This is a genomic window from Streptomyces sp. NPDC053755, from assembly GCF_040677675.1.
Classification (GTDB): Bacteria; Actinomycetota; Actinomycetes; order Streptomycetales; family Streptomycetaceae; genus Streptomyces.
The window spans coordinates 129,341-186,354 of sequence record NZ_JBFASK010000009.1; the positions used below are offsets into that span (position 1 = coordinate 129,341).

48 protein-coding genes and 1 pseudogene (2 of these 49 running past the window's edge) are annotated in these 57,014 nt (G+C 73.4%); 21 read left to right on the forward strand and 28 right to left on the reverse strand.

The genetic code is table 11. From position 1 onward, the window contains the following. Nucleotides 1-238: the 5' portion of an anti-sigma factor gene (locus AB0K65_RS12265; protein WP_365715728.1), read on the reverse strand. It extends 521 nt beyond the left edge of the window; 238 of the gene's 759 nt are visible here — the first part of the coding sequence; its start codon is at nt 236-238; the stop codon falls past the left edge of the window. Then, entirely contained in the window at nt 235-840 is a 606-nt protein-coding gene (gene sigK / locus AB0K65_RS12270; protein ID WP_365715729.1) for an ECF RNA polymerase sigma factor SigK, read from the reverse strand. The genes AB0K65_RS12265 and sigK overlap by 4 nt, the downstream gene beginning before the upstream one ends. A 253-nt stretch (nt 841-1,093) precedes the next feature. On the opposite strand from sigK, the gene AB0K65_RS12275 reads away from it, so the two are divergent. The 3 genes from AB0K65_RS12275 to AB0K65_RS12285 all read left to right on the forward strand — a co-directional run bounded on the left by AB0K65_RS12275 (nt 1,094) and on the right by AB0K65_RS12285 (nt 4,930). After that, complete coding sequence (locus tag AB0K65_RS12275; protein WP_365715730.1) at nt 1,094-2,728, forward strand: SDR family oxidoreductase; 1,635 nt, start codon at nt 1,094-1,096, stop codon at nt 2,726-2,728. Continuing rightward, nucleotides 2,725-4,098, forward strand: coding sequence for a deoxyribodipyrimidine photo-lyase (locus tag AB0K65_RS12280; protein ID WP_365715731.1), 1,374 nt, complete (start codon nt 2,725-2,727; stop codon nt 4,096-4,098). The genes AB0K65_RS12275 and AB0K65_RS12280 overlap by 4 nt, the downstream gene beginning before the upstream one ends. A 187-nt stretch (nt 4,099-4,285) precedes the next feature. After that, complete coding sequence (locus tag AB0K65_RS12285; protein WP_365715732.1) at nt 4,286-4,930, forward strand: fasciclin domain-containing protein; 645 nt, start codon at nt 4,286-4,288, stop codon at nt 4,928-4,930. A gap of 239 nt (nt 4,931-5,169) precedes the next feature. Here AB0K65_RS12285 and AB0K65_RS12290 read toward each other — a convergent pair whose 3' ends face one another. Next, complete coding sequence (locus AB0K65_RS12290; RefSeq protein ID WP_365715733.1) at nt 5,170-6,225, reverse strand: polyprenyl synthetase family protein; 1,056 nt, start codon at nt 6,223-6,225, stop codon at nt 5,170-5,172. 182 nt (nt 6,226-6,407) lie between these two features. After that, entirely contained in the window at nt 6,408-6,887 is a 480-nt protein-coding gene (locus AB0K65_RS12295; RefSeq protein ID WP_365715734.1) for a hypothetical protein, read from the reverse strand. An 83-nt stretch (nt 6,888-6,970) separates the two neighbouring features. Here AB0K65_RS12295 and AB0K65_RS12300 point away from each other — a divergent pair, with 83 nt between their 5' ends. After that, the gene (locus AB0K65_RS12300; protein WP_365715735.1) at nt 6,971-7,312 is read left to right on the forward strand and encodes a helix-turn-helix transcriptional regulator; all 342 of its coding nucleotides are present in this window, start codon (nt 6,971-6,973) and stop codon (nt 7,310-7,312) included. Next, complete coding sequence (locus tag AB0K65_RS12305; RefSeq protein ID WP_365715736.1) at nt 7,309-7,980, forward strand: permease prefix domain 1-containing protein; 672 nt, start codon at nt 7,309-7,311, stop codon at nt 7,978-7,980. The genes AB0K65_RS12300 and AB0K65_RS12305 overlap by 4 nt, the downstream gene beginning before the upstream one ends. A gap of 143 nt (nt 7,981-8,123) precedes the next feature. Here AB0K65_RS12305 and AB0K65_RS12310 read toward each other — a convergent pair whose 3' ends face one another. After that, a complete protein-coding gene (locus AB0K65_RS12310; protein ID WP_365715737.1) occupies nt 8,124-9,041 on the reverse strand; it encodes a S1 family peptidase in 918 nt (305 codons plus the stop codon). Nucleotides 9,042-9,709: 668 nt separating this feature from the next. Continuing rightward, entirely contained in the window at nt 9,710-10,786 is a 1,077-nt protein-coding gene (locus AB0K65_RS12315) for a lactonase family protein (RefSeq protein WP_365715738.1), read from the reverse strand. A gap of 251 nt (nt 10,787-11,037) precedes the next feature. Here AB0K65_RS12315 and AB0K65_RS12320 point away from each other — a divergent pair, with 251 nt between their 5' ends. Together AB0K65_RS12320 and AB0K65_RS12325 are read left to right on the forward strand one after the other, a co-directional pair. After that, nucleotides 11,038-12,210, forward strand: coding sequence for a polysaccharide pyruvyl transferase family protein (locus AB0K65_RS12320; RefSeq protein WP_365715739.1), 1,173 nt, complete (start codon nt 11,038-11,040; stop codon nt 12,208-12,210). 43 nt (nt 12,211-12,253) lie between these two features. Beyond that, complete coding sequence (locus tag AB0K65_RS12325; RefSeq protein WP_365715793.1) at nt 12,254-13,651, forward strand: FAD-dependent oxidoreductase; 1,398 nt, start codon at nt 12,254-12,256, stop codon at nt 13,649-13,651. 9 nt (nt 13,652-13,660) lie between these two features. Here AB0K65_RS12325 and AB0K65_RS12330 read toward each other — a convergent pair whose 3' ends face one another. After that, complete coding sequence (locus tag AB0K65_RS12330) at nt 13,661-14,515, reverse strand: DMT family transporter (RefSeq protein WP_365715740.1); 855 nt, start codon at nt 14,513-14,515, stop codon at nt 13,661-13,663. 161 nt (nt 14,516-14,676) lie between these two features. Between AB0K65_RS12330 and AB0K65_RS12335 the strand changes: the two genes are divergently transcribed. After that, the gene (locus AB0K65_RS12335; protein WP_365715741.1) at nt 14,677-15,852 is read left to right on the forward strand and encodes an AI-2E family transporter; all 1,176 of its coding nucleotides are present in this window, start codon (nt 14,677-14,679) and stop codon (nt 15,850-15,852) included. An 82-nt stretch (nt 15,853-15,934) separates the two neighbouring features. Here AB0K65_RS12335 and AB0K65_RS12340 read toward each other — a convergent pair whose 3' ends face one another. From AB0K65_RS12340 to AB0K65_RS12360, 5 genes are all read right to left on the reverse strand, one after another. After that, complete coding sequence (locus tag AB0K65_RS12340) at nt 15,935-17,602, reverse strand: FAD-dependent monooxygenase (RefSeq protein ID WP_365715742.1); 1,668 nt, start codon at nt 17,600-17,602, stop codon at nt 15,935-15,937. A gap of 245 nt (nt 17,603-17,847) precedes the next feature. Then, nucleotides 17,848-18,510 (reverse strand): hypothetical protein, encoded by a 663-nt coding sequence (locus tag AB0K65_RS12345; protein WP_365715743.1) that lies wholly within the window; start codon nt 18,508-18,510, stop codon nt 17,848-17,850. Then, a complete protein-coding gene (locus tag AB0K65_RS12350; protein WP_365715744.1) occupies nt 18,507-19,064 on the reverse strand; it encodes a DUF6114 domain-containing protein in 558 nt (185 codons plus the stop codon). The genes AB0K65_RS12345 and AB0K65_RS12350 overlap by 4 nt, the downstream gene beginning before the upstream one ends. After that, on the reverse strand, nt 19,055-19,690 hold the full coding sequence (locus AB0K65_RS12355; RefSeq protein WP_365715745.1) for a DUF6230 family protein: 636 nt from the start codon (nt 19,688-19,690) through the stop codon (nt 19,055-19,057). Before AB0K65_RS12355 ends, AB0K65_RS12350 begins: the two co-directional genes overlap by 10 nt. Nucleotides 19,691-19,861: 171 nt before the next feature. Beyond that, nucleotides 19,862-20,623, reverse strand: coding sequence for a MerR family transcriptional regulator (locus tag AB0K65_RS12360; protein ID WP_365715747.1), 762 nt, complete (start codon nt 20,621-20,623; stop codon nt 19,862-19,864). A gap of 180 nt (nt 20,624-20,803) precedes the next feature. On the opposite strand from AB0K65_RS12360, the gene AB0K65_RS12365 reads away from it, so the two are divergent. Then, complete coding sequence (locus AB0K65_RS12365) at nt 20,804-21,847, forward strand: substrate-binding domain-containing protein (RefSeq protein ID WP_365715748.1); 1,044 nt, start codon at nt 20,804-20,806, stop codon at nt 21,845-21,847. Here AB0K65_RS12365 and AB0K65_RS12370 read toward each other — a convergent pair. The 3 genes from AB0K65_RS12370 to AB0K65_RS12380 are packed head-to-tail and all read right to left on the reverse strand — an operon-like array spanning nt 21,831 to nt 25,422. Next, nucleotides 21,831-22,541 (reverse strand): sulfite exporter TauE/SafE family protein, encoded by a 711-nt coding sequence (locus AB0K65_RS12370; RefSeq protein WP_365715749.1) that lies wholly within the window; start codon nt 22,539-22,541, stop codon nt 21,831-21,833. The genes AB0K65_RS12365 and AB0K65_RS12370 overlap by 17 nt on opposite strands. After that, nucleotides 22,538-24,025, reverse strand: a complete 1,488-nt coding sequence (locus AB0K65_RS12375) for an amidohydrolase family protein (protein ID WP_365715750.1) — start codon at nt 24,023-24,025, stop codon at nt 22,538-22,540. The genes AB0K65_RS12370 and AB0K65_RS12375 overlap by 4 nt, the downstream gene beginning before the upstream one ends. Further along, nucleotides 24,022-25,422: a uracil-xanthine permease family protein gene (locus tag AB0K65_RS12380; protein ID WP_365715751.1), complete on the reverse strand. Its 1,401-nt coding sequence runs from the start codon at nt 25,420-25,422 to the stop codon at nt 24,022-24,024. The genes AB0K65_RS12375 and AB0K65_RS12380 overlap by 4 nt, the downstream gene beginning before the upstream one ends. A gap of 704 nt (nt 25,423-26,126) precedes the next feature. Between AB0K65_RS12380 and AB0K65_RS12385 the strand changes: the two genes are divergently transcribed. From AB0K65_RS12385 to AB0K65_RS12400, 4 genes are all read left to right on the forward strand, one after another. Further along, a complete protein-coding gene (locus AB0K65_RS12385) occupies nt 26,127-27,746 on the forward strand; it encodes a nucleobase:cation symporter-2 family protein (RefSeq protein ID WP_365715752.1) in 1,620 nt (539 codons plus the stop codon). A 59-nt stretch (nt 27,747-27,805) separates the two neighbouring features. Continuing rightward, complete coding sequence (locus AB0K65_RS12390) at nt 27,806-28,513, forward strand: helix-turn-helix transcriptional regulator (protein WP_365715753.1); 708 nt, start codon at nt 27,806-27,808, stop codon at nt 28,511-28,513. 309 nt (nt 28,514-28,822) lie between these two features. Further along, nucleotides 28,823-30,481, forward strand: coding sequence for a catalase (locus AB0K65_RS12395; RefSeq protein WP_365715754.1), 1,659 nt, complete (start codon nt 28,823-28,825; stop codon nt 30,479-30,481). Between the two features lie 301 nt (nt 30,482-30,782). Next, nucleotides 30,783-31,742 (forward strand): NAD(P)H-binding protein, encoded by a 960-nt coding sequence (locus AB0K65_RS12400; RefSeq protein WP_365715755.1) that lies wholly within the window; start codon nt 30,783-30,785, stop codon nt 31,740-31,742. A gap of 284 nt (nt 31,743-32,026) precedes the next feature. Here the strand turns inward: AB0K65_RS12400 and AB0K65_RS12405 are convergent, their stop codons facing one another. Further along, nucleotides 32,027-34,033: an FAD/NAD(P)-binding protein gene (locus AB0K65_RS12405; RefSeq protein ID WP_365715756.1), complete on the reverse strand. Its 2,007-nt coding sequence runs from the start codon at nt 34,031-34,033 to the stop codon at nt 32,027-32,029. Next, complete coding sequence (locus AB0K65_RS12410) at nt 34,030-35,115, reverse strand: amino acid ABC transporter permease (protein ID WP_365715757.1); 1,086 nt, start codon at nt 35,113-35,115, stop codon at nt 34,030-34,032. Before AB0K65_RS12410 ends, AB0K65_RS12405 begins: the two co-directional genes overlap by 4 nt. 700 nt (nt 35,116-35,815) lie before the next feature. On the opposite strand from AB0K65_RS12410, the gene AB0K65_RS12415 reads away from it, so the two are divergent. The 3 genes from AB0K65_RS12415 (at nt 35,816) to AB0K65_RS12425 (ending at nt 39,592) form a co-directional block, all read left to right on the forward strand. Then, nucleotides 35,816-36,871, forward strand: coding sequence for an ABC transporter substrate-binding protein (locus AB0K65_RS12415; RefSeq protein ID WP_365715758.1), 1,056 nt, complete (start codon nt 35,816-35,818; stop codon nt 36,869-36,871). Between the two features lie 109 nt (nt 36,872-36,980). Next, nucleotides 36,981-38,048: an LLM class flavin-dependent oxidoreductase gene (locus tag AB0K65_RS12420; RefSeq protein WP_365715759.1), complete on the forward strand. Its 1,068-nt coding sequence runs from the start codon at nt 36,981-36,983 to the stop codon at nt 38,046-38,048. 215 nt (nt 38,049-38,263) lie between these two features. Further along, nucleotides 38,264-39,592: a serine/threonine-protein kinase gene (locus AB0K65_RS12425; protein WP_365715760.1), complete on the forward strand. Its 1,329-nt coding sequence runs from the start codon at nt 38,264-38,266 to the stop codon at nt 39,590-39,592. A gap of 224 nt (nt 39,593-39,816) precedes the next feature. On the opposite strand, the gene AB0K65_RS12430 is transcribed toward AB0K65_RS12425, so the two are convergent. The 6 genes from AB0K65_RS12430 to AB0K65_RS12455 form a co-directional block, all read right to left on the reverse strand. Next, nucleotides 39,817-40,716: a TauD/TfdA family dioxygenase gene (locus AB0K65_RS12430; RefSeq protein ID WP_365715761.1), complete on the reverse strand. Its 900-nt coding sequence runs from the start codon at nt 40,714-40,716 to the stop codon at nt 39,817-39,819. Nucleotides 40,717-40,785: 69 nt separating this feature from the next. Further along, complete coding sequence (locus tag AB0K65_RS12435; RefSeq protein ID WP_365715762.1) at nt 40,786-42,135, reverse strand: LLM class flavin-dependent oxidoreductase; 1,350 nt, start codon at nt 42,133-42,135, stop codon at nt 40,786-40,788. Between the two features lie 135 nt (nt 42,136-42,270). Next, on the reverse strand, nt 42,271-43,227 hold the full coding sequence (locus tag AB0K65_RS12440) for an ABC transporter permease (RefSeq protein WP_365715763.1): 957 nt from the start codon (nt 43,225-43,227) through the stop codon (nt 42,271-42,273). Further along, nucleotides 43,224-44,117 (reverse strand): ABC transporter ATP-binding protein, encoded by an 894-nt coding sequence (locus AB0K65_RS12445; RefSeq protein WP_365715764.1) that lies wholly within the window; start codon nt 44,115-44,117, stop codon nt 43,224-43,226. Before AB0K65_RS12445 ends, AB0K65_RS12440 begins: the two co-directional genes overlap by 4 nt. A 5-nt stretch (nt 44,118-44,122) precedes the next feature. Beyond that, nucleotides 44,123-45,190: an ABC transporter substrate-binding protein gene (locus tag AB0K65_RS12450; protein WP_365715765.1), complete on the reverse strand. Its 1,068-nt coding sequence runs from the start codon at nt 45,188-45,190 to the stop codon at nt 44,123-44,125. A 338-nt stretch (nt 45,191-45,528) separates the two neighbouring features. After that, a complete protein-coding gene (locus tag AB0K65_RS12455) occupies nt 45,529-45,612 on the reverse strand; it encodes a putative leader peptide (RefSeq protein ID WP_365715794.1) in 84 nt (27 codons plus the stop codon). Nucleotides 45,613-45,745: 133 nt separating this feature from the next. Between AB0K65_RS12455 and AB0K65_RS12460 the strand changes: the two are divergent. Together AB0K65_RS12460 and AB0K65_RS12465 are read left to right on the forward strand one after the other, a co-directional pair. Next, nucleotides 45,746-46,069 (forward strand): annotated as a pseudogene (locus AB0K65_RS12460) (bifunctional 5,10-methylene-tetrahydrofolate dehydrogenase/5,10-methylene-tetrahydrofolate cyclohydrolase); the annotation flags it as partial. Between the two features lie 335 nt (nt 46,070-46,404). Continuing rightward, nucleotides 46,405-47,145: a septum formation family protein gene (locus AB0K65_RS12465; protein WP_365715766.1), complete on the forward strand. Its 741-nt coding sequence runs from the start codon at nt 46,405-46,407 to the stop codon at nt 47,143-47,145. Nucleotides 47,146-47,197: 52 nt separating this feature from the next. Here the strand turns inward: AB0K65_RS12465 and AB0K65_RS12470 are convergent, their stop codons facing one another. After that, nucleotides 47,198-48,475, reverse strand: coding sequence for an SWF or SNF family helicase (locus AB0K65_RS12470; RefSeq protein WP_365715767.1), 1,278 nt, complete (start codon nt 48,473-48,475; stop codon nt 47,198-47,200). Next, entirely contained in the window at nt 48,475-51,396 is a 2,922-nt protein-coding gene (locus AB0K65_RS12475; protein WP_365715768.1) for a DEAD/DEAH box helicase, read from the reverse strand. The genes AB0K65_RS12470 and AB0K65_RS12475 overlap by 1 nt, the downstream gene beginning before the upstream one ends. Nucleotides 51,397-51,932: 536 nt before the next feature. Here AB0K65_RS12475 and AB0K65_RS12480 point away from each other — a divergent pair. From AB0K65_RS12480 to AB0K65_RS12490, 3 genes are all read left to right on the forward strand, one after another. Beyond that, nucleotides 51,933-53,033 (forward strand): acyl-CoA desaturase, encoded by a 1,101-nt coding sequence (locus tag AB0K65_RS12480; protein WP_365715769.1) that lies wholly within the window; start codon nt 51,933-51,935, stop codon nt 53,031-53,033. Nucleotides 53,034-53,079: 46 nt separating this feature from the next. After that, the gene (locus AB0K65_RS12485; RefSeq protein WP_365715770.1) at nt 53,080-53,259 is read left to right on the forward strand and encodes a hypothetical protein; all 180 of its coding nucleotides are present in this window, start codon (nt 53,080-53,082) and stop codon (nt 53,257-53,259) included. Between the two features lie 87 nt (nt 53,260-53,346). Beyond that, nucleotides 53,347-53,898: an MOSC domain-containing protein gene (locus AB0K65_RS12490; protein WP_365715771.1), complete on the forward strand. Its 552-nt coding sequence runs from the start codon at nt 53,347-53,349 to the stop codon at nt 53,896-53,898. 40 nt (nt 53,899-53,938) lie between these two features. Here the strand turns inward: AB0K65_RS12490 and AB0K65_RS12495 are convergent, their stop codons facing one another. The 3 genes from AB0K65_RS12495 to AB0K65_RS12505 all read right to left on the reverse strand — a co-directional run. Continuing rightward, nucleotides 53,939-55,330 (reverse strand): tannase/feruloyl esterase family alpha/beta hydrolase, encoded by a 1,392-nt coding sequence (locus AB0K65_RS12495; RefSeq protein ID WP_365715772.1) that lies wholly within the window; start codon nt 55,328-55,330, stop codon nt 53,939-53,941. A 348-nt stretch (nt 55,331-55,678) separates the two neighbouring features. After that, nucleotides 55,679-56,539, reverse strand: a complete 861-nt coding sequence (locus AB0K65_RS12500; RefSeq protein ID WP_365715773.1) for a hypothetical protein — start codon at nt 56,537-56,539, stop codon at nt 55,679-55,681. A gap of 208 nt (nt 56,540-56,747) precedes the next feature. Further along, nucleotides 56,748-57,014: the 3' portion of a hypothetical protein gene (locus tag AB0K65_RS12505; RefSeq protein WP_365715795.1), read on the reverse strand. 21 nt of this gene lie beyond the right edge of the window; only the last 267 of its 288 coding nucleotides appear in the window; its start codon lies off the right edge, out of view; the stop codon is at nt 56,748-56,750.

Here is a 57,014-nt window from a genome sequence, read left to right on the forward strand (position 1 = left end):
CGGGAGGGTACTGACGCACGGTGGCGATCCGGCGCAGGACGTCCGCCCGCAGGCGGGGCCCCACCGGCTCGGCGACGGCCATACCCAGGCGCGCCGCCGTCTCGGACAGTTCGCGGACCTCGTGGGAGCACGCCGCGCAGTGCGTCAGATGGCGCTCGACGGCCTCGCGCTCCTCCGCGGTGTCCAGCGCGTCGAGGACGTAGGCCCCGGTCATCGTGTGGAGGTCGGCGGCGTTCACGCGGCCACCCCCAGGCAGTCGCGCAGGCGGATGAGCCCGTCCCGCATCCGTGTCTTGACCGTGCCGAGCGGGAGCCCCATCAGCTCGGCGACCTCGCGATAGGTCAGGCCCCGGTAGTAGGCGAGCGTCACGGACTGGCGCTGCCGTTCGGTGAGACCCCGCAGACAGCGCCGCACGCGCTCACGGTCGAGCCGGTTCTCCACCTCCTCGGCGACCTCGTCGTAGGCGGGCGTGTGCTCGAGCAGCGCCACCCGCCTGGCGCGGTCGGTGGCGGCCTGCTCGGACCGCACCCGGTCGACCGCCCGCCGGTGCGCCAGGGTGAGGGCCCAGTTCATCACCGACCCCCGGTCGGGCCGGTAGCGGGCCGCGGTGCGCCAGATGTCGACCATGACCTCCTGCGTCACCTCCTCCGACTGGGCGGGGTCGCGCAGCACGGCCCGCACCACACCGAGGACCGGCGCGGAGACGGCGTCGAAGACACCGGCGAAGGCCTCCTGGTCGCCCCGGGCGACGCGCGCCATGAGTTCTGGCAGGTCCGCGGGCGGTGGCCCCGGCTCCGGATGCGGGGCCGGGCCGCCGCCGACGCGCGCGTTCTCTCTCACCGGGCGATCCTCCTTCACGTACGGGTGTACCGCGGTTCCTTCGGAGCGGGTGCTCCCGCGGATTGGTCCCCGTCGGCCGACGCCGGGGCGGCGGCTCGTCTCCCCCTCGGACCGGCCACGCGTTCGGCCTAAGGGTGGCGGCTCCCCGCGTCCGCCGGAGCCCCGAGCGGAGAACAATCGAGGTAGTGACCGCGCGACACGCACGACGCCCGTCGTGACAGTGTCCCCTCCCGGCCGGAACGGAGCCTCCTCGATGGCGACCCACCCCACCCCCGCACCCGACGGCCTGCGCTGCCTGGTCACCGGCGCCGGCGGCTACATCGGCGGCCGCCTCGTCCCCGAGCTGCTCGACGCCGGGCACCGCGTCCGCTGCCTCGCCCGCACGCCCGCCAACCTCCGCGACCACCCCTGGGCCGACCGCGCGGAGGTGGTCCGCGGCGACGTGACCGACGCGGCGAGCCTGCGCCCCGCCCTGCGGGACGTGGACGTGGCCTACTACCTGGTCCACTCCATGAGCTCCGGACGGGACTTCGAGGAGACCGACCGCCTCGCGGCCCGCACCTTCGCCCGGGAGGCCCGCGCCGCCGGCGTGCGCCGCATCGTCTACCTCGGCGGCCTCACCCCACGCGACGTCCCCGAGACGGAGCTCTCCCCCCACCTGCGTTCGCGGGCCGAGGTGGGCCGGATCCTCCTGAGGTCCGGAGTCCCCACCACCGTGCTGCGCGCCGCCGTCGTCATCGGCTCCGGATCGGCCTCCTTCGAGATGCTCAGGTACCTCACCGAACGGCTCCCCGTCATGGTGACCCCGAGCTGGGTGGCCAGCCGCGTCCAGCCCATCGCCGTCCGCGACGTCCTGCGCTACCTCGTCGGCAGCGCCCGCATGCCGGACGACGTGAACCGCGCCTTCGACATCGGCGGCCCCGACATCCTGACGTACCGGGAGATGATGTTCCGGTACGCCGAGGTCGCGGGCCTGCGCCGGCGGCTCATCCTGCCCGTTCCCATGCTCACGCCCGGTCTGTCCAGCCAGTGGATCGGGCTCGTCACCCCCGTGCCCGCCTCGCTCGCGCGCCCGCTCGCGGAGTCGCTCCGGTACGAGGTCGTCTGCGCCGAACACGACATCACCGCCCACGTCCCCGACCCGCCCGGTACCCCGGTCTCCTTCGACCGCGCGCTCTCCCTCGCGCTTCAGCGGGTCCGTGACGCCCAGGTCACCACCCGCTGGTCCTCCGCGTCGCTGGCGGGAGCGCCCAGCGACCCGCTGCCCACCGACCCCGACTGGGCGGGCGGCAGCCTCTACACCGACGAACGCGAACGGACGGTCGAGGCGGACCGGCAGGCGCTCTGGCGGGTCATCGAGGGCGTCGGCGGCGAGAACGGCTGGTACTCCTTCCCGCTCGCCTGGGCGGTGCGGGGCTGGTTCGACCGCCTCCTCGGGGGCGTCGGACTGCGCCGGGGCCGCCGGGACGCCGAACGGCTCAGGGTCGGCGACGCGCTGGACTTCTGGCGGGTCGAGGAGATCCAGCGCGGCAGCCTCCTCCGGCTGCGCGCCGAGATGCGGCTCCCGGGGCTCGCGTGGCTGGAGATGTACGCCGACCAGGACGACGCCGGACGCACCCTCTACCGCCAGCGGGCGCTCTTCCATCCCCGCGGACTGGCCGGGCAGCTGTACTGGTGGAGCGTGGCGCCGTTCCACGCCGTCGTGTTCGGAGGGATGGCCCGCTCCATCACCCGCACGGCCGAGAAGACCGCCGGAACCCGGGGCAGGGCCGACCCGGAGGCCCGCGCGGCGGCTGCCGCGCCGTCCGGAAGCTCCCCGTCCGGCACGTCGCCGCAGGGCGCGACCGGCGGTGCGACCGGCGGACGGTCGCGGGGAGAGACCTCGTGACCGTCTCCGTCGTCCTCTTCACCTCCGACCTCCGGCTCCACGACCACCCGCCCCTGCGGACCGCGCTGAAGTCGGCGGACGAGATCGTGCCGCTGTTCGTCCGCGACCCGGCCGTCGACCGGTCCGGATTCGCCGCCCCCAACCGGCTCGCCTTCCTCGCCGACTGCCTCGCCGACCTCGACGCCGGGCTCCGGGAGCGGGGAGGCAGGCTCGTCGTGCGCACCGGTGACACCGTGAGCGAGGTCCTCTCCGTGGCGCGGCGGGCCGACGCCGACGAGGTCCACATGGCTGCGGGATGCAGCGCCTTCGCCCACCACCGGGAGGAGCGCCTGCGCCGGGCCCTGGAGACCGACGGACGCCGTCTCCGCGTCCACGCCGGAGTGATCACCGCGCTGCCGCCCGGCGCGGTGACCCCGCAGGGATCGGAACACTTCGCCGTCTTCACCCCCTACCACCGCCGCTGGGCCGCGGAGCGGCTGCGCACCCCGCTCACGCCACCCCGCGCGGTCCGCGTGCCGGACGGGGTGCGCTCCGACGCCCTGCCCGCGCGGCCCGCCGCCGCGTCCCTCTCGGCCGGCCTGGCCAAGGGCGGCGAGCGTGAGGGCCGCCGGAGGCTGACCTCCTGGCTCGGCCGGGACGTCGACGCCTACGAGGCACGCCACGACGACCTCGCGGGGGACGCGACCTCGCGCCTCTCCCCGTATCTGCACTTCGGCGCGGTGTCGGCGACCGAGGTGGTGCACCGGGCCCGCAAGCGAGGAGGCGCGGGCGCCGAGGCGTTCGTCCGGCAGCTGTGCTGGCGCGACTTCCACCATCAGGTGCTGTCCGCGCGGCCGGAGGCGTCCTCGGAGGACTACCGGACCCGGCACGACCGCTGGCGGCGCGGAGAGGAGGCCGAGGCGGACCTCCGCGCCTGGCGCGAGGGCCGGACCGGCTATCCGGTGGTGGACGCGGCCATGCGGCAACTCGCCCACGAGGGCTGGATGCACAACAGGGCCCGCCTGCTCACCGCGTCCTTCCTGGCGAAGACCCTCTACGTCGACTGGCGGGAGGGCGCGCGGCACTTCCTCGCCCTCCTCGTCGACGGCGATGTCGCCAACAACCAGCTGAACTGGCAGTGGGTCGCGGGCACCGGGACCGACAGCCGGCCCAACCGGGTCCTCAACCCCGTCCTCCAGGGCAGGAGATACGACCCCGAAGGCGCCTACGTCCGCCGCTGGGTGCCCGAACTGGCCGGGCTGGAGACGAGGTCGCTCCACGAGCCGTGGAAGCTCCCGGACCGGGAGCGGTCGGCCCTCGACTATCCCGCACCCCTCGTCGGCCTGGGCGACGCGCTCGACCGCTTCCGCCATGCCCGGAGCCTGGACTGACCGTTCGCCACAATCTCGGATCCGAATCCAATCCGGTCGGCCCTCCGCTCCGAAACACCATCGACAACAGGGCCGCGGCAGCGGAGGGAGAGATCTCCCGCCCGCCGCGCCCGGAGCGCATCGCCACATCCGGCCGGGGTGGTCGTGCCGCTTCCCTCACACACGTTCCGACCAAGGGGTTCGAACCATGCACGCTCTCCGCTTCCGCCGTACCGCCGTCGCCGTCGCCGCCGCGGCCGTCCTCCCCTTCTCCCTGGCCGCCTGCTCGGACTCCGGCGCGGACACCGCCTCCGAGGCCGGTTCCGAGGCCTCGGCATCGGCGCCCGGCACCCCCTCGACCGAGGCAGGCACGGCCGCCGACGGGCCGTTCGGTCCGGCGTGTGCCGCCGTGCCCGCGGACGGCGCCGGTTCCTTCGACGGCATGGCCAAGGACCCCGTCGCCACCGCCGCGTCGAACAACCCGGAGCTGTCCACCCTTGTCGCGGCGGTCAAGCAGGCCGGCCTGGTCGACACCCTGAACAACGCCCAGAACATCACGGTGTTCGCGCCGACGAACGACGCCTTCGCCAAGATCCCCAAGGCCGACCTCGACAAGGTCCTCGCCGACAAGGACATGCTGACGAAGATCCTCACCTACCACGTCGTCGGGCAGAAGCTGACCCCGAAGCAGCTGGAGAACGGCTCCTTCGAGACCCTCCAGAAGGGCATGGTCACCACCAAGGGCTCCGGTGAGGACTACACCGTCAACGACTCCTCCAAGGTCGTCTGCGGCAACGTCCCCACCGCCAACGCCACCGTGTACATCGTCGACACCGTCCTCATGCCCAAGTAGGACGCCGGGCCCGTGCCCGACGTGCGGCCGCCGCTCTCCCGTGACGAGCGGCGGCCGCCGCCCTGCCCATGGCCGGCCCCGCAGGAGTCGCGGCCTCGCCTCTGCGTCGCGCCGCGGCAGTGTCCGTGCCGGCCGTCGCGGTCGCCGTCACGCGCCTCGCGCGTCGGCCGCGAACGCCGCTCCGGCCGTGACCTCCTCCGACGGCCCGTTCGGCGGCGGCGGACACGGAGAGAGGCCCTTCAGTGGTCACGGTGCGTCAGCGTCCACGCGACCTGGTGGAGTCGGTGGTACACCTCCGGCACCGGCCGGGCGCGGGAGAGCGCCCGGAAGGCCGCCGCGAGCTGACGCTCGGCCTCCAGCTCGGTCCGCTCCCGTCCGCCGGACTCCTCGATCAACGTGACGGCGAGCGCGATGTCCGACTCGCTCAGCGGCTCGGACCCGAGGTACAGCGAGGCCAGCCGCTCGGCGGCGGGGCCGCCGGCCGACAGCGCCGCGACCACGGGCAGGGACTTCTTCCGCGCCGCCAGGTCGGCGCCCACGGGTTTGCCGCTGCGCTCGCTCTCGCCCCAGATGCCCAGCAGATCGTCCACGCACTGGTACGCGACTCCCAGCCGCCGGCCGAAGTCCCGCAGGTCGGACACCCGTTGCTCGGAAGCCCCGGCCAGGACCCCGCCCAGCGCGCAGGAGGCGCCCATCAAGGCACCGGTCTTGCCCTCCGCCATGGCGAGGTAGTCCGCCGCTTCCACCGTCGCGGCCTTCTCGAACGCGATGTCCTCGCTCTGGCCGCGCATCAGGTCCGCGAGCGCCTCCACCATCTCCTTCGACGCGGCTTCGCCCCGGGGCTCCGGGACGCCGGAGAGCACGCGCAGCGCACACACGAGCAGGGCGTCGCCGGTGAGCACCGCGGCCGGTGTTCCGTAGACCGCCCACGCCGCGGGACGGTGCCGGCGCAGCGCGTCCCCGTCGATCACGTCGTCGTGCAACAGGGAGAAGTCGTGCACGAGTTCCACCGCGACGGCGCCCGGCACTGCGCACTCGGCGGGACCGCCCACCGCCTGGGCCGCCAGGAGCGTCAGCGCCGGGCGTACCGCCTTGCCGCCCTCGTCCGCGCCGTCCGTCGGCCGGCTTCCGTCGGCCTCGTGCCAGCCGCGGTGGTATCCGGCGACACGCCGTTCCGGGGCGGGAAGTCCGGCGATCGCGGCGCGCAGCGCGGGGGAGACCAGTTCACGCGCCCACCGCATCAGTGTGGTCGGGGAAACGGCCGTGCCCCATTCCCTCGTGGTCGGACTCGACATGGCACCTCCATGGCCCGCGGGAGGCCCGGCCAATCTTCGTCCATCACCCCAGCCACGTGCCCGCGGATCCAGCGGAAAAGTTCCGTGTGTCGCCGCTGAGACGAAGATCACCTCGGTGGCCTAAGGGCCGGGAGCCCGGTCCCCCGGCACGTCGCCCGGCCGGTGGCGTACGCGCCGCCCCGTCACGCGCTCGTGGTCGACCCGGGCCTGACGATCATCAGCACCACCACGACCGCCCAGAGGACGTTGAAGACGCCGGTGAGCATGGTCAGGCGGGCCGCCGTGGAACGTACCGCCTCTTCGGAGGCCGGGGGAGCCTCGCCGCCCGTCGCGAGCAGTCGCCGCTGGCCGGGCAGGATCCCCAGCGCGAGGAGCCCCGCGGCGATCAGGGTCAGCACGAGCGACACGAGCAGCCAGGCGTCGGTGAGGACACCGAGCGCGGCGCCGGTCGCGAGGCCGAGGACCGGTACGGCGAGGCCGGCGACGGCGTAGCCGCGGCAGACGCGGTGCAGCAGGGCGGCGATTCCCGCGGCCCGCCCGTCCGGGTCGGCGCCGCCGGCGGCCTCACGGGCGTAGCGGGGGAACATCGAGGCGGCGACGGTGATCGACCCCACCGCCAGGATCGCCACGAGGACATGCAGGGACAGCAGCACCTTGGCCACGGGGACCTCCGGGTCATCGGCATGAATAGGTTGGCTGCCAATACATACACTGCCTACACCTCGGGTGTGTAGGCTGCCTACCCATGAGAGCGGACGCGGTGCGAGGGCACCTGGACGGACTGTTGCTGGCGGTGCTCGAGCAGGGGCCGTTGCACGGGTACGCGATCATCGCCGCCGTCCAGCAGCGCAGCGGAGGCGTGCTCGAGCTGCGCACGGGGACCATCTATCCGGCCCTGAACCGGCTGGAGCGGCTCGGTCTGCTGAGCAGCAGCTGGCAGTCCGAGGGGGAGCGGCGGCGGCGCTGTTACGCGCTCACGGACGCGGGCCGTCACACCCTGGCCGGCGAGAGGACGGCGTGGAGCGAGTTCACCGCGGCGATCGGGTCGGTCCTCAACCCCGCCGCCACGCCCGGGCCGGCCACGTGAGCGCGCCCGCCGGACGGCGATCGGGCCCCGTCGACGCCTATGTGGCCGCGCTGGCGGCCGCGCTGCACGGCCCGGCTCGCGCCAAGGCACGTCTGCTGGAGGAGATGCGCGACGGCCTGGAGGAGACGGTGGCGGCGCACGGCCGTGCCGGCGTGCCTCCGGAGGAGGCGGCCCGGCAGGCGGTGCGGGAGTTCGGCAGCCCCGCCCAGCTCGTGCCGAGCTGTCAGCGCGAGCTGACCATGGCGCAGGCCCGGCACACGGCCAGGGCGGCGCTGCTGGTCGCCCCCTTCCTGATCGCCTGCTGGTACGCCGCCTGGACGGCCGACGCCGACGGCGCCTCGTTCCTGCCCCGCTCGGCTCAGCTGGTCGCCGTCCATCTGGCCGGGCTCGCGATCGTCGCCGCCCTGCCGGCCGCGGCGGCCCTCGCCGTCACCGGCACGCTGGCCCGCCGGCTGCCCACGCCGGACGCCCTGCCCACCGCCGTCGGGTGGACGGTCACGACCGTGAGTGTGGCGATGGCGGTCGCGGTGCTCGCCCTCGCCGCCGCCTCCGTCCTGGCCGCGAACTGGCCCGTGCTCGCCTTCGCCGGCGTGCTCGCGGCCGTGTCGCACGCCGGCCTGGCCGGCTCGGCCAGGGCCTGCCGGCGGTGTGCGCGGCTCACCGCCTGACCCGCCGTGACACGGCGGAGGGCCGGCGGCCCCTGAGGGGACCGCCGGCCCGAAGTGCCCGCGAGGGTCTGTGCGTGTCCTGCCGGAACCGCGAGGTCCGCCGGGTCCTGCGCGGTTCCGGCGTGTCTCCCTGCCGGGTCGGACTAGAAGACGCTCACGCCGTAGGCGCTGAGGGCCTCGGTCACCGGCTGGAAGAACGTGGTCCCGCCGCTGGAGCAGTTGCCGCTGCCGCCGGAGGTGAGTCCGAGCGCGGTGGTGCCGGAGAACAGCGAGCCGCCGCTGTCACCCGGTTCGGCGCAGACGTTGGTCTGGATCAGGCCGTAGACGATGTCGCCGTTGCCGTAGTTGACGGTGGCGTTGAGGCCGGTGACCGTGCCGCTCCGCAACCCGGTGGTGCTGCCGCTGCGCTGGACGGACTGGCCCACGTAGGCGTTGCCCGCGCCGGTGATGTCGCGGTAGCTGCCGTTGTAGAGGTAGACCCGGCCGTCCGCCGCCGAGGCGTTGGAGTGACGGATGATCCCGTAGTCGTTGTTCGGGAAGCTGGAGCCCGTCCGGGTGCCGAGCAGGGTGGAGTTGGACGAGTTGGTGTACCAGGTGCTGCCGATGTTGGTGCAGTGACCGGCGGTCAGGGCGTAGTACGTCGAGCCGCTGCGGACGTTGAAGCCGAGCGAGCAGCGTCCGCCGCCCGCGTAGATGGCCTGGCCACCCGCGATGAGCTTGCTGATGGTGCCCGGCGTGCGCTTGATCTCGAGGGAGCCGGCGCGGTCGCCGGCCGCCTGCCTGAGCTTCGCTATCTCCGCGGCGGAGACCGTGGAGTCGGCGGTGAGGACGACCTTGCCGGTCGCCTGGTCGGTGTACCAGGCGGTGCCGGGTACGTCCGCCCCGCGGACGGCGGTGTCCACGGCGGCGAGTGCCGCGGTGGTGGCCCGGACGTCTCCGGTGGTCGCCGCGGACGAGCTGGGGACGGCAAGCGCTGAGGCGGCCAGGAGTGCGGAGGCCACGGCGATCAGCCGCGCGCCTTTCGCGACGCCGCCGAGGGGGGACAGGCGCTTGAGGTTCACTGCATCCTCCGGTGGGGGAGTGGGGGGCCCGCTGGGTGGGCGGGCCCTCGAAGCGGTGTCGGAGGTCCCGCGACGGAGGGTGCTCCGCCATGGACCTGTCAATCCCGACGAGAGGAATCCTCGGATCCGCGGGGTGTTCGCGACAAGGACGCGATTCGGCCGATCTACGCGCGTTCACGCGGTCCAGCGCGTCGGAGGCGGGGGTGTCCGCTTCGTCCCCCGTGCGTGCGGGGCGCGTGTGAGGCGGGGTGCAAACGCTTGCAGAAGCTTTCTGACGACCCTTCAGAGGTGGGTGGTCGGTCCTCGCAGGGCCTCGGATGGTGGCACGAGAAAGCGGAGGGGGGTCTATCGTTTTTCCAGCTCAGTCGACCCGCCGTCCCCACCTCTCCTCCGGCGCCGCCGCCCCCGGCGCGGGCGCCGGGTTCTCCCCGTCGCGGTCCTCGCGGGGATAGCGGGCGCACAGAGCCGCGCGCGATCCGCGTCCGGGCCGGAAGCGGGGGCCTCGGGGGGCGGCCCCGGAGGGGAGGAGGCCGGAGACCGGTGGGGCGGCCCCCGTGATCACCTCAATGCCCGCGATCGTTCCCTTCGCCCGGGGCGGACCGGTGTCCGGTTCCCGACGCCCCCGGGAACCGCCGTGCCGGCCCACGGCCCCGGACCGCCGCACCCCCTCAGGAGAAGACCACGCACGCCGCCGCGGGGATCTCCACCGCGCCGGCCCGCCGCGGCTCCCCCGTCCGGGGATCCAGGTCGAACCACGTGACGTCCCCCGACCACTCGTTGGAGACGTACAGCCGTCGGCCTCCGGCGTCGGTCACGAGATCGCGAGGCCAGCTTCCCCCGCAGTCCACGACACTCGTGAGCTGCGGCTTCTCCGCCCCGTCCGCGAGGGAGAACGTCAGGATCGTGTCGCTGCCGCGCACCGCCGCCCGGACGAAGCGACCGTCGGGCGAGACGTGGACGACGGAGGGACGGAGCCGTACGCCCTCGGGCACGCCGTCGGCGTCGATCACCACCTCCGTGAGCGGCTCCAGGAGACCGCCCGCCGGATCCCAGCGGCAGACGGTCATCTGCGGCTCCAGCTCGTGCAGTACGTAGACCACCTCCCCGTCCGGGTGGAAGGCGAGGTGGCGCGGACCCGAACCGGCCCGCAGCGCCGTCTCGGTGTGCACCCGCAGCGCCCCGCTCGTCTGGTCCAGCGCGAGGACCCGCACCGCGTCGCTGCCCAGGTCCACGCCCAGCACCCACCGCCCGCCGGGGTCGGGCAGGACCTGGTGGGCGTGCGGCCCCGCCTGCCGCTCCGCGTCCGGCCCCGAGCCCTGGTGCGCCAGCACGACCGGAGGCCCCGAAAGGGCGCCGTCCGGTCCCACCGCGAGGCTGCTGACACTGCCCGAGGCGTAGTTGGCGGTCAGCAGCCTGCGCCCCGCCACGCAGAGATGGGTGGGACCCGAGCCGCCCGCCTCGACCGCCGGGCCGAGCGCGGTGAGGCCGCCACCGGACGGGCGGAGGGCCGCGACCACGCCCCGCTCCGTGTCGCCCACCGCGTAGAGGACCCCGGTCCCCGCCGCGAGCGCGAGGCAGGACGGGTTCTCGACGGCTCCGACCGACGTACGGGGGATCAGCGCACCGCTGTCCGCGTCGACGGCCGCGACGGTGATGCCGCGCCCGCCACCCGAGGTGAACGAGCCGATGTAGGCCCACGACCCGGCGCCGGGGCCCGTCCGTTCCCCATGTTCCACAGCGTCCACGAGATGACCTTTCCGTCGTTCGGATCCGTTCGGGTCTGAACGACCGGCCGGGCGCCGCGGTCACCGCGCCCTACTCCGTTCGCCGCCCTCCGGCGACCCCCTGCCGCATCCCGAGATGCGTAAATTCCCCGATGGGGTGAACTGGACTAGGGAGTGTCCGCAAAGCGCCGCGTCCGCCCGCAGGGCGGCACCCGGTGCTCGGGGCGGCCAGAAGAGGCATCTGCCGGTGGAACGGGTGAGGCGGACCGATCATGGATGACGGAAGCAGTGTGACCGTAGGGATCCTGGGGTCCTACGGAGGCCGGAACGTGGGCGACGAGGCCATCCTCACCGCGATGCTGGAGCGTCTGCGGGCCGCTCGCCCGGACGCCCGCATCGTCCTCTTCTCCCGGCACCCCGAACACAGCCGCGCCGCCCATCCGGACGTCGAGGTGGCCGCCTGGGAGGGCGTGTGCCGGGAGCGGATCTCCGAACACCTGCGCCGCCTCGACGTGCTCGTCCTCGGCGGCGGCGGAATCCTCTACAACACCGAGGCGCGCCGCTATCTCCGGCTGGTCCGCACCGCCCAGGACCTCGGCGTCCCCGTCTTCACGTACGCCCTGGGCGCGGGGCCGCTCACCGACGAGTCGGACTGCGAATGGGTCCGCGCCACGCTCTCGGACGCGGCCGAGGTCACCGTCCGCGACGAGGAGTCGAAGCTCGTCCTCGAAGAGGCGGGCCTGACCCGGCCCGTCACGGTCACCGCGGACCCGGCGCTGCTGCTCGCCCCCGGCGACGGCGGGGACGCGCTCCTGCGCGCCGAGGCCGTGCCGCGAGGGGTGCGCCTGGTGGGGATGAGCGTGCGCGAGCCCGGTCGCGCGGCCGAACACCTCGACGAGGACGGCTACCACCAGCTCCTCGCCACCGTGGGCGACTTCCTCGTCCACCGCCTCGACGCCCACCTCGTCTTCCTGCCGATGGAACGCGACGACATCCGCCACTCCCACGCGGTGGTCTCCCGGATGGCCGACGCCGAGCGCTGCTCGGTCCTGCACGGCAACTACCGCCCCCAGCAGGTCCTCGACATCGTCAGCCGGCTGGACCTGGCCATCGGCATGCGACTGCACTTCCTGATCTTCGCCGCGCTCGCCGGCATCCCCCTGCTGCCCCTGCCCTACGCCGGCAAGGTCTTCGACTTCGCCCAGCAGATCGGCGCGCCGGCACTGCGCGGCGTCGTCCGGGAGACCGCGGGACTGCTCCTGGCGGAAGTGGACCGGCTGTGGGACGAGCGGCCCGCCCGCGCGGCCCACACGGCCGCCCGCGCGGCCTCCATGCGCCTGCGGTCCGGGCGGACCGCCGACCTGCTCGTCGCCTACCTCGACCGCGCCGCTCCCCGGCCCCTCGCCCTGCACGCCGCCCCGACATCCGCGACCCCGACCGGCTGACCCGCCGGCCTCCGGCCCTCCAGGAGGAACCGTGTCCCACCTGATGCCGCCCCGCGTCCCGCGGACCGTGGATCTGCCCCCGCGCCGGGCGCTGCACGCGGGCTCCACCCAGGTCCTCGTGATCGGCGGCGGACCGGCCGGCATCGGCGCGGCCCTCGGCGCCGCCAACGCGGGGGCCCAGGTCACCCTCGTGGAGCGGTACGGATTCCTCGGCGGCAACGCCACCGCGGCACTGGTGATGCCGCTGATGAGCTTCCACAACGAGGTCAAGCAGGCCGTCGGCGGAGACTCCGCGCGTCTGCTGCCGCCCGACCACGGCGAGGGCGAGCCGGTCGTCGGAGGCGTGCTGTGGATGCTGCTCGACCACCTCGTGCGCGCGGGCGCGGCGATCCGCCCCTCGGTCGAGACCGGCTACACCGTGCCGTTCGACGCGGAGCTGTTCAAGCTCGTGCTCTACGAACTCCTCGAGACCCACGAGGTCCGCACGCTGCTGCACGCCTTCGCCTCCGGCGTCGTCCACCTGCCCGACCGCGCGCGGGCGGTGTTCGAGACGAAGTCGGGGCCGCTCGTGGTGGACGCCGACGTGATCGTCGACTGCACCGGGGACGGCGACATCGCCGCCGCGGCCGGGGCGGCCTACGAGATCGGCCGCCCGGAGGACGGCTGGACCCAGCCCATGACCCTGATGTTCCGCATGGTCCGCTTCGACCAGGAGGAGTTCACCGCGTACGCCCGAGCCCATCCGGACCAGTGGAAGGGCGTGCACGGCCTGTGGGACCTGGTCCGCGCCGCCACCGACGCCGGCGAGCTCGACCTGCCCCGCGAGGACATCCTCTTCTTCGCCACCCCGAACGCCGGCGAGATCGCCGTCAATTCCACCCGCGTCACCGAGGTGCTCGGCACCAGCGTCTGGGACCTCACCCGCGCCGAGTTCGCCGCCCACCGACAGCTGGCGCAGATCTCCCGCTTCCTGCGCGACCGGGTGCCGGGCTTCGCCGACTCGTACGTCGTCCAGAGCGGTGTCCAGGTCGGGGTCAGGGAGACCCGACGGGTCGTCGGGGAGTACCGGCTGACCGGCGAGGACGTACTGAGCGCCCGTACGTTCGACGACGCCGTCGCGCGCGGCGCCTACCCCGTCGACATCCACAACCCGAGCGGCCGCGGCACCACGCTCAAGCGGCTCCCGCGCGGGCAGTCGTACGACATCCCGCTGCGCTGCCTCCTGCCCCGCGACACGGAGCGGATCCTCGTCGCCGGGCGGTGCATCTCCGGCGACCACGTGGCTCACTCCTCCTACCGCGTCATGCCGATCTCGATGGCCACGGGCCAGGCCGCCGGCGTGTGCGCGGCCCTCGCGGCGACCGGAGGGACGCGCCCCCGCGACGTCCCGGCCGCGGCCGTCCGGAGCGAACTCCTCGCCCAGGGAGCCAACCTCCGGTGACGAGACGCCTTATGTCGCGCTGACCCCGCTGCGGGCCAGGGCGAAGACGCCGAAGACGATCAGGGCCACGCCCATCAGCTGCGGCACCAGCCACCAGCCCGCGCGGACGTGCTCCTCGTACAGCAGGATCCCGAGCATCAGGCTGATGGTGGCGTCGCCGAGGGTGAGCGCGGGCTGGGAGGCGACCAGAGGGCCGCCCTGCATGGCGTGTTCGAGGAGGAGGAGCGCGGCGACGCCGGTCAGACAGAACGCGTAGGTCTGCCACGTCGTCAGGAAGGCGGAGATTCCGCCGTCGTCCAGGATGTGCATGGACGCCTTCATCAGGGCCGCCGTGAGCGCGTAGCAGATCGCGGTCGCCGAGCCGAGGCAGGCGGCCCGGGCCCGCCCCGGAGGCCGGCGCAGGCCTGCCGCCGCCAGCACCACCACCGCGACGGCGCAGACCGCGAGCGCCGGGAGCCACCGGTCCAGCGCCACATGGGTGCGGTTCCCGGAGGGCGAGGCCGCCACCAGCATGATCGCGAGCCCCGCCACGACCCCCGCCACCGCCAGCCACAGCGCCTTCGGAAGGCGCTCCCGCGTCATCAGCGACGCGATCAGCAGGGCGAGCGGCAGCTCCAGGACGAAGAGCGGCTGGACGAGGGTCAGGGGCCCCGTCGCCAGGGCGGCGGCCTGACCGACGCCGGCCGCGATCACCGCCACGATGCCCGCGAGCCAGACCGGGCGGCGCAGCAGATCGAGGATCAGACCGAGACGGAACCCCTCGGACTGAGGGACCGTGAGCGCGGCGCGGCGCTGCAGCACGGTGGCGAGAGCGTTGCTGAACGCGGCGAAGACCGAGAACACGATCGGCAGGATGACACCCATCCTCCGATCGTCACCGCCGCCGCCGGGTGGCCCGGTGCCGACACCGGCGTTCGGCGGGGGTTCGCCCGGCATTCGCCCGTCCGGACGCAGCCCGGGCGTGGGCGGGGGAATGTCGGCCCCGGGGCGTGGGAGGGCGGTTCCGGGGTGGTACCTCGTCGGTCATGCAGCCAGGCACACCCTCGCCGGTGGTTCCGTTCCTCCGCACCGCCGCCGCGTACGCGTGGCGGCTGCTGGTCGTCGGGACGCTCGTGTACGCCCTGTTCGCCGTGCTCGGGCGCTTCCACGAGATCGGCGTCGCCGTCTTCCTCGGCCTGGTGATCACCGCGCTGCTGCGCCCGGTCACCGACATCGTCGCGCGGGGGCTGCCCCGCTCGGTGGCGGTCGCCCTGACCCTCCTCGGTGGCATCGCGCTCGTCCTCGGCATCCTCGCGCTGGTCGGGGAGGCCGTCGTGGGGGAGCGGACGACGCTGGTCCGCGAGTTCCGGGACGGAGTCGACCGGATCGAGCACTGGCTGGAGCAGCCGCCGTTCCGGCTGAACCCGGACGCGCTGTCCGACGTGCAGGCCCGGCTCGAACAGTTCCTGTCGAGTCACCGCTCGACCCTGCTCAGCGAGGCGATGAGCGGGGCGGCCCGGCTCGTGGAGGTCCTGACGGCGGTGGCGCTGGCGCTGTTCAGCTCGGTGTTCTTCCTCCATTCGGGAGAACGTCAGTGGGCGTGGTTCCAGCAGCAGTTGCCCCGCTCCGTACGGGGCCGCACGGAGATCGGCGGACGCGCGGCCTGGCGGACCTTCACCGGCTACACCCACGGCATCGTCCTGGTGGCCGCGACGAACGCCGTGCTCGTCGGCGTCGCGCTGTGGCTGCTCGGGGTGCCGTTGGCCGTGCCGCTGGCGCTGCTGGAGTTCATGGCGGCGTTCGTGCCGCTGATCGGCTCGCCGATCGCCCTCGCGGTCGCCGCCGTCGTGGCCCTCGCCGCGAAGGGCCCGCTGGTGGCGGCCATCGTGGTCGGCCTGATCGTGGTGATCGGGCAGATCGAGGGCCATCTGCTGCACCCGCTGGTGATGAGCTGGGCGGTACGGCTGCATCCCCTGGTCGTGGCCATCTCGGTGATCGCCGGCTCGGTCGCCGCGGGCATCGTGGGCGCGGTGGTGGCGGTGCCGCTGGTGTCGGTCGTCTGGGCGGTCTACACCGCCCTGCGGCACGGGACGGCCGGCAGTGGAGGGGAGGCCGGGACCGGCGGGGGCCACGGGCCTCCAGGGAACACCGGAAACGGCGGGAACACCACGGACGGGAAGGGCGGCGCGGACGAGGCCACCGCCGAGAGTTCCGGGCGGTGACCTGTGCGTCCTGGGACGCGGGCCGGGGGCCCACCCGTACGACGAGCGCGCACGCCTCCGGTGAAGACCGGCCGCGGATGCCTCACCCGCGGAAGACGGTCGCGAGGTGCGCGGCGAGCCGGTCACCGGCCGGGAGCGGGAGCCGCGCGCCCAGGTATCCGTCGGGCCGCACCAGGAAGGCGGTGGGGGACCCGACGCCGTAGCGGAGCGCGAACTCGCCCCGCGCGTCGCGGTACACGGGGAGCCCCGCCTCCTCGACCGGCGCGCCGTCCCCGGCGACCAGGGCGCACACCTCCAGCCACCCCGGCGCCGACCGCTGCGCCCGGTCGGCGTGTTCGCGCAGCCCGGAGATCCCCTCGGCATTCCCGTAGAGCAGCAGGACGTGGCCGCGGTCGCGCAGCACGTCGTACAGCCGCGACGGATAGGCGGCGATCCGGCCCGTGAGCCCGCCGCAGTCCGGCGCGCGGTCCCCGGCGCGTGGGAAGGCGCCGTCCACGCCGGGCTCCGTCCCCTCCACGATCGGGCTGCCGCGGTAGCCGACCAGCAGCTGCGCCTCGCGCAGCAGCAGCGTCGCCGGGTCCTCGGGGTCGGCCTGGACCCCCTCGGCGGCGTGCCGGACGGTCCGCCCGACGACCTCCTCGCCGACCGGCCGGCGCTCGGCGTCGTAGCTCGCGAGCAGACGGGGATGCGCGGCGCCCTCGACGGCGAGGGCGAGCTTCCAGGCCAGGTTGCAGGCGTCCTGGATCCCGGTGTTCATGCCCTGCGCCCCGGTCGGGGGATGGATGTGGGCGGCGTCCCCGGCGACGAACACCCGCCCCTCGCCGTACCGGTCCACCAGCCGGTGGCTGATCCGGAACACCGACGACCAGCGCAGTCCGTACGCCGTCACGGGCCGCGGGGACAGCCGGTCGAGCACCGCCTGGAGGTCGGAGAGAGCCGGTCCCTCACCGCGTTCGAGCCCGTGTGCCACGCCGTCCGCGCCCCCCGCCTCGTCCTGCGCCTTCCGGGCGGCCGACAGCTCGGGCGGCACCGTCATCGACACGCGGTAGCGGCCCTCTCCCGGCAGCGGGATGCACACCAGCCCGTCGTCCACGGCCCCGTCCTCGCCACGGTGCAGGGAGCGCACGCCGTACCCGGCCGGCAGGTCCCAGTCGACCTGGAGGTCGCCGAGCATGTACTCCTCCGGAAACGCGCCCCCTTCGAAGGAGAGCCCGAGCCCCTTCCGTACGGCGCTGTGCGCGCCGTCGCACCCGACGAGGTAGCGGCACCGGACCTCCTCCGTGCCCGTCCCCGCCGCACCGGCGGGGGAGTTCAGCCGGGCGGTCACTCCGGTCTCGTCCTGACGGAAGGACACCAGTTCGGTGCGCCGCTCGATCCTGGTCCCGAAGCGGGCCAGGTGGTCCTCGAGGATGCGCTCGGTCTCGTACTGCGGCAGCGCCGCGAAGCCGTAGGGGACTTCGGGCGGCAGGGTGAGCTCGAACCGGCCCGCCTCGGCGCCGTTGACGTAGAGGAGCTGGCCGCGCATCGGCGTCGCGGCCTCCAGCGCCTCGCGCACCAGTCCCATCCGGTCCCACACCTCCAGGGTGCGGGGCTGGATGCCCACGGCCTTCGCGTACGGCAGTCTCGCGGGCAGGCGGTCGACGATCCGTACCGTGGCGCCGTGTCTGCGCAGCTCCGCCGCCGCGGTGAGCCCGACAGGTCCGGCTCCGACGACCAGGACGTCCGTGGAGTGGTCTTCGCTGTCACGCATCACCGGCGCCTCCTGACGAGCGGCCCCCCTCCCCTCTCATGGTCGTGCTCGGTGGGGGCCGCTGCACCTCCAGGGCGAGGAGCGCCCCCGGCCCCGGAGGGAGCCGCCCGAAGCCGGGAGGAGCGTGGGGGACGGAGGCGCGGGCGGACCGCGGACGCGCGAAGACGCCGGGCGGGGCGTGCCGCGTACGGCACCCCACGCCCGGCGTCGTTCGTCCGCTCCGTGCGGTGCGCCCCTGGCGAGGGCTACGGAGCCACGGTGATCTGCTGGGCCGGGTCGGTGGTGTCGGCCACCGTGTAGACGGCGTTGAAGGTGGACGCCGTGGCGCTGGTCGGGCAGCCGAAGCCGCCGGTGACCTTGACCGGGACCGACGCGTTGGTGAACGTCAGGCTGGGCGGTGCGCCGTTGGCCCAGGTGCCGGGGACGGCCGCCGCGGCGGTGGGCGCCGCCACGACCGTACAGGTGGCCAGTCCGGTCGTCTTGACGACGAGCCCGCCCGCCGGGACGGTCATCGTCGCCGTGATCGGCGCCCCGTTCTGCATGGACACCTGCCAGGCGCCACTGGTGGTGACGGTCGGGGTCACGCCCGGCATGCTGGACGTGCAGGAGCTGTACGTCGGGGCGGAGATCGGCGAGGAGACCGGGCCGGCCGGGTTGTGGTTGCCCGGGGCGGCCGGGACGGTGCCGGTGGAGACGGAGACCGAGCAGGTCACGGTCACCGAACCGGCCTTGAGGGTGGCCTTGCCGCTGAGCGTGGCCTTGAAGGCGTGGCCGGCCGGGGTGACGGTGGTCGAACCGGCCGCCGCCGAGGGTAACGGCGCGGCGGTCGCGGCGGCGGCGCCGAGGGTCAGCGCGCCGGCGGCGGCGAGACCGAGGGCGAGGGGGACGAGGGTGCGCGTGCGGCTCATGGCTGTGCTCCTTGGGGATCGGGGAGTGGAGCGGGGATGGCGGTGACGTGCGGTGCGGGATCCGTGCGGTCCGTGGAGTCCTCGGACCGCGCGGTTCCGTCGGCCCGGTCGGTCCCGTGCGGTGCGCCGGTTCCGTCCGTTCCGTCGGTACGGTCGGCTCCGGAGGGTCGTCCGGGCCTGCCGGACGTGCCGCGCGCGGGGGTGCGCGGCTGCCAGGCGAACATGAGTCCCCCGCCGAGGATGCCCAGCAGGGTGCCGACGAGGAAGCCGCCGAGGTTCGACAGCACCAGCGCGGCGCAGGCGATGAGGGTGGTGAGGATCCCGGAGAGGGTGCGGTAGTGCGGAGCGAACCAGACGGAGACGCCGAGGACGATCATCACGAGGCCCATGAGGACGGACGGGATGCCCGCCACGCCCTGGGTGAGCATGACCTTCATCGGGGCGAGCGGCAGGACGCAGATCTCGGCCCCCGCGAGGGCGGCGAAGAGACCGCCCCAGAACGGCCGGCTGCGGCGCCACCGCCGGAACCGCGTCCGCGAGCGGGTCAGAAGCATTCCTTCTTGCCCTTGCTGACGTTCATGCTCAGGCCGGAGAGCTTGAAGGTGCCGGCGTTGGTGGCCCACGCCGTCTGCCGGAGCTTGGTGATGGCGACGGTGTCCGCCTGCTGCGCGAACAGGTCCTGCATGCCCTGGGCGTCGTCCGGTCCCTTGTCGAGCGTGGAGGCGTCGCGGCCGATCTCGATGTTGGTGAAGGCCGCGTTGCCGGACAGCTGGGTGGCGTCGACGAAGAGGTTCGTCGCCTCGACCGGGTCCTTCTGACCCGCGGTCAGGTAGAGCGAGATGTCGCCGATGACCGGGAGCGTGGTGACCACCGACTGGCAGAGGCTCTTGAGTTCGGCCTGCTTGATGGCGGTGACCGCCACCGGGATGAGCTCGTTGCGGGCGTTGACGTCCACACTGCCGTACTGGGCGAAGCCCGTGCCGGTCAGACTCTCGGCGGAGACCTTGAACTGCTGGCCCGAGACGGCGAAGGAGGCGGCCAGTGCCCCCTGGGCGAGGGCGATGCCGAGACCGGCGGTGACGGCGACGGCCGGGATCGTCAGGACGGCGAAGCGCCGCCATCTCACCCGGCCGTCCTCCGCGGCCTCTAAGTGGTTTACGTCGTTCGCGTCGTGTCCCATGACGGATCCCCTTGGATGAGTGGGGTGGGGCGGGTGGGGTGCTGTGAGACGGCCCGACCGGTGCGATCCGGCTCCGAGCATTCGTTACTCGCCGGTATGACCGTGGAGACGAATGTAAGAGTGCCAATGGTGGTTGGCAAGGTTGTGGGAGAGTGCCCTTTCGGACAAGTCCTACTGCTCCGTACGCAGCAGAGCGGCGACCTCCGCTTCCACCCTGCGCGCCATCGCCCGGGCGAACTCCGTGGCCACGACCTCACCCGCCACCGGGCGCAGGGCCGCGGCGGCCTCCGCGATGTGATCCAACTGGGAGGCCGAAAGCCGCTCCAGGCCGTCCGTGCCGATCACGTGCCGCCGGAACAGGTCGACGAACCGGTCCGCGACCGCCGCCGCCTGGGTCTGCACGAAGTCCCCCGCGTCCAGGATCTCGGCCAGCGGCAGCCCCCGCCGCACCAGTGTGAGCGTCGCCTCGAGGAGTCGCCGGCTCGGGAACGTGACCGTGTCCCCCTCGACCCGTACGTACTCCAGCGCGGCGGCCCGCCGGGTGTCCTGGGAGGTCGCCGCCGTGCCGAACATCTCCCGCAGCTCGGCCAGGGTCATCGTGACGGGCTCCTCCTGTGCCCAGTCACGAGTCAACTCCCGCTCCACGCCGAGGAGTTGCGCGATGCCGCCACCCTGTTCCCATGCGGCCAGAAGTTCGGCTATGCCGTTCACGGTGTAGCCGCGGCCGAGCAGGTCGTCGATCAGGCGCAGCCGCGTGAGGTGCTCGTCGGAGTACCAGGCGATCCTGCCCTCCCTGCGTGGTGGGGGCAGCAGGCCCCGTTCCTGGTAGTAGCGCAGATTGCGGACCTTCACCCCGGCGGCCCTGGCCACTTCCTCCCGGCGATACCGCGCCCCGCCCGCCACTGCCGTGTCACCCGCCGCCTCGCTGCTCACGGCCACGAGCCTAATGCCGGGAGGGGCTCGTTTCGGCCAAGTCCGCGGACCCCGTCCACTTTCCTTCCACTCCTTCGCGCCGTCCCCGTCCCGGCCGCGGGGAGGCCGAGTTCCCGCCGCCGGGCGGGTCGGCGAAGATGGTGGCGTCACCTGTTCCGCCCATGCGAGGAGCGACGGCACATGCCCACATCCGGGGCCGGCTCGAGACCACCGACGATCTCCGACGTCGCCGCCGCCGCCGGAGTGTCGCGTACGACGGTCTCCCACGCGCTCAACGGGCTCGGGAAGGTCGACCCCCGGACCCGCGAGCGCATCAAGCGGGTCGCCGCCGAGCTCGGCTACCGGCCGAACCTCCGCGCCCAGCGGCTGCGGCGCGGACAGGCCAAGGCCATCGCCCTCGCCTCCTCCATGCCCTTCGCGGTGGCCGCCGGGCCGTCCCGCCTCGGCTTCTACATGGAGATCGCCGCCGCGGCCGCCGAGAGCGCGCTGATGCACGGCTACGCCCTCGTCCTCGTGCCGCCCGTCCGCTCCGGATCCGGCCTGAACTCCGTCGACATCGACGGGGCCATCGTCGTGGAACCGGACGTGCACGACGCGGCGGCGGCCCACCTCACCGAGCGCGGCCTGCCGTACGTGACCCTCGGCCGGCCCGTCTCCCCCGAGGAGCCGGCGCCGTACGTCGACCTGCACGGCCGGCTCGTCGCCGAGCTGCTCCTCACTCATCTGCGCGAGCAGGGCGCCGCCCGGCCCGCGCTGATCATCGGCGACGGGGAGCGCCACTCGTCGGTCGACGCGCGCGCCGCCTACGAGCGGCTCGCCGGGGAACACGGCTGGGAGCCGCTCGTCGCGACCGCCCCGGAGGCGGGCGGCGAACAGGCCGGCTACGACCGCTGCGCCGAGCTGCTCGCCCGGCACCCCGGGATCGACGCCGTGTGCGCGCTGGTGGACGCCTTCGCCGTCGGCGCCGTCCGGGCCATCCGGGACAGCGGGCGCGCGGTACCGGACGACGTCATGGTGGTCACCCGGTACGACGGACTGCGCGCCCGGACCTGCGAACCGCCCCTCACCGCCGTCGACCTCCACCTGGACCGCGCGGCCTCCGACGCGGTGGAGCTGCTCCTCGGACGGCTGCGCGGCGAGGTGACCACCGGTGCGGTGGTCACCTCGCCCGAGCCGCGGGTGATCCCGCGGGCGTCGTCGCTGCGGGTCACAGCCCCAGCATGAGGACCAGCCCGGAGACCAGCGCGAAGCCGAGCACGAAGACGCGCATCCGGGAGGCGTTCAGCCTGTCGTGCACCAGACGGCTCGACCACGCCCCGAGGGCGATGGCGGGCGCCAGCGCCATCGCCCAGCCCAGGTCCGCCGGATGTCCCTTCCCCGTGGCGAACAGCAGGGCCAGGGAGGCGACTTCGCCGACGAGGAAGCAGGCGGCGACGGTGGAGCGCAGCTCCGCGGGCGGCCGGTGCTGGTAGACCAGGGCCAGCGGGGGCCCGCCGACGCCGGTGGCCGTCTCCGTCAGGCCCGTCACCGCACCCGCGCCGAGATAGGCGGCCCTGCCGGGGGTGAAGGCGGGGGCGGCGAGACTGACCACCGCCGCCAGGACGGTGGCGCCGCCCACGAAGAGGCCGAGGCTGCGGTCCGGGATCATCCAGAGCAGCGCCAGCCCGCCGGGGGTGGCGGCGAGCCGCGCGGCGGTGATCCAGCCGGCTCCGCGCAGATCGAGCGAGGCCCGCTCGCGCCAGGCGACGTACAGGTTGAGCGGGATCATCGACGCCAGGACGAACACGGGGAGCAGGCCGGGGTCCAGGATCCCGGCCACGGGCGCGACGATCAGGGCGAAGCCGAGCCCGCTGCCGCCCTGCACGAACGCGGCGACGGCCACGGTGAGGGCGAGGACGGCCAGGGTGTCGGCACTCACCGTGCGGCGCTCCGTCCGGGAGCCGGCCTCGACACGGGCTGGGTCCCGGCTCCGGCTCCGGCCTCGGCGGGTGCCGTGGATCCGCGCCGGGCCGCGGTGGACGCCCCGCGAGCCGCCGTGGAGGTGGGGTGCACGCGGGTGACCGGGGCCCGCCCCACCGCCGCGCGGGCCAGTTCGGCGGCCCGGCGGACCAGCGCAGGACCGTCCCAGGCGGAGGGCCGGCCGTGCCACAGCCGCAGGCGGCCCCCGACGAACACCGCCGTGATCTGGTCCCGGTTGCCCCGGCGCACCAGCTCCCACGGAACGTCCCAGGAGAGGGCGAGTTCGGGGGTGGTGACGTCGACGAGGAGGAAGTCGGCAGCCAGGCCCGCCGCGACGGTGCCGGTCCTCGCGCCGAGGCCGACCGCGTCGGCGCCGCCCCGGGTGGCGGCCTCCAGCCAGGTCCAGCCGGCGCCGCACGACGAGTCGCCGGTGGCGAGGCCGTACGCGATCCGCTGGGCGAACTCGGCCGCCTCCGTGAGGCGGAACCCGTCACCACGGGTCCCGTCGGTGCCGAGGCCGAAGCGGATGCCCCGCTCGGCCATCGTCAGGGCGGGGGCGACGGCGTTGCCCTTCCAGGCGCTGGCCACCGGGTTGTAGCTGACGGCGGTCCCGGTGTCGGCGAGCAGCGTCAGCTCGCGGGGGGTGAGCAGCGTGGCGTGCGCGGCGAGCAGATGGGGGCCGAGCGCGCCGAGGTCGTGCAGGTACTCCAGTGGGCGCAGGCCGTGCCGGACCAAGGAGCGCTCCACGCCCGCCAGATGTTCGTTGAGGTGGATCTGCAGCGTGGCCCCCGCCTCACCCGCGAGGCGGGCGACGCCCCGCAGGGTCGCCGGGGTCGCCGCCTCGGGGATGGAGACGGCGAGGGAGGGGTGGACGAGCGGGTCGCCGTCGTAGCGGGCGAGGTGCTTCTCCGCGTCGGCGAGGGCCGACCGGCCGTCCTGCGCGGTGCCGTCCGCGTCGTTGGCGACGCGACCGAGGACGCAGCGGATCCCGGCGTCCCGTGCGGCCGAGGCGACCACGTCGACGTCCACCGCGGCCCGCGTTCCGGCGTCGGCGACGGTGGTGAACCCGCCGCGCAGCGCCTCGAGCGCCGCCAGCTTGGCCGCCGTGTAGGCCGCTTCCTCGTCCAGCGCGCCCTCCAGCGGCACCCAGACCCGCCGGAAGATCTCCGAGGGCTCGCCGAAGGCGAGCGCGGATCCGAAGCTCTGGGTCAGGTGGTGGTGGGCGTCGACGAAGCCGGGCATCAGCAGATGGCCGGGCAGCCGTACGGCGCCGAGCCGCGGATGCGCGCGGCGCACCTCCGCCGCGGGGCCGACGGTCCGGAACGAGCCGTCGGCGACGACGACCGCGGTGTCGTCGGCCGGCCCTTCGGGCAGCAGGACGGCGTCCGGTACGAGCAGGAGCGGGCCGGGCCCTTCGAGGAGCTCGCGGGTGAGCTGGTTCATCGGTCACTTTCCGTACGGCGGGTGGTCAGACGGGCGGCGATGCCCGGCCGGACGTGGTGGAAGAGGATGTTGAGCACCGCGGCGACGCACGCCCCGACGGCGACCCCGCTCTCCAGGAGGATGCGGAGGTTCGGCGAGAAGCCCGCGTACACGCCCGGGATGAGGATGGGCAGCAGGCCGAGGGCGAGGGCGACGGCGCAGACGAACGTGTGGGTGTGGGCGTCGAGGTCGGAGCGGCCGAGCATCTGCACGCCGAGCACCGTGATGACCGCGAAGACGACCATGGCGGTGCCGCCGATGACCGCCGACGGGATGACGCTGATGGCTCGGGTCACCGGGGCGAGGAAGCCGATGGCGATCAGGACCACACCGGCCGCGGCGGTGACGTAACGGCTGCGGACCCCGGTGACGCGGACGATCCCGATGTTCTCACCGCTCGTCACCATCAGCGGCAGGCCGAAGAATCCGCCGAAGAGGGAGGTGAGCGCGTCCCCCCGGATGGTCTGGGGGACGGCGGTGCGCCGGTCGATGTCCTTGCCGACGGCCTCGGCGTTGATGACGGTCTGGCCGGTGGCCTCCGCCATCGAGGCGAGGCTGTAGAGCATCAGCGGCAGGGCGGCGAGGAGGTTGAACTGCGGTGAACCGAACGGCATCAGCTGCGGCAGGCTGACGAGGCCGCCGTCGGCGGCGCGTGCCAGGTCCATGTGCCCGAGGAGGGCGGCCAGCACGGTGCCGGCGAGGAGCCCCAGCATGACGGCGAGCTGACGCAGCACGCCGGTGAACAGCAGGTAGAAGACGACCGTGAAGCCGATCGTCGCCATGCCGAGGAGGAGGTCGGAGGGGTCGGCGAAGCCCGGCTCGCCGGGGCGTCCGGTGACCAGGACGGCGCCGACCTTCACCAGGTTGACCCCGACGATGACGATCATCGTGCCGATGACGAGGGCCGGGAAGAAGGCGAGGAGCCGTGAGAAGAGGGGCAGCACGACGAAGACGAAGAGCGCGGTGAGGATGACCGCGCCGGTCGCCGTGCGCAACCCGTGCTGTTCGGCGATGGCGAGGAAGAGGATGAGCGGCGCGCCGCCCGGCAGCATCACGAAGGGCAGCCGGGGTCCGAACTTCCATGGCCCGAGCGACTGGACCAGGGATCCGGCGCCGGAGAGCACGAAGGCCGCGGAGAGCAGGTCGACCGTCAGACCGGGATCGAGCCGGAGGACGGCGCTCATCAGGAAGATCGCCGATATCGGTGTGGCGGCCATGACGAGGACGTGCTGGATCCCGAAGAGCAGGATCCGGCCCCAGGGGCGGGACTCGTCGACCGGGTGGACGGGGGCGGGGTCGGTGGGCTCCGGCGTCGGTGAGGGTTCCGTACCGGAAAGGGTCTGGCGGGGACTGGACACGTTCGAGCTCCGATCGGCGTTCGACACGTTCTGGTTCAGCCGCGATCCGGCCCTGGACGGGGAGCCAAATCGATTTGGCCAAATCGATTTGGCCGTCAGTATGGGAGGGCGGACGGCAACCGTCAAGGGTCCGGCCTGTGACGGGCTGCGGTGGTCGGGTCCCCATGGCGGGGTCCGGAGCCGGGGTTCCCGCACCGGGGTTCCCTTCCTGCGGGAGGGCTGTACGGACGCTCGGCCACGGGTGGACCAAGGGGCGGCCGGCCGTCGAGGCCCAGTGGTCCATCGACTGACGGAGCCTCAGGTCAGGGCAACGAAATCCGCACCTCCATGGCCCCTTGGCCATCGATTGGTAGGTTACCGAAGGGTTCTGCTTCAAGAAGTGCGGTCGAGGGCCTTGCGTCGTGTCGTGTCCGTCCGTAAGGATCTGTTCCCGGTCCGGGCCTTCGCCCGGCCCTTCACGCCTCCACGTCTGGACGCCTGGCCGCGCACCGGCAACCCCGTGCCGCCAGCCGGTGCACCGCCTGATCCGCGCGGCCGCCCGTACGCCCCCTTCGAGGCTTCCCCGCTCTCGGCGAACCGCCGGCCCCGCGCCCCCCGCTTCGGCGCGCCCCGGCGTCGCGCCCCTTCTCGTTCACCTACCTCAAGGCAAGGCAGAGATGGCACCACCGGCCGCACGCCGACGACCCCCCACCACCGCGCACCCGGTGGACGAGGTCCTCCCGCTCCCCACCCTCGCGCTCTACGGATTCCAGCACGTCCTGGCGTTCTACGCCGGTGCCGTGCTCGTGCCGGTGATCCTCGGCAGCAGTCTCGGGCTCTCGCGGCAGGAACTCGTCTACCTCATCAACGCCGACCTGGTCACGGCCGGCATCGCCACCATCATCCAGGCCTGGGGCTTCTGGCGGATCGGTGCCCGGCTGCCGCTCGTCCAGGGCGCGACCTTCACGGCCGTCTCCCCCATGATCGCCATCGGGCAGGGCGCGGGCGGCGGCACCGCCGGACTGCTCGTGGTCTACGGCGCCGTGATCACCGCCGGTCTCGCCGCCTTCCTCCTCGCTCCCTTCGCCGGGAAGCTGACCGCGTACTTCCCGCCGATCGTCACCGGGACGCTCCTCACGGTCATCGGCATCGTCCTCATACCCGTGGCGCTCCGGGACGTCGGCGGAGGCTCGGGGCTGGTCGACGGGCCGCACTTCGGGGCGCCCGCCCACCTCGCGTACGCCGGCGGGACCCTTCTCCTCATCCTGCTCGTGATCCGCTTCGGCGGCCCGTTCCTGCGCAGCATCGCGGTGCTGCTCGGCCTGGTGGGCGGCACCGCCGTCGCCTGGCTGCTCGGCGACGCGGACCTCGGCGCGGTCGACCAGGCCGACTGGATCGGGGTCAGTACACCCTTCCACTACGGCCTGCCCACCTTCTCGGTCTTCCCGATGCTGGCGATGGTCGTCGTCATGCTGATCACCATGGTCGAGACCACCGGGGACGTGTACGCCATGGGCGAGATCACCGGGCGGAAGGTCGACGGCGAGACGGTCAGCCGCGCGCTGCGGGCCGACGGCGTCGCCACCGTGCTCGGGGGCGTCTTCAACTCCTTCCCGTACGTCGCCTTCGCGGAGAACATCGGTCTCGTCAGGATCTCCCGCGTCACCAGCCGGTTCGTCGTGGTCGCCGCCGGTGTCTTCATGATCCTCCTCGGCCTGGTCCCCAAGGCCGGCGCCGTCGTGGCATCCGTCCCGCACCCCGTGCTCGGCGCCGCCGCCGTCGCGATGTTCGGCATGGTCGCCTCCGTCGGCATACAGATCCTCACCAAGGTCGACCTGCGGGAGGAGCGCAACGCCCTCATCCTGGCCGTCAGCCTCGGCGCCGCGATGCTCCCGACGGCCGTCCCGCCGTTCTTCGAGCGCATGCCCACCGAGGTGCGGGCCGTCCTCGGCAGCGGCATCACCCTCGGCACGCTGACGGCGGTCCTGCTCAACCTGTGCTTCCACGTCTTCGAGAACCGGCGCGGCAAGGAGGACATCGACTGGGACGGCCTCGCCGCGTACGACGAGAGCCGGCCGACGGACGACGAAGGGATCGACGGCCTCGCCCCGTACGGCGACGGCCGGTCCGCGTACGGCGACGGCGGGGGGCACGGCGACGGCCGGTCCGCCTACGGCGACGGCGACGGCGGTAGGGAGTACGGCGACGGCCGGGCGGGCCGCGGCGACCGCCATGCCCCGTACGGCGGCGGACGCGCCGGCCATGGCGGGGGCCATGTCCCGTACCGCGGCGGACGCGCGCCGTACGACGACGGAACGGATCCGCAGAGCGCATCGGCCCGCTGACCCGCCCCCCGCTCCGGTAGGCCCCCCGCCTGCGGAGCCGTCCCCCCGAGGATCCGCCCGTGTCCCACCCTCCTTTCTCGCCCGCCCAGGCCCGGGCCGCCCGTCTCCGCATCGGCCTGACGCCCGAACAGGTCACCGCCGCCCTGGCGCAGCTCGGGGTGCGCCGCCCGGTGGACGCCGTCACGGCCTGGGAGTCCGGGGCGGTGGCACCTTCGGAGGGAGAACTCTTCGCGCTGGCCGACGCGCTCTGGTGCCCCGTGCCCACGCTCATGGCCCTGCGGCCGCGGTCCCTGCGCGAACACCGGCTGGCCAGGGGTCTCAGCGCCGAGCGGCTGGCGCTGCGCATCGGCATGCCCGTCCCCGACTACGTCCGTACCGAGGCCGACCACCGGTGGAGCGGTACCGACGTCCAGACCGTGCTGCTCGCCGACGCTCTCGGCCTTGAACCGGACGAGCTGGTCCGCGTCATCGGACGGGCCGGCGAACTCGACGGACTCCTGCGCCAGGCCGTCGAAGGCCGGTGGAAACAGCACACCGCCTCCCTCGCCCGGCTCGTCGACGCACCCGAGCGCGGCGTCGCGCGGGCGCTGCGCACCCTGCACCAGGAGTACGCCCGCTTCGGCGAGCGCTACCGGGGACATCTCGTCGCCCGCAGCGACGACGCCCGGCTGAAGGAGATCGCCACCGAGCGCGCGGGCTGGCTGCGCGCCCTGCCGGACCGCTTCCTGCACCTCGTCGGCCACGGCACCGGGCCGCCTCCGTCCTGAGCCGGGCATTCGCCGCGCGTGCCGAGACCCCGCCGGACGGCCGGTTGGCGGCCACCGTACGCGAAGGGGGGTGACCCTGCGTACACGTGGCGCCGGAGGGGGCCGGGTGCGGGACTGGTCCGTCGGGACGACGCCCGTACGGCCCCCCGGGCGCCACGGGAGAGTGGTTCCCGCCCGAGGCGACAGCGCGTGCGAACAGTCCACGACTGAGTGAGGATCGATAGTGCGGGTACCAGGAGGCTGCCGCGCCGGTCGGCCGTGCGCCGAGGCGGCGCCGCTGCCACGCGCAACCTTTCGAAGGAGCCGGCCGTGACTGACGTATCAAGCATGGGATCCCCGCCCGACGACGACCGCCCGGTCCTCACCGACCGCCAGGGTCATCCGATCTACGACAACCAGAACCAGCGCACGGTCGGCGCCCGGGGCCCGGCCACCCTGGAGAACTACCACTTCCTGGACAAGATCAGCCACTTCGACCGGGAGCGCATCCCCGAGCGGGTGGTGCACGCCCGCGGCGTGACCACGTACGGCTACTTCGAGGCGTACGGAGCCTGGGGCGACGAGCCGATCAGCCGCTTCACCCGGGCCAAGCTGTTCCAGGAGCGCGGCAAGCGCACGGACGTGGCGGTCCGCTTCTCCACCGTCATCGGCGGACGCGACTCCTCCGAGGCCGCCCGCGACCCCCGGGGCTTCGCCGTGAAGTTCTACACCGAGGACGGCAACTGGGACCTGGTCGGCAACAACCTCGGCGTCTTCTTCATCCGGGACGCCGTGAAGTTCCCCGACGTGATCCACGCCCTGAAGCCGGACCCCGTCTCGCACGAGCAGAAGCCCGCGCGGATCTTCGACTTCATGTCGCAGACGCCCGAGTCCATGCACATGCTGGTGAACCTCTTCAGCCCCCGTGGCATCCCGGCCGACTACCGGCACATGCAGGGCTTCGGCGTCAACACGTACAAGTGGGTCGACGCCGAGGGCAAGACCGTCCTGGTCAAGTACCACTGGATGCCGAAACAGGGCGTCCGCAGCATGACCGAGGAGGACGCCGCCAACGTCCAGGCGGAGAACCTCGGCCACGCCACGAAGGACCTGTACGAGGCGATCCGCCGCGGTGACCACCCCGAGTGGGAGCTGCTGGTCCAGATCATGGAGGACCACGACCACCCCGAGCTGGACTTCGACCCGCTCGACGACACCAAGACCTGGCCCGAGCAGGACTTCCCGCCCAAGCCGGTCGGCCGGATGGTGCTCGACCGCACGGTGGACAACTACTTCGCCGAGAACGACCAGATCGCCTTCGGCACGGGTGTCCTGGTCGACGGTCTGGACTTCTCGGACGACAAGATGCTGGTCGGGCGCACCTTCTCCTACAGCGACACCCAGCGCTACCGCGTCGGGCCGAACTACCTCCAGCTGCCCGTCAACCAGGCCAAGAACGCCGACGTGCGCACCAACCAGCGCGACGGCTTCATGGCGTACCACGTCGACGGCCGGGGGGAGAACCCGGAGGTCAACTACGAACCGTCGATCACCGGTGGCCTGCGGGAGGGCCAGTACCCGACGCATGACGAGCAGGGGCCCGAGATCCACGGGCGCCTCACACGCAAGCGCATCCCGCGGACCAACGACTACCAGCAGGCCGGCCAGCGCTACCAGCTGATGGAGGACTGGGAGCGGGACGACCTCGTGCACAACTTCGTCTCGCTGATCTCCCAGTGCGACCGTGCCGTGCAGGAGCGCATGGTGTGGCACTTCCTCCTGGTGGAGAACGAGCTGGGCCTGCGCGTCGGCGAAGGTCTCGGCATCGGCCCGTCCGACGTCTCCCACCTGGAGCCGCTCGCCGGTCAGACCCTGACGGACGACGACCGCAAGCGCCTGGAGAACCTCGGCAGCAATCCGCCGCGCGATGTCGAGGGCCTCACCATGACGCACTGCGTCCCGGACGAACGGCACGTCGTCACCCGTTGACGCCGACGCCCGCCCGCACGGGCCCCGGCCGCGAGGCGGCGGCCGGGGCCCGCTCCCGCGCCGGGACGCGCCGCCTCCACCGCGTCCCGGAGGGGCCTCCGCCGGAACGCCCCGCCGACCAGCGCGCCTCCGCGGTGACATGGGTGGCGCGGTCGGCGGGGCATCGCCATCTGCGTCCTGATAGACTCGCCGGCCTCGATCCGCAGCCGTGGACTGCGGCCGTGGGGCACGGCAGAGGCCGTCCGGCGCCCCGGGCCGGGCTCGGTGCAAGATCTCCGCTCACGCGTGGAAAGGTCTTGCCGTGGACAGGTTCGAGCAGCATGAGAAGACGCCCGCGACCGAAGGCATCTGCCTGCTGACCGTCGTCGCCCCGCGCAGAGACGAGGGCAACAGCCCGACCGGGATCGTCGGCCGGTGTCTGGCCCGACAACTGCTCGCGACGGGACGGCGTGTGCGGGTGATGGCCGAGCCGGACCAGTGCGGTGGCTGGCCTGACACCGTCCACGTCGTGGAAGGTTCCATCACCCGGCCGCTGGAGTGTGCCCGGGCCTTCGACGGTGTCGAGGCCGTGTTCCTCGCCGGTGCTCATCCGTCGACGGTCCAGGACGCCCTCACCCTGGCGCGAAACGCTGCCGCCCGTAAGGTCGTTCTGTTGTCGTCTCACGGGCCGGAGTACGAAGAGGCGAATCCGCCGGAGACCTGGTTCTGGCTGGCGATCGAGAAGGCGGTGGAGCACTCGGGCCTCGCCTGGACGCACATCCGGCCGTCGGCTGTGATGGGTGCCGTCATCGAGGGCACCTACCCGGCGACAGGGTCGGACTGGCCTGAAACCGTCCGCGCCGACGGGGTGGTCCGCGAGGCGTTCCTCGACCAGGGTCACTACCCCTTCATCCACGAGGAGGACCTCGCCGCCGTCGTGGCCGCGGCCCTCCTCCGCGACGATCACACCGGGACGGTCGTCGAGGCCGTGGGCCCGCCGCTGAGCACGCGTTCACGGATCAAGAGCATCGCCGCCGCTCTTGGCCGCGACATCGGCACGGTCGATCTGGCGGCGGACGAGAGCCGGGCGAACTGGCGACGTCGTGGCTGGCCGGACGGTGCGATCGACGTGACGCTGTACGCACTCGAAGAGTACGGCGCCCGCTTCGCCGAACTCCTTCAGTGGACACTCGACCAACGGCCGTCCGTGCGCGACATCATCGGCCGCCCACCGCGCACCTTCGATGACTGGGTGAGCGAGAACATCGACTCGTTTCGCTGACCTCACCGGTGCCGAGCACCTTGTCCCGCGGGGCCTTCCACCCTTCGAGGCCGTTGACACAGGACGTCACCCCGAACCGAGAACCGCACCGAGGCGCTCGTCCAGCCGGAATCCGCCAGGGCTCGCGACCGGGCCGGGCACAGGGCACCGGGAACGGCGATCAGCACGCCCGCCGGGAGCATCGCGGCCGGCGGCGAGGACCAACGCCCGCAGGGCCGGGTCCAGCGCCGTGCACTTCGAGCCGACGCGCGCCCCGGAGCGGCCGGTCGAGCCGGCCCCGACGGCTACCGCCTCGTGCTGTGCGCACGCGTCTGGACCCGAGCGGCCGGGGCCGGGCGGCGCACCACGTCCGCCGCGGCGCCCTGTCCCGTCCGCGACAGGGCGCGGAGCAGGGCGCGGGCCACCGCGTCGTTCTCCCGGAACGCCGGGGCGTCGGTGCGGGGACGGGCGAAGGCGGCGACGTCCCGGGCGTTGGTCGGCGCGCCCAGGGCGACCCGCCGGGGATGGGGCCCTCCCATGGAGGCGTCGTGCACTCGGCTTCCCCGGGCCGTGACCGCGACCAGACCGGTGCGATGGATGTGCGTGGCGTCGGCGACGACCTCCTCGGTGACGGCGCCGTCGCGGTGCAGGCCCCGCAGGAGCGGGTCCTCGGTCCGGTCGAGCGACGGCCGTGGCAGGTATGCCTCGATCAGGGCCGTGGCGAGGACGGTGTGGCCCGGCACCGTGGCGCTCGTCCCGGTGAAGGTGCCCGTGGTCTCGTTCGCGCCGACCCGCAGGTCCGCGCCGAGGAACCGGACGACCCCGGCCCGGGAGAGGGCGAGCAGTTGCCGCAGCCGGAACCCGGGCGGCCCTGAGGCGAGGAAGGAGAAGAAGCCGTGCCACCAGCCGTCGAGTTCCTCCGCGACGGACCGCGCGGTCAGCCGGCCGCCCGCGACGAGCCGGGGCAGGTGGCCGTAGAGGGAGAGCAGCGCGAGGAACGCCCCGAGGTCGGCGCTGTGGGCGGGGTCCTCCCGCCGGGTGACGTCGCGGCTGATGTGATCGCGCAGATGCGCCTGGAACGCCTCGGGCGTGGCGAAGACCTGACCGGCCAGCGGCCGGTCGAGGGCCTCGAAGTCCAGCCGGTCCGCCGGGTCGGGTACGGCGGCGGCGACGAGGGCCTCCCTGGGGGCGGAGTACCAGTCCGCCCGGTCGTAGGCGGCGAGGAAGTCCGGCCACGCCATGCGCGTCCGCTCCGGGTGGGCGTGGAACAGCTCGTGGTAGTGGCCGAACCCGATCTCCTTGGCCATCAGCGGCCACACGTCACGACGCAGGTCCAGGGGACGGTCGAGGGCGAGCAGCGCGTCGACCGCCTCGGGGCCGAAGTGGCGGGGCAGCGTGGGGCGGGGTCCGCGCAGCCGGTAGCCCGTCTTGGAGTGGTACGGCACCCCGCGCCGTGATCCGACGTGCAGGACCGGCTCCCGCCCGGACGGCAGGTAGGTGAGCGTGCCGTCGGCCTCGGTCCGGTAGCCCCCGCCCCGCCCCTCGGTGAGCAGCACCATCAGGTCCACGAAGGCGAGCCCGAAGCCGCGCAGGATGACGTGTTCCCCGGACCGTACGCCCGACAGGTCGGCGTCGGACGAGAACGCCGGCGGGAGGTGGAACAGGCCGTGCCGACGGGCGAACGCGGCCAGGTCCCGGTGCTCGGCGGTCGGCGTGGACCCCAGGTGTCCCTGGGCGAGGACGACCAGGTCGGCGGTGAGCGGTGTGGCGCGCCCGGCCAGGCGCACGTACTGCGGTCCGTCGGGCGGGCCGGTGACGGCCGTCGCGGTGGTGGGGTGCCACTCCACGGTGACGGACGGCGGCAGGTCGGCGACGGCTCTGCGGAACACCCACTCCAGATAGGCGCTCTGGGCCCGGCGGGTGGGGAAGTCGCCCGGCCGCAGGGCGCGCAGCTCGGCGAGGACCTCCGGATCGGACGGTTCGGCGTACGGCGGGAAGCGCGGTGCGCGGCCGGAGAACTGCGCGGCCCACGCGGCCAGCGACGGCCCGGGCCGCACGGGGCCCTCGATCGTCGAGGTCTCGTCGGTGAAGAGGGTGACGTCCTCGGCCATGGAGTTCATCCGCAGCAGCGGGGACTGGTCGTGCCGCCAGACCCTGCCCGGCCCCGGCGGGTGCGGATCCACCAGGTGGATCCGCAACTCCCTATCGGCAGACCACAGTTCGGGGGCGTTCGCGGCGATGCGTTCCACGAGGCCGGTGCCGCGCGGGCCCGCGCCGACGATGACGAGCACGGCCGCCGGACGTCCGTTCACCGCTCGCCGCCGATCGCGGACCGGCCGTCGGCGGCGGTCAGGGCGCGGAGCCGGGCGCGCAGCACGGCCAGGTGGACACGGGACCGCTGCCACGGGGTGGGCGGCAGGGCGCGGGCCGCGCCGCGCGCGTAGTACCGCTCGACGTAGAACTGGCCCGCGCTGAGCACCGTCGTCACGGCGACATACCAGAGCGTGGCCACCAACAACAGGGGGATGACCTGGTACGTCTGGTTGTAGACCAGCTGTACGGAGTACAGCAGGTCGTGCACGGCGAGCACGCTCACGATGCTGGTGCCCTTCAACGTGCCGATCAGCATGTTCCCCGCCGTCGGCACGATGGAGCGCATCGCCTGCGGGACGACGATCCGACGCAGGGTGCGCCGTCTGCCCAGGCCGAGCGCCTGGGCGGCCTCGGTCTGACCGGCGTCCACGGAGAGGATGCCGCCGCGCACCACCTCGGCGGCGTAGGCGGCCTCGTGGAGGGTCAGCCCGATGACGGCGGTGAGCGTGGGTCCGAGCAGGTTGACCGTCTGGACGGAGACGAACTGCGGTCCGTAGGGGATGCCGAGACCGAGCGTGGGGTAGAGGGCGCCGATGTTGAACCAGAAGAGCAGTTGCACCAGCAGCGGCGTGGACCGGAAGATCCACACGTAGCCCCAGCTCAGAGTCCGCAGCACCGGATTGCCGGAGAGCCGCATCACCGCCAGCGGGGTGCCCAGCAGAAATCCGAGCACCATCACGACGCCGGTCAGCCACAGCGTCAGCAGCAGACCGTCCAGCACCGCTCCGGTGGTGAAGTAACGCCCCACCACGCCCCATTGGAAGGCCGGGTTGCGCACGACGGAATCCACCGCCATGACGAACAGGAACAGTGCGGCGGCCGCGGTCAGCCGTCGGCCCACGCGTCGGCGCGGGACGATGCGGGGCAGGTCGTCGAGAGCGGCCGGACCGCCGGGCGGCGGGCTGCCGGGGGGCGAGCCGCCGGCGGAGGGGGCGTCGGGGAGCCGGCCGGCGGTCTTCAGCCGTCCGGAGGCAGGGACGGACGCGGGATCGGCGGGGGTGACGGGGGAAGGCGAGACCATGCGAGGTTCTCCAGAGAGGGAAGCGCCGCGTCGTCGGCGGCGTCGGTGACCCATCCGGTGCGCGCGTACGCGGGCACCGCGCGGCTGCGCGGCGTCGGCGCGCGAACGGCGCTGCCGGTACCTCGGCGTCATCACGGGGCCGCGTCCCTCAACGCGGCCGGAGCGGCGGCCGCCGCACTCGACGGCCCCGGTCCTCCGCCGATCGTATGTGCCGACGGTGCGGCCCTGTCAACCACCTTGCCCAAGGCGGGCGTTCAGAGCCGGTCCGGCATCCGGGCGGAGGTTGACGGAATCCCGCACGACATGGTCAATTGGCCGTATGAATGCTGAGCGGCGTCTGGTCACGCGCGACCACATCGACTTCGGTCGGGTGTGGTCCGCGGCGTGTTGCGCCTGACTCGGCAGCGGGCTGTCTGACCGGCCCTTCCCTCCCTCGGTGACCCCGTCGCGGGCCGAGCTCTCCCTTCGTACCACCGTCCTACGCCGGCGCTGACCGGCGTACGCGCGGTTCTACGACCCCGGACGCGCGCTGCCGCCGCCCTCTTCCACCGCCCGAGGCCCCTGTCCTCGGCGCCATCACGCCCGGTACCCCTTCGCCCCGACCTGCCCCGACGCGCCGGCACCCGGCCGTACGGAGGGCCGCCTCACCCTGCCCGGGTGCGGCCCGAGCACCCCGCACACTGACGAAAGGCCATGTGTCATGCCCGTGGAACTCCCCGGCCACACCGCGACAGACGACGGAGCCGCCGCCCGCACCCAAACCGCCTCCCTCCACGAAGCCGCCGCGCACGCCGGAACCGAGGTCCGTGCCCCTCGCCGACGGACCCGGGCCCGCGTGCGCCTGGCGGCCGCCGCCCTGCTGCCGTCCCTGTTGGTCCTGAGCGCGTGCGGTTCGGGCGACACCGCCCCGACGGGCGCCGTGGCCGCCACCACCCCGGGCGACGACCCGGTCGCCGCCGTACGGAAGGTGGCTGCCGCCGCCGCCCTGCTGCCCGCCGACGTCCGGACCAGGGGCACCCTGCGCGTCGGCAGCAGCGTCGGCTTCCCACCCGGCGCCTACTACCCGAACGGCTCCGACAGAGCGCCCGCGGGCCAGGACATCGACCTCGCCGACGCCGTCGCCAAGGTCCTCGGCATCCGCCTGGAGCGGCAGGTCGCCTCCTTCGAGACGATCCTGCCCGCACTCGGCAGCGGCAAGTACGACCTCGGCACCGGGAACTTCGGCGTCACCACCGCGCGGCTGAAGACCATCGACTTCGTCACGTACATCAACGACGGTCAGGGCTTCGCCGTACGGAAGGGCAACACCGCGCTCGGCACGAAGGTCACCGACCTCACCCAGCTGTGCGGCCTGACCATCGGCACCGGGGCCGGCACCACCTTCGAGACCACGCTCGCCGCGCAGAAGGGCGTGTGCGCGAAGGCGGGCAAGAAGCCCTATGAGGTGAAGGTCTACTCCGAGAACGGCGCCACGGTCACCGCCCTGCAGCAGGGCCGGATCGACGTGGTGATGTCCACCATCAACGGCCTGCGCTACCAGGCGGCGCAGCCCGCCTCCCGCACCGCCTTCCTGGGCGAGTACCACCGCCTCGACGTCGGCTTCGCCTTCAAGAAGGGCTCCCCGCTCACCCCCGCCTTCGAGGCCGCCGTCGACCAGCTCATCAAGGACGGCACCTACGCCCGGATCCTCAAGAAGTGGGGCACCAGCGCCTCCGCGATCGAGACCTCGCGGATCAACCCGCCCGAACACCGGTGAGCACGGTCGACACCGTGCCTCCCCACCGGCCGGCGCCCCCGCGGGGCGCCGGCCCCGTCCCCCCACCCTCCTCCTTCCGTACAGGACGACCACGTTCCGGAGGCTTCGCGTGAGATTTCAGGTCCTGACCATCGCCGGCCACGCCGCGCACCCGCTGACCGGCGAGCTCGGCCCCGCCGCCGACCGGCTCGCCGACATCGTCGAGACCGGCGTCGTGGCCGAGGAACTGGGCTTCGACGCCTACGCCGTCGGAGAGCGCCACGCCGGCTCGTTCCTCTCCTCCAGCCCCACGGTGCTGCTCGGCGCCCTCGCCGCGCGTACCACCCGCATCAGACTGCTCACCGGAGTCACCGTTCTCGCCGTCCTCGACCCGGTGCGGGTCGCCGAGGACTACGCCACCCTCGACCAGCTCTCCCGGGGCCGTATCGAGCTGGTCATCGGCAAGGGGGCCGAGAAGGGCCACTTCGACCTCTTCGGTCTGGACGAGGACCTCCAGTGGGAGTACCAGGCCGAGAAGTACCGGCTGCTGCGCAGGCTGTGGCGTGAGGAGGACGTGAGCTGGGACGGCCGGTTCCGGCCGCCGCTCAAGGACGTCACCACCGTGCCCCGTCCCTACGGAGACCGGCCGCCGCGCGTCTGGCACGGCTCGGCCACCAGCCTGAACTCGCCCGAACTGGCAGCCGAGCACGGCGACCCGCTGTTCAGCGCCAACGCCATCCAGCCGCGGCAGGCGTACGCCCGGCTCGTCGACCACTACCGCGAGCGGTTCGAGGCGCACGGGCACGACCCGCGCGACGCCTACGTCGGCGCCGGCTCGGGCGGGCTGTTCATCGCGGACACGACCCAGGAGGCGATCGCCCGCTTCAAGGACTACTACGAGGCCCGGGTCCGGCAGACCCACAACCCCCGGCTGGAGGGCAGGCCCGGGTACAACACGCCCTTCCGCACCATCGAGGACGCCGTCGCCGACGGCCCGCACCTCATCGGGAGCCCGCAGCAGATCATCGACAAGATCCTGGGCTTCCACCGGTCCTACCGCCACGACCTGCAGTCGATCACCGTCGACGCCTCGGGACTCTCCCTGCCGGAACAGACCGATCAGCTGCGCCGCTTCGCCGACGAGATCGCCCCCGTGGTGAGGCGGGAGGCCCCCACCACGCTGTGGCAGGAGCCGTGATGCTCCAGCAGTGGCGCGGCCCGGCAGCCGGCTAGACCGAGAACCGCGAGCCAGGCCGGCGTCACACTCGTCTCGTCGATGGTCCCGCTGCCGTTCTCGCCGGTGGCATCGAAGGGGGGACACCGCGCCCCGTCCCGCACCGCCGCACGGTGCGTAGTGCGCGCGCGGCGGGGTAGACGGGCCGCATCGACCGCCAGTGGATGAGGAGGCCCCGCATGTCGGCCTGGCCCGTTGCGGCGAGCGGAGTACCGCTCGAGCGAAATGTCCTCCTGGGCGGCCGCTACCGGCTCCGGGGCTCCCTAGGATGCGGTGGCACGGCCGACGTCTTCCGCGCCCTTGATCAGGTGCTGGGTCGTGAAGTGGCCGTCAAAGTCTTTCGTGCCGGCACAGGCACGGTCACCGCCGACCGCTTCTGCGACGAAGCGCGCGTGCTGGCCCGGCTCTCCCACCCCGCTCTCGTCACGGTCTACGACGCCGGGCGCCACGGACAGGGCGCCTACATGGTGACGGAGTTGATCCGCGGTACCACGCTGCGCACCCGGCTGGACGCGGGCCCCCTGCCCGCTGTCCAGGTCATACGGCTGGGCGCCGACCTCTCATCAGCCCTCGACCACGTCCACGCACACGGCATCATCCATCACGATGTGAAACCCTCCAACGTCCTGCTCAGTGAGAAGGGTTCACCGCACCTGGCCGACTTCGGCCTGTCCAGGACTGTGCACGACCAGACCCACAGCGCGTCCGACACCCTGGTGGGCACCCTCGCCTACATGGCCCCCGAACAGTTCCTCGGCCAGGGCGCGAGCACGGCCAGCGACATCTACGCCCTGGGAATCACCCTCCTGGAGGCACTCACCGGCCACCGCGAGTACGAAGGCTCACCCGTGGAGATCGGCACCGCCCACCTCCTGCGGCCGCCCCGTGTACCAGAGGACCTGCCGGTCGAACTCGCCCGCTTGCTGACGTCGATGACCGACCAGAATCCGCGGGCACGCCCCGACGCAGCCGCCGTGCACCTGCGCCTGCGGGACCTCGCGCATGCCCGCTCCCGCCCCAGGGGGACAGCGTCGCCCACGGGCACCTCCCCTGCGCCACGGCCACCCCTCACGGACGCCGGCTTCCGCTCAGGGACCGGGCGAGTCCCCGAAGCGCCACAAGGCAGGACTACCAGCCGTCGGCGGGCGCCTCTGTACGGTCTCGCCGCGGCGAGTGTCGCAGGAGCATGCGCGCTGATGATCGGGGGCATCCCGGCAGGGACGCAGACACCCGCCACCGCCCACGATCGCGAACGTCCGTCGATGTCGAAGGACACGGAGGCGGCAGGCCCCCGGCCGGCACCGCCGGCCCGGCCGCCCGCCGAGACCTCACCGCCTGCCACCTCGCAACAGCCTGTCGTCACACGATCGGTACGTCCCACGCCGGCACGTCCGGACGGGCCGTACTCTTCGCAAGCGGGCAAGGACCGCCCGGCGGAGGCGCCCGGGTCGGCGAAGGCGAAGGAGGCCTCCGGGAAGGAGAAGGGCAGGAAGGGCAAAGGACGGTGAGCCGGCCCCGACTCTGACGACGGCAGCGCGGCAGCGGCTCCCGCGCCACCTGCCGTGACACCGCGCACGCCACGGCGCTGCCCCGGCGGCCGGCCGCTCCCGTCACCGGACCGATCCGCCGTCAGCACGGCGTGCGGAGTGAAGGCAGCGACGTTCACCCGCAGCCGGGCCGCCGACACCTTCGCCGGGCGAGGGTCGCCTACCCCCGCCCGGCGAAGGTGTGCTCAGGCCGCGACGGGTGTGTAGTGCGCCGCGTCGTCGCCTTCGAGGACGTGACTGCGGTTGCCGTCGACACCGACCGGGACGTCGCCGGCCACCGTCACCCGGTGCAGCAGACGCGGCAGGTCGCCGTAGTCGTCGGGGGCGTAGTGCTGGGTGATGCGGTTGTCGAAGAGGACGACGTCGCCGGGGCTCCACACCACCCGCACGATGTTCTCCGGGCGCGTGACGTACGACTGGAAGATGCGGAGCAGATCCCGGGACTCCGACGGGCTGAGTCCGATGATGCTCTGCGCGAAGCCGCCGATGAACAGGCCGCGCTCCCCGGTCTCGGGGTGGACGCGGACGACGGGATGGGCGGTGCGGTACTTCCGGGACACGAACCGCTTGCGGTGCTCGGCCGCCTTCTCGCTCTTCGGCGCCGCGTAGTCGTAGTCGTTGGTGTGCACCGCCCACAGCCGGTCCGCCAGCTCGCGCAGCGGTTCGGGCAGGTCCCGGTAGGCGGCCGCCGAGTCGGCGATCAGCGTGTTGCCGCCGTAGGGCGGGACCACGATGCCGCGGAGCGTGGACGCCTTCGGCGGCGTACGGACGAAGGTGACGTCGGTGTGCCACTGGTTGGCGCGCACGCCCTCGTCACCGTCCACCGGCAGGATGCCGGGCTGCCCGTCGACCGAGGGCACGGTGGGGTGCGCGGTGGTCAGCTCGCCGAACAGGGCGGCGAAGCGGAGCTGACCGGCGTCGTCGAGGTCCTGGTCACGGAAGACGAGCGCCTTGTGTTCCAGGAGCGCCGTGTTGATCTCGGCGACGACGGCGGGAGCGATCTCGCCGGACAGGTCCACGCCGAGAATCTCGGCGCCGATCCGGCCGCCGATCCTCCGGATGTCGAACGCGGTGCTGGTGGTCATGTGCGGTGTCCTTTCGATGGTGCCGCGCGATGTGCGGACGGGTGCGGTACGAGGGTGGTCAGGCGCCGGTCACGCGGGGCTCCGGGCGTCCGCCGTCAGCCGGTTGGCCGGCCGCGGCAGGCCGTAGTGCTCGCGCAGGGTCCGGCCGGTGTACTCCGTACGGAACAGGCCACGGCGCTGCAGGATCGGGACCACGTGGTCGACGAAGTCCTCCAGCCCCCCGGGGAGATGCGGCGGCATGATGTTGAAACCGTCCGCGGCCCCCTCGGCGAACCAGCTCTGCAACTGGTCGGCGATCTGCTCGGGCGTCCCCGCGAACACCCGGTGGCCGCGACCGCCGCCGAGCCGGGCGATGAGTTCGCGCAGGGTCAGGCCGTCACGCCGGGCCAGCTCGGCGACGAGCGTGAAGCGGCTCTTGTTCCCGTTGATGTCCCGCTCCTCCGGGAGGTCCGGCAGCGGGCCGTCCAGCGGCAGGCCGGTCAGGTCGGTGCCGAGCATGCCCGACAGCTGGGCGAGCCCGTACTCGGGCACCTGGAGGTCGGTCAGCTCCCGTTCCAGTGCGCGGGCCTCCGCCTCCGTGGACCCGATGACGGGGCAGATGCCGGGAAGGACCTTCAGATCGTTCTCCTCCCGGCCGTGGCGGGCGAGGCGGCTCTTGAGGTCCTTGTAGAAGGTCTGACCGTCGGCGAGGGTCTGCTGCGCGGTGAACACGGCCTCCGCGTACCGGGCGGCGAACTCCTTGCCGTCCTCGGACGACCCCGCCTGGACCAGCAGCGGATGGCCCTGGGGAGAGCGCGGTACGTTCAGCGGGCCCCGCACCCCGAAGTACGTTCCCCGGTGGTCGATCTTCCGGACCTTGTCGGTGTCGGCGTAGAGCCCGCGCTCCCGGTCGAGCAGGATCGCGTCGTCCTCCCAGCTGTCCCACAGCTGGGTGGCGACCTCGACGAACTCCCGTGCCCGCTCGTAGCGCAGGCCGTGCTCGAGATGCTCGTCCTGACCGAAGTTGCGGGCCTCGTCGACCGTGCCGGAGGTGACGATGTTCCAGCCCGCCCGGCCTCCGCTCAGGTGGTCGAGGGAGGCGAACTTGCGGGCGGTGTGGAACGGTTCGTTGAAGGTGGTCGACACGGTGGCGATCAGGCCGACGCGCTCGGTGACCGCGGCCAGGGCGGACAGCAGGGTCAGCGGTTCGAAGCCGCCGAGCGCGTTGTGGCGCACGTTGCCCCACAGGGCCAGGCCGTCCGCGAAGAAGATCGAGTCGAGCCTGCCGCGCTCGGCGGTCCGCGCGAGCTGCTGGAAGTAGGAGAGGTCGGTGACCCGTTCGGGCTGGGTCAGGGGGTGCCGCCAGGCGGCGTCATGGTGTCCGGCACCCATCAGGAACGCGTTCAGGTGCAGTTGGCGGGGTGGGGCGGTCGCGGTCATGGGAGTCCTAGACGTGAGGTGGGGCGGGCGGTGGCGTGGGGGCGTGCCGTCGGTACGGCGGCGGTGCCGTTTCGGCCCGGCGGTGACAGGGACGGGCCGTGTCGCGAGGCCCGTCCCGGTGGGGGCGGCGGGCCGTCAGGCGGGAAGGCGCCAGGAGCTGAGCCGTCGTTCCACGGCCACCAGGAGCTGGTTGAAGGCCACGCCGATGGCCGAGATCGTGATGATCCCCGCGTACATCTGCGGGATCGCGAAGTTGTACTGCGAGGCGTTGATCAGGTATCCGAGCCCCGCCTTGGCGCCGATCATCTCGGCGGCGACCAGCACCAGGATCGACACCGCTCCGGCCAGCCGGATGCCCGTGAAGACGACCGGCACCGAGGCGGGCAGGATCACCTTCTGGAACAGGCGGGGCGCCGACAGGTCCATCGACCTGGCCAGGCGCAGAAGCGTCGGGTCGACATGGCGTACGGCACTGATGGTGTTGAGCAGGATCGGCCAGGTGCACGCGTACACGACGATGGAGATCTTCGACGTCTCGCCGATCCCGAGCAGCAGCACGAAGACCGGGAGCAGTGCGAGCGCGGCGGTGTTGCGGAACAGTTCCAGGAGCGGGCCGAGGACGTCGGCGACGGGCCGGTACCACCCGATCAGCAGGCCGAGCGGTACCGACACGGCCACGGCGATGCCGAAGCCGGTGAACGACCGGGTCAGACTGGCCCCCGCGTTCTCCGCGAGCTGCCCGTCGAGGGCCAGCTGCCACCAGGCCGTGGCGACCTCGCTGAACGGCGGCAGGAAGGTGCGGTCGACGAGGTCGAACCGGGGGGCCGTCTCCCAGAGCAGGAGCAGGCCGACGATCGCCACCGACTTGACGGTCACCGTCCGCAGGAGGCGGAGCGCGCCGCGCCCGGCGGACCGGACGGCGGCCCCGTCCTCCGGAGCCCCCGTCGTCTTGCGCGTCCGCACGGCCGGGACGGGCGATCCGGCCGGCGCGGAGGGACCGGCCGGTGACGGGAGGGGCCCGGCGACCGGCTCCGTGGCGACCGGCGCGAGGGACTGCTCGACGTTCGTACGCGTACCGGCTGCGGGACTCATACGGCGGCACCTTCCTTCTCTTCCTGCTGGGCCTTGGCCACCTCGTCGTGCAGCAGGGACCAGATCTCATGCCGGTGGCGTGCGAACTCGGGGCTGGAGCGCAGGTCGTCCGTCTCGGTGCGGGAGGTGAACTCGATCGGCACCACCTGTTTGATGCGGCCCGGCCGGGACGTCATGACCGCGACCCGCCCGCCCAGGTACACGGCCTCCTCGATGCCGTGCGTGATGAAGACGATCGTCTTGCCGGTGCGCTCCCAGATCCGCAGCAGTTCGTCCTGGAGGGACTCCCGGGTCTGCGCGTCGAGGGCGGCGAACGGCTCGTCCATCAGCAGGACGTCGGGGTCGTAGGCGAGGCTGCGGGCGATCGCCACCCGCTGCCGCATCCCGCCCGACAGCTCGTGCGGGTGGCGCGACTCGAACCCCGAGAGGCCGACCAGATCAAGGAACTCCCGTGCCTTCCGCGCGCGTTCGCGCCGGGGAACGCCGGTCGCCTCCAGGCCGAACTCCACGTTGCCCTGCGCGGTGCGCCAGGGCAGCAGGGCGTACTGCTGGAAGACGATGCCGCGGTCCAGGCCGGGCCCGGTCACCGGCTCCCCGTCGAGGAGGACCCGTCCGCCGTCGGGGCGGGCGAGACCGGCGAGCAGGTCCAGGAGCGTCGACTTGCCGCATCCGCTGGGGCCGACGACCACGACGAACTCCCCGGCGGCTATCTCCAGGTCCAGGCCGTCGAGCGCGGCCAGCTCCGACCTCCTCCCCGCGCCGGGGCGGCCGCCGGCCGGTCCGGCGCCGGGGCTCCGGCGCGAACCGCGGCCCCCCGAGGTCTCCTTGACGGGGAAGGTCTTCCGTACGCCCTCGAACACGATCTTCGGCGGGGCGGTGGGCTCCGTCATGGGAATCAGCTCCTTCCCCGCGTCGCGGATGCCGAGGCGGCGGCGGACGGCCGCCCGGCGCCGGCCGCGTTGAACTCGTTGGTGTACAGCTCCGAGAGCTTGATCCGGCCCTTGTCGATGTCACCGCGTTCGGCCAGCCAGTCCACCCACAACTGGAGCTCCTTGCCGGTGATGAGCCCCGCCTTCTCGGCGACGCCGAAGGACCGCCAGTACTTCAGGGGCCCGGTGTCCTCGTTGCGGCCGCGCTTCTTCACGATGTCCGTCATCCGGGAGACGACCTCGTCCCGCGGAGTGGCCCGGGACCATTCGATGGCCTTGCCGACGCCGGTGACGAACGTCCGCGCGGTGTCCGGGTTCCGGTCGAGGAAGCGGTCGGTCATCACGAAGGTGCCCGCGCTGAACGCCCCGAGGAGCTGGAAGTCCGTGAACAGCGGCCGTATGCCTCCGGTGGCCAGGGCCTTGTCCCGCAGGATGCCGCCGAGCACGGCCACGTCGATCTGCTTCTGGCGCAGCGACTGCTCGGTGTTGACCGGGGGGACGACCAGTGGCTCGACCCGGCTCGCCTCCGCGGCGGACAGTCCCGCGCGGCGCAGGAAGATGTCGAGCATGGCCTCGGCGTGGGCTCCGAGGGTGTTCATCCCGACCTTCTTGCCCGCCAGGTCACGCGCCGAGCGGATGGGGCTGTCGGCGAGGACGTAGTAGCCGTTGTACGCGTGCTCGTCGGCGCCGTAATAGCTGATGACGGCCTTGACGGGGGTGTTGTTGGCCGCGAGTTTGACCACCGCGCCGTTGAACGCCCCGCCGAAGTCGGTCTGCCCCGTGGCCGCGGACTGGATGTCCTGCGGCCCGCTGATGGTGTTGCCGACCCACTCCAGCTTCACGTCCTCCAGATAACCGAGGTCCGCGGCGAGCTCCGGCAGCGTGACCGTGCCCGCCCACCCCTGGTAGCGGAGGGTCTTGGTCTGCCCCGTGGTGGAGGAACCGCCGCCGAGGGCCGTACCGCAGCCGACAGCGGCGGCGGACAGGCCGAGCAGGGTGAGGAATTGTCGTCGCGTCGATGCGGTCGGGGCCATGGAAGGTCCTGTTCGGGATCGGGGATAAACGGGCAGCGGGAAATAGCCCGTCGGGTACTGGTGATGAGTTGGGGAAAGAGGCAGGGAAAGGCGGCGAATTCCCTCGGAATGGCCGACGGTATTTCCCGGCGGTGGACGTGTCAGTGACGTCGCCGTGGACGTCGCAGAAGCCCGGGAGCGTGATTCCCCGTGGCTCGGCGCGACGTCAACGCGGCTTCGCCACGGGGCTGACGCCGGGGCGGCACCAGGAGTGACGCACGGCGTGACGGATGGTCCCGGGGGCGGTCAAACGGCCGGAAAGGCCGGAGGAAGTGAGGAGGCGAAGCCGACCGCGGGGTCTAGCGACCGGCGGCACAGATGGCGCTGGCCTGGCGTCGCAGATCGACGTGCAGGCGCGCTACGAAATCCTCGGACTGGCTCACATGCAGGATCCTGGCAGCACGTCGGTTCCCCGTCAATGTACGCGTTGTTTCGTCTCACATTCCGAATTGGGGGGCGGAGTTGCCCCCCGGCGCTTCCCCGGCGACTCCCCGTGCCGGCCTTCTTCCTTCCGGCCCCGCCGGACAGCTCCCGCGCGGCCGCGACGCCACCGTGACGTACCGCCACTCCCGTACGACCGGACTCTCCAGGGTGATCCGCGAGGCGGACATCCTGGTGGCCGCGGTCGGCAAGCCGAACGTCGTCAAGGGCGAGGACATCCAGCCCGGCGCCGTCGTCGTCGACGCCGGCTACAACCAGGGCAACATCGGCGGCGTCCACTTCGCTTCCGCCGCCGAGCGGGCCTCCTTCATCACTCCCGTCCCGGGCGGTGTGGGCCCGATGGCGATCGCCGTCCTGCTCGCCCAGACGGTCGAGGCCGCCGAGCGTCAGCTGGGTCTCCGAGGGCCCCGGAGCGGGCGTCCGGAACGTGCCGGTCCCGGTGCCCGCGAGGCGTCGCTGCCGGCGCGAGGCACTCCATCCGCCCCGTGGCCCGGCAGCCCTGGTCCATGTCCGGAGGGTCTCGCCTCCTGGATTCCGGCACCCTGCACGCGCGCACCGGACGCCGCACCCCCGCCCCTCGGCGGACGCCGAAGCTCTCCGGACGGTCCGTAGCACGCCGACGACGACGGGAACAGCCCGAACGCGACGCGCGATTGTCACGGTTCTGTACGAGACGTGCTGCAACTCGTCCGCGACGGCGGCGTGTCGGCCGTTTCCGGGCGACCCTGGGCACCATGGCCCCGTTCTCCGCCGACCCGTCGTCGCCCCTGCGGTACCTCCTCCTGCCGGTTCTGCTCGTCCTCGCCGCCGCCCTCGTGGCCGCCGCGCTGGTCGCGGGCCGCGACGCGGGGGGCGAAACGACGCCGGAGGGCCCGGCGGCCGGCACGGCGGACGCGGCGGGCGGGACCACCCGGACCACGCAGGCCGGCGCCCAACAGCCAGCCCCCCAGGGCCAGATCGCCGGGCGGCGGCCCTCGTCCGCCCCCGCCACGCCCTCCGCGTCCCTCCGCCCGTCCCCCACGGCGTCCCCGGCATCGGCCGCGCCCTCCGCCGCGCCCGCTGCCCCCTCCGCGAGCGCACGGCCGGTGCGCCGACGGGAACCGGCGCCGTCCGCCCTCTCCTACGACCGGCTCAGGGCGGGGGAGTGCTTCGACATCGACCGGTCCGCCCCCGGCACCGTCACCCGGCGCGCCTGCGACCGCCCTCACGACGCCCAGCTCGTCACCGTGCTGCGACTGACCGGCGACCTTCCGAGCGACCAGGACGTCCGGGACGCGGCCGCGCGCCTGTGCCGTGAACCGCTGCGCCGCAAGGCGGCGGAACAACCGCTCGGCACCCGCTGGACCACCTTCGTCCAGTATCCGTACCGGACCAGCTATCTCCTCGGTTCCGACACCGTGGCCTGCAGCCTCGCCGCGCACACCGACGACGACACGCCGGAGCGGGACCGCAAGCTCACGGCCCCGCTCCTCTGACCCCCCCGGTGACGGCCCTTCGTGCCACGACGGCGCGAGGCCGTCGCGCCTGTCAGTCCTCGTCGGCCGACAGCGCCGCGAGCGCGGCTCCCGGGTCCTGGTCCGCCGGGCCCGCGGGCGCCCACCGGCCGCTCTCCCTGCGGTAGGGCCACCAGCGGCCGTCCGCGCCGAGCCGCAGCTGGGCCTCCGCGCCGACGACCGTCCACCTCCCCGGTCCCGCCGGGCGCAGCACCGGCCGCTCACCGTCCTCCCAGGCCTCCGCGAGCCGTGCCTTCGCCCGGGTCAGCGCCTCGGGCGGCGGAGTCCACTCCTCCTCCAGTACGGACAGGGCGGCGGCTCCCCCGAACCGCCACGCGCGCGTGGCCAGGTCCAGATCGGCGCGGCGCCGCCCGGAGCCGGTGGCGAGCCGCGTCGCGATCCACCCGGCGGGGGACGCGGCGGCGAGCCGCACGGCGTCCTGGTCCACCGTCAGGGGCACGCTCGGCGCGGCCCCGTCGTGGGACGGGGCAAGCGCCTCCGCCAGCATCCGGTGGGCCCGGGCGGCCGTGTCGGCCGCCAGGAACTCCAGCGCCGCCGGGTCGAGGCCCGGACCCGGGTCCGCCTCGGTGTCCAGGGACGGAGGTTCGCCGGGCGCCGGGGGCAGCGCCGGGGGAGCGGGCAGCGGCGGCAGGATGTCACGCGCCGCGAACGCCTCGCGCGCCGGCACTCCCTCGACAGCGGTGCCCTCCGTCGACGCGGCCGGCGTGGCCCGGGACGCGCTGCGCTCCTGCAGCTCTTCCAGGAGCGCCCGCTCCCCGCGGCCCCGCATCAGCAGCAGGACGAACGGATCCTCGTCGAGCAGCCGCGCCATCTGATGGCAGAGGGCCACCGTGTGCGGGCAGTGGTCCCACGCCTCGCAGCCGCACTCCGGGTCGAGGTCGCCGATCCCGGGCAGCAGATCGAGCCCGGCGGCCGCCGCGTCCTCCACGAGATGCGGCGGCATCTCGCGGTCGAGCAGGGCCGCGATGTGCCCCGCGCTGTCCACGGCGAGGTCGAGCAGCCGGTCCCACTCGCCTCGCGAAAGCTCCCGCAGCAGCACGTCACTGCGGTAGGAGGCGCCGTCGCGGTCCTTCACGACGGCCGTGATCCGCCCCGGCCGGACCGACACCGCGCCCACCGCGCCGTCGCGTGCGTGCCGCCGCCCCCGCTTCAGCTGCTCGTTGTCGAGCGCGGTGTCCTCCAGCGCCTGCAGCCACGCCCGGCCCCACCACGTACGGGCGAAGGCCGCGCCGCGCAGGGGCGGCAGGGCCGCGAACGTCCGTTCCTCGCCACCGGTCTCGTATCCGCTCATCACGCGTCCCCTTCCCCACGCAGCTCCACCAGGTCCGCCAGCTCGGCGTCGGTCAGTTCGGTCAGGGCCGCCTCGCCCCCCGCGCCGAGGACGGCGTCGGCCAGCGCCCGTTTGCGTACGAGCATGTCGGCGATCCGGTCCTCGATCGTGCCCTCGGCGATCAGCCGGTGCACCTGCACCGGCTGGGTCTGCCCGATGCGGTAGGCCCGGTCGGTGGCCTGCGCCTCCACGGCCGGGTTCCACCAGCGGTCGTAGTGGACGACATGACCGGCCCGGGTCAGGTTGAGTCCCGTACCCGCCGCCTTCAGGGAGAGGAGGAAGACGGGCACGTCCCCGTTCTGGAAGCGTTCCACCATCCGCTCGCGCTCGGCGACGGGGGTGCCTCCGTGCAGGAACTGCGTCGCCACGCCCCGCGCCGCCAGGTGCTCCTCGAGCAGCCGCGCCATCCGCACGTACTGGGTGAAGACCAGCACGCCCGTGTCCTCCGCGAGGATCGTGTCGAGGAGTTCGTCGAGGAGGTCCAGCTTCCCCGACCGGCCCGGGATCCGGGGGCGCTCCTCCTTCAGGTACTGGGCCGGGTGGTTGCAGATCTGTTTGAGAGCGGTCAGCAGCTTCACCACCAGGCCGCGCCGCTCCATGCCGTCGGCCTCGGCGATCGCCGCCATGGTCTCCCGTACCACCGCTTCGTAGAGGCCGGCCTGCTCCCTGGTCAGGGAGACGGCGCGGTCGGTCTCGGTCTTCGGCGGCAGCTCGGGCGCGATGCCGGGGTCCGACTTGCGTCGGCGGAGCAGGAACGGCCGGACGAGGGCGGAGAGGCGTTCGGCGGCGGCGGGGTCCTCGCCGCCCTCGACGGCCGAGGCGAAGCGGGAGCGGAAGGTGCCGAGCCGGCCGAGGAGACCGGGTGTCGTCCAGTCGAGGATGGCCCACAGCTCCGAGAGGTTGTTCTCGACCGGCGTCCCGGACAGGGCGACGCGCGCCTTGGCGCCGATGGTGCGCAGCTGCCGGGCGGTGGCGGAGTACGGGTTCTTGACGTGCTGGGCCTCGTCCGCGACGACCATGCCCCACGTCAGGCTGCGGAGCTTCTCGGTGTCGAGCCGCATGGTGCCGTAGGTGGTGAGGACGACCGCGTCGTCGGACAGGTCCGCCAGGCCGCGCGCGGCTCCGTGGAAGCGGCGCACGGGCGTGCCCGGCGCGAACCTCTCGATCTCGCGCTGCCAGTTGCCCATGAGGGACGTCGGGCAGACCACGAGCGTCGGCCCGACGGTCGAGGGATCGGTCTGCCGGTGCAGATGGAGCGCGATGACGGTGATCGTCTTGCCCAGGCCCATGTCGTCGGCGAGGCAGCCGCCGAGACCCAGTGAGGTCATGCGGTGCAGCCAGTCGAGGCCGCGCAGCTGGTAGTCGCGCAGCGTCGCGGCGAGCGCGGCGGGCTGGGCGACCTCCCGTGGCTCGCCCTCGGGGTCGGCGAGGCGGGCGCGCAGCTGTTCCAGCCGCCCGGTCGCCCGCACCTCGACGCGCCGGCCGTCGACCTCGGTGCTGCCGGTGAGTACGGCGCCGAGCGCGTCCACCGGGCTGAGCCTGCGGTCCGCCGAGGCGCGGGCGCGGCGCAGTTCGGCCGGGTCGATCAGCACCCACTGGTCCCTCAGCCGGACCACGGGGCGGCCCGCCTCGGCGAGCCGGTCCAGCTCCGCGCGGGTGAGTTCCCGGTCGCCCACGCCGAACCGCCAGTCGAAGGCGAACAGGGAGTCGGCGGAGAGGAGCGAGGGCAGGGCGGAGGAGCGGGGGCCGGCGCCTTCACCGGAGCCGGTCGCCTCGCCGGAGCCGACGTCGTCCGGCGTGCCGACCGCCCGCCGGCCGTCCGTGCCGAGCCGCTCGTCCCACGGGCCGATCACCGCTTGGGCCGTGAGGCGGTGGGCCAGTTCCCGGGGCCAGTGGATCTGCACGCCGCTCGCCTGGAGCGCCCGGGCCGCGGGGCCGAGGAGTTCGGTGACCTCCTCGTCGGCGAGTTCCACCGCGTCCGGTACCGCCGCGGACAGCAGCGGGGCCAGCGGCGCCCAGGCCCGCGCCGCGCGGCGCAGGGCGAGGAGCGCGTCCATCCGGGCCCGGGGCCCGAACGCCGACCCCGCGGGCCCCGAGCCGGCCCATACCTCGGCCGCGTCCGCCACCAGCGTGGGGTCCGCGGCGCTGTGGATCTGCAGGACGGCGCGGAAGGCCGGTGCCTCGGCGTCGGTGAGGTCGGGCAGTTCGACACGCAGCGACAGGCGTACCCCGGCGTCGTGACCGGCCGCCACGTCCGCGGCCCAGGCCCGCTGCCCGGGCAGCACCTGCGGCTCGTCGGCGGCGAAGGCCGGGCCGCCGGCCGCGAGCGGCGCGGCCGGGGTACGCGGCAGCCCGTCCGCCACCGCGTCGATGAACTCACGCAGGAGCGACTCGGGGTCGGGCAGGAGCGGATCGCCCTCCGGCCCGGTGGCCGGCAGGGGTACGGCATGGGCGGAGGGCGGCATGGAGGCGGCGAGCGTCCGCAGGGCGGTGAGCTCCTCGGGGCCGAGGGGCCCCGCGCGCCAGGCGTCGCGGTCGCTTCCCGTGAGGCCCGGCAGGATCAGCCCGCGGGCCACCAGATGCAGGGCGAACAGGGCGGCGGCGCCCCAGAAGGCGGCCGAGGGCGAGGCCGTCTCGGAGAACCGGGCGCGGGCGAGGTGCGGCAGGGCGTCCCGTACGGGAAGGAACGAGCCGGCCACGGTGTGCGGTCGCAGGTCGTCGGCCACCACGGTGAGGTCCGCCGTCTCGGACGGCCAGACGAGGGGCTCCGGAGTCTCCTCCTCGGGTGACCAGAACGCGATGCGGCCGGCGCGGGGCGGGTCGGAGGGCAGGAAGACGGCGGAGCGGCGGACGAGTTGATCGGGGCTCTGCGACTGCGACAACGCATTCCTCAAATTTGACTAGCGGGGGCCGGGCGGCCGAGGGTACCTGAAGCGGAGGCCGCAGGGGCGCCCCGTCCGGGTGAGCTGGATCACTCCCGGCCGCCGCTCGGTCACCGTCCGTCCGCGACGAGGGCGACGACCGGCAAAGGCGATGACCGACGACCGTGGTGGACCGACGACGGTGGTGGACCGGGCGATGACCGACGACTGCGGCGTCCGACGACTGCGCGGATGGGCGCCCGCGGCGTCCGGCGACTGCGCAAGCGCCACGACGGTGACCACCGCGGCCTCCGGCCCGTGTGCGTTCCCGCGGCTCCTCGCAGCGCGTGGCGGGCGCCGGGCGAAGCCGACCCCGCCGTGCGCGCCGGAGGCGAAGCCGACCCCGCCGGGGTGGAGGCAGCCCCACCCCGGCACCCGGGCCATCCCCCGGGGATGTCGGGGGATGACGCCATGGCTGCGGGCGATCACCCCTCCGTAGGTTCGAAGCAGCCGGGCGGGCCGCGCCCGGGCCCCGCCCACGGACCCCGGAGAACGTCATGCCCCAGGCCACCGCCACCCTCACGGCGCCCGATCGGAGCACGCCCCCGGCGCCGGCGTCCGCCACCGCGAGCAGAGGCGCCGGCAGCGAGTTCGCACCGCTCCTGCGCACCATCAAGGAACAGGGCCTGCTCGAACGCAGGGTCGGCTGGTACGCCCGCGGCATGGCGGTCAACCTCCTCGGCCTCGGCGCCGTGGTGGCCGGCCTGGTCCTCCTCGGCCCCTCCTGGTGGGCCCTCCTCCTCGCCGTGCCGTTCGCCCTGCTCTCCGCCCGCGTGGCGTTCGTCGGCCACGACGCGGGACACGCGCAGATCACCGCCGACCGCCGCCTGGGCCGGATCCTCCAGCTCGTCCACGCCGACCTCCTCCTCGGCATGAGCCGGGAATGGTGGAACGACAAGCACAACCGCCACCACGCCAACCCCAACCACCTCGACAAGGACCCGGACGTCGCCGCCGACGTCCTCGTCTTCGCCCCGCACCAGGCCGAGGGCCGCACGGGACTGCGCGGCTGGCTCACCCGCCATCAGGCCTGGCTGTTCTTCCCGCTCACCACGCTGGAGGGCATCGCCCTCAAGGTCTACGGATTCCAGGCCCTGCTCTCCACGGAAGGGCCCTTCAAAACCCGGCGCGAACGGCTCCTCGAAGGCGCCCTGCTCCTCGCCCACGTCGCCGGCTACGCCGCCCTGCTGCTCTCCACCCTCACCGTCGGCCAGGCACTGCTCTTCGCCCTGATCCACCAGATGCTCCTCGGACTCCACCTGGGCCTGGCCTTCGCTCCCAACCACAAGGGCATGGAGACGCCCGACACGCACCCGGACGGTGACAACTGGGGCCACCTGCGCCGCCAGGTACTGACCTCCCGCAACATCCGCGGCGGAGCCCTGACGGACTGGTTCCTCGGCGGGCTCAACTACCAGATCGAGCACCACCTCTTCCCGAGCATGCCGAGGCCGCACCTGCGGCTCGCCCAGCCCGCCGTGCGTGCGCACTGCCGCACACTGGGTATCCCCTACACGGAGACGGGATTCGTCGAGTCCTACCGGCAGGCGCTCGGGCATCTGCACGAGGTCGGCGAGCCGCTCCGTACGACGGCCTGAGCGCTTCGGCGCGGCGGCCCCGAGAGAAGAGACGAGACGACGGACCATGACGACACGTACGAAGGCAGTGGTCGCGGGAGTGGCCGTCGGCCTCCTCCTGATGCCCCTCATCGGATTCTGGATGTCGCTCCTCGTGGTCCTCGGCGTGCCGGCCGTGGCCTACCTGGCACTCGATCCCGCCCAGCGGCGCCGGCTGCGCCGGATCTCCCGCAAGGAACTCCGCTGACGAGAGACCTCCGCGGACGCCCGCGCGGGCTCCCGTAGGGTCGGAGGCGATCAGCAGCCCGGAGACCGGAGAGGGGAGCCCGGCACCATGAGCGGGACCGACGGGACCGTGACGACGGTCAGCAGCAACGGCGTGTACGCCTTCACCAAGCCGAACCGGGAGAGCGTCACCCTCCTCGCCGGTCTGGGCGTGGAGGGCGACGTCCACGCGGGCGTGACGGTCAGGCACCGGTCGCGGATGGCGAAGGACCCGACCGCCCCCAACCTCCGCCAGGTGCACCTGATACACGCCGAGCTGCTCGACGAGGTGGCGGACTCCGGTTTCGACGTCCCGCCGGGCGCCCTCGGCGAGAACATCACGACCCGGGGGATCGACCTCCTCGGCCTGCCGACCGGCACCCGGCTCCGCCTCGGTGCCGATGCCGTCGTCGAGGTGACGGGGCTGCGCAACCCGTGCGCGCAGATCGACGGCTACCGCCACGGGCTGCTCAAGCAGGTGCTCGGCCGCGACGAGGACGGCCGGCTCGTCCGCAAGGCCGGGATCATGGGCATCGTGCTGACCGGCGGAGTGGTGCGGCCCGGCGACCCGATCGCCGTCGACCTGCCGCCGGAGCCGCACCGCCCGCTGGAGAAGGTCTGAGTCCCGGCTCGTGCGGACCCCGCCGGTTCCCGGGCGCGCGTCAGCGCGCCGGACCGGGCCCCTCCAGCGCGCACGTGTTGACCACGTCACCGGTGGCGGGCCGGGAGACCGTCCGGTCCGCCGGCGGCGCCACGTCGCCTTCCACCCAGCGCCTCATGGCCGCGAAGGCCGAGCGGTAGCAGGGCAGGATCGGCCGCAGCCGGTCCGGATAGGTGTCGAAGAGGCCGTCGGTGTGGGTCCCGTCCTGGATCGTGTAGTACCGGTGCAGCCCGCCACGCCCCCGGTCGTCGATCATCCGCGCGTAGACGTCCGAGTCGGCCGCGATGGGCAGCAGCGTGTCGAGATCGCCGTGCAGGGTGATGAGCGGCTTGCCGATCCGGCCCGTCAGGGCGACCCTCTCGACCGCCCGGTGGACCGAGCGGGGCCGTGAGGCGTAGTCGTACGCGGCGTCGGACGCGCACGGCGCGAGGATCCGCTCGACCGTCGTGCCCGCGGTCGCGCCCGGGCAGTGCGGATCGTACGCGGGGTCGAACTCGGCCCGGAAGATCTTCTGGGTGAGCCCCCAGTAGGCCTTCTCGTGGTACGGCCACAGGAAGCGCGAGCCGGGCGCGAAACCGGCGTCGAACAGGTCCTCGTCGGACGCCCGGCCGAGGGAACGGGCCACGGTCACGGGCAGGGTGGTGAGCAGGTTCGGTCCCCGGGTGGTCCAGAGCACGCCCTCCCAGTCGACCCCTCCGTCGTACAGCTCGGGCCGGTTCTCCAGCTGCCAGCGGGTCAGATAGCCGGCGTTCGAGATGCCGGTCATGTACGTGCGCTCCGGAGCCCGGCCGTACCGCTGCCGCACGGTCTTCCTGGCGGCCCTCGTCAGCTCGGTGACCCGGTGGTTCCACTCGGCGACCGCGTCTCCGGGCCCGCGTCCGTCGGTGAAGAAGTCCGGCCCGGTGTTCCCCTTGTCGGTGGCGGCGTAGGGGAAGCCCTGGGCCAGCACGTGGTCGGAGATGAGCGCGTCGGTGGAGTACTGGCGGCGGGTGCCGGGGGCGCCGGTGACGACGAGACCGCCGTTCCAGTCGGCGGGCAGGCGGATCACGAACTGGGCGTCGTGTGCCCAGCCGTGCGTGGCGTTGAGACGGGAGTCGTCGGGGAAGTAGCCGTCGATCTGGATGCCGGGGACCCCGGACGGGTTCGCGGTGCCCTTCGAGGCCAGACCGGCCTGGTCGGCCATGTCGGTGTACGGCGTACCCGCCAGGGCGGCCGTCGTCAGATCGGCCAGGCAGGCGGTCTCCTGGTGGGCGGCCCCGGGGACCGTGAGCCGGTCCTGGCGGGCGCAGGCGGCGGGTGAGCCGGTGTCGGCCCCGGCGGGGGCGACGGGGCCGACGACGGTCACCCCCGCCAGGAGCGCGGCGAGCAGCGGGACGCCTCTGAACAGGCGCATGGACGGCCTCCGGTGGGACGAGGGGAACGGGGTGCGCCGCCACATCGTGCTGGGGGCCCTCATCCCGGGCCATGGTTCCGGCCCACACCTCGGATCGCGGAACCATGTGGGCTCCCGCGCGGACCGGCCGTGCTGCGGGCCGGGCTGGAGTCACCGCCGGAGAGCGTCCGTGCCGGGAGATCGCCTGGGGGCGGCTCCGCGCGGTCAGGGCGATCGCGTGCCGGCCGTTCCCGGACGACCGCCGGGGGCGGTCTCCGGGGGATCGGCCCACGGGCCCTCGGGTTGCGGGGAAGGCCCGACGGGGGGCCTCTCGACGTCAGGGGATCGCCTGGGCGCGGGGGCTCCGCGTCAGGAGGGGCGTACCGCCATCGCGTCCAGTGCTTCCAGGAGTGCCGGAAGCTCGGGGCCGCGGGTGACCGGGAGCACCTCGCGCGGTTCGTCGTCCAGGAGGACGAAGGCCATGTCGTCGGTGCGGGCGACGAGCGACCAGCCGGGCCCGTCGGCGCGCAGCATCCGCGCCCCGCCGGTCGCGAAGCTCGACCGCACCCGGCCCACCGGCGGCGGGGCCTCCAGATAGCCGCGCAGCTCGGCGAGGGCGCGTCGCACGCCGCCGTAGGGGCCGGGCGGAGCGTCGGCGCTCCCGCCGGCGCCGTCCCCGGGCGGCTCCTCGGTGCCCGTGCCTGCCTCGTCCGTGCCTGCCTCGTCGTCCATCCGGGCCCGCCAGGCGGCCCACTGCAGGGCCACCTCGTCCGCGCCGAGGCGGCGCTGGGCCGGTCCCCAGACGTCCGCGGAGGGCGGGGTCAGCGGCGTGGGGTCACCCTCCTCCGGCTCCGGGTCGTGCGGTTCCGGCAGGTCGGAGGCGGCGGTGGCGACGGCGAGCGGCCAGCCGGGGAGCGCGGCCACGACGGAGCGTTCGTCGGGGGAGAGGTCATAGGCCATCCCGCAGTCCCAGGAGGCGATCGCGACGGCGACCAGCGACACGTCGTCGACCACCACGGTCCACCGGGCGCCCTCGCCGTCCTGGCCGAGCACGAGCCCGTACCCCTCGGCGTACGGTTCGAGGCCCAGCGCGGCGCACGCCGCCGGGTAGTCGTCGCCGAGCACGCTGGGGAACTGCGCGGGCGTGAGCAGCACAGCCGTCAGTACGTACAGCGCGTCGTCGTCGGTGCCGTCGACGGTGTTGTCGGCGGCAGGGTCCGTTCCGCCCACGGCAGCCTCCCCATCTGGTCGTCGGCGCACCTTAACCAGTGGGTAACCCGCACGTCGAGGGTCTCCGGGAGGGAAGCACCGGAAAGGGGCGCCGCTCGTTCCGGCCCTTTGCACGGTCAGGCGGCCCGTTCGGCCGGCGGTCCGGCGCGAAGGGCCGGCCGTCGGGGCGTGGTTTCCTCCGGTTCGCCGTGGCTTCGGCGGCGCCCGGTCAGTGGTCCGGCAGGCCGAGGAGCGTCCGGGCCACGGTCTGCGGGGACTCATTCCGTTCCCGGGCGAGCGCGATCACCGCTCGGCAGGCCAGCTCGTTGACGCCGAAGGAGAGCGCTTCGGGGGAGACCCAGCCCGACGCCTCCTCCGCCCGCGGCTGATCGTCCTCGACGCAGCCGACGACGTACTCGGACGCGGCCTCGAAGACGTTGTGCCGCCGCTGGTGCCCCGGCGGTCGCTCGGACGTCGGCGGGTGCGGGGGGCCCGC

Excerpts from the sequence above, each read along its gene's own strand:
- AB0K65_RS12275 (WP_365715730.1), top strand. The coding sequence starts at position 1,094 with ATGGCGACCCACCCCACCCCCGCACCCGACGGCCTGCGCTGCCTGGTC.
- AB0K65_RS12285 (WP_365715732.1), top strand. The coding sequence starts at position 4,286 with ATGCACGCTCTCCGCTTCCGCCGTACCGCCGTCGCCGTCGCCGCCGCG.
- AB0K65_RS12290 (WP_365715733.1), bottom strand. The coding sequence starts at position 6,225 with ATGTCGAGTCCGACCACGAGGGAATGGGGCACGGCCGTTTCCCCGACC.
- AB0K65_RS12300 (WP_365715735.1), top strand. The coding sequence starts at position 6,971 with ATGAGAGCGGACGCGGTGCGAGGGCACCTGGACGGACTGTTGCTGGCG.
- AB0K65_RS12320 (WP_365715739.1), top strand. The coding sequence starts at position 11,038 with ATGGATGACGGAAGCAGTGTGACCGTAGGGATCCTGGGGTCCTACGGA.
- AB0K65_RS12325 (WP_365715793.1), top strand. The coding sequence starts at position 12,254 with ATGCCGCCCCGCGTCCCGCGGACCGTGGATCTGCCCCCGCGCCGGGCG.
- AB0K65_RS12330 (WP_365715740.1), bottom strand. The coding sequence starts at position 14,515 with ATGGGTGTCATCCTGCCGATCGTGTTCTCGGTCTTCGCCGCGTTCAGC.
- AB0K65_RS12335 (WP_365715741.1), top strand. The coding sequence starts at position 14,677 with ATGCAGCCAGGCACACCCTCGCCGGTGGTTCCGTTCCTCCGCACCGCC.
- AB0K65_RS12340 (WP_365715742.1), bottom strand. The coding sequence starts at position 17,602 with ATGCGTGACAGCGAAGACCACTCCACGGACGTCCTGGTCGTCGGAGCC.
- AB0K65_RS12345 (WP_365715743.1), bottom strand. The coding sequence starts at position 18,510 with ATGAGCCGCACGCGCACCCTCGTCCCCCTCGCCCTCGGTCTCGCCGCC.
- AB0K65_RS12350 (WP_365715744.1), bottom strand. The coding sequence starts at position 19,064 with ATGCTTCTGACCCGCTCGCGGACGCGGTTCCGGCGGTGGCGCCGCAGC.
- AB0K65_RS12355 (WP_365715745.1), bottom strand. The coding sequence starts at position 19,690 with ATGGGACACGACGCGAACGACGTAAACCACTTAGAGGCCGCGGAGGAC.
- AB0K65_RS12365 (WP_365715748.1), top strand. The coding sequence starts at position 20,804 with ATGCCCACATCCGGGGCCGGCTCGAGACCACCGACGATCTCCGACGTC.
- AB0K65_RS12375 (WP_365715750.1), bottom strand. The coding sequence starts at position 24,025 with ATGAACCAGCTCACCCGCGAGCTCCTCGAAGGGCCCGGCCCGCTCCTG.
- AB0K65_RS12410 (WP_365715757.1), bottom strand. The coding sequence starts at position 35,115 with ATGGTCTCGCCTTCCCCCGTCACCCCCGCCGATCCCGCGTCCGTCCCT.
- AB0K65_RS12415 (WP_365715758.1), top strand. The coding sequence starts at position 35,816 with ATGCCCGTGGAACTCCCCGGCCACACCGCGACAGACGACGGAGCCGCC.
- AB0K65_RS12425 (WP_365715760.1), top strand. The coding sequence starts at position 38,264 with ATGTCGGCCTGGCCCGTTGCGGCGAGCGGAGTACCGCTCGAGCGAAAT.
- AB0K65_RS12430 (WP_365715761.1), bottom strand. The coding sequence starts at position 40,716 with ATGACCACCAGCACCGCGTTCGACATCCGGAGGATCGGCGGCCGGATC.
- AB0K65_RS12435 (WP_365715762.1), bottom strand. The coding sequence starts at position 42,135 with ATGACCGCGACCGCCCCACCCCGCCAACTGCACCTGAACGCGTTCCTG.
- AB0K65_RS12440 (WP_365715763.1), bottom strand. The coding sequence starts at position 43,227 with ATGAGTCCCGCAGCCGGTACGCGTACGAACGTCGAGCAGTCCCTCGCG.
- AB0K65_RS12445 (WP_365715764.1), bottom strand. The coding sequence starts at position 44,117 with ATGACGGAGCCCACCGCCCCGCCGAAGATCGTGTTCGAGGGCGTACGG.
- AB0K65_RS12450 (WP_365715765.1), bottom strand. The coding sequence starts at position 45,190 with ATGGCCCCGACCGCATCGACGCGACGACAATTCCTCACCCTGCTCGGC.
- AB0K65_RS12465 (WP_365715766.1), top strand. The coding sequence starts at position 46,405 with ATGGCCCCGTTCTCCGCCGACCCGTCGTCGCCCCTGCGGTACCTCCTC.
- AB0K65_RS12470 (WP_365715767.1), bottom strand. The coding sequence starts at position 48,475 with ATGAGCGGATACGAGACCGGTGGCGAGGAACGGACGTTCGCGGCCCTG.
- AB0K65_RS12480 (WP_365715769.1), top strand. The coding sequence starts at position 51,933 with ATGCCCCAGGCCACCGCCACCCTCACGGCGCCCGATCGGAGCACGCCC.
- AB0K65_RS12485 (WP_365715770.1), top strand. The coding sequence starts at position 53,080 with ATGACGACACGTACGAAGGCAGTGGTCGCGGGAGTGGCCGTCGGCCTC.
- AB0K65_RS12490 (WP_365715771.1), top strand. The coding sequence starts at position 53,347 with ATGAGCGGGACCGACGGGACCGTGACGACGGTCAGCAGCAACGGCGTG.
- AB0K65_RS12495 (WP_365715772.1), bottom strand. The coding sequence starts at position 55,330 with ATGCGCCTGTTCAGAGGCGTCCCGCTGCTCGCCGCGCTCCTGGCGGGG.